The sequence below is a fragment of the Kribbella sp. NBC_00382 genome, from assembly GCF_036067295.1.
GTDB lineage: Bacteria > Actinomycetota > Actinomycetes > Propionibacteriales > Kribbellaceae > Kribbella.
In genome coordinates, this window is sequence record NZ_CP107954.1 from 4,625,170 (window position 1) to 4,682,840 (window position 57,671).

A 57,671-nucleotide genomic window follows, 5' to 3' on the forward strand; every position below is an offset into this window, starting at 1 on the left:
TGGTCTCGTCCGTAGCGTTGCCACTTGGGGTCAGCGCGGCGCTGATCGTCAACGTGCCGTTGGAGCTGGCAGTCGCATGGTGCCTTCCCGGGCTCGCGCTGGCCGCCGTCGTGCTCCTCGCCGGAACTACCCGCCTGGACCCTCTGTATGTCGCAATCGCGCTCGGTCTGCTGTGGGCCGTCGGCGTCAGCACACCGGCCACGGCTCGCCGTGGAATGCAGGCAGACGCCATCTTCTCCGTGATCGCGAGCCCTGCCCTGCAGGCCGGCGCGCTGGTGATCGGCGCCCTAGCTGTGCTGTTCACGGTCGTTCGGCGAGATGCTGTGGCATATCGGAAGGCCTCAAGGCAATGAGCGCAGCCATTACGACGAGCAGGCTCGTGAAGAAGTACCGCACGACGCGGGCTGTCGACGGGGTCACCCTGTCGGCGGCGCCGGGGGTCGTCGGTCTGCTCGGCCCCAACGGCGCAGGCAAAACGACGCTCATGCGGATGATCGCCACGGTGGTGGCGCCCGACGCGGGCAGCATGCGACTGCTCGAACTCGATCCGGCCGATCCCCGCGAGCGTGTTGAGATCCGCCGCCGGATCGGCTATCTGCCGCAGGCGCCCGCCCTGTACGCGGGGTTTACACCTTTCGATCTGGTGGACTACGTCGCGGTACTCAAGGAGCACACCGACCGCTCATGGCGCCGGCGAGAGACCCGGCGAGTGCTCGAACTAGTTGGCCTCCAAGACCAGATGCACATGAAGATCCGCATTCTGTCCGATGGCATGAAGCAGCGCGTTGCACTGGCGACCGCGCTGATCGGCACCCCCGAACTCCTCGTGCTCGACGAGCCGGCCACCGGCCTCGACCTGCAGCAGCGTCTTCATCTCGGCTCACTACTCGCACAGTCGCCGACCGTGATTTTCGCGACTCACAACATCGCCGAGATGGCCGCGCTCTGCCAGCACGTCTACGTGATGGTCGCAGGCCGCATCCGCTTCTCGGGAAGGCCGGCCGAACTCACCGAGCTGGCCGTTGGGCAGGTTTGGGAGGACGATCGGCAAGACTCGAACACGATCCGCAGCTGGCCGACCTCTGCCGGAACCTACCGCCACCTTGGTCGGCCACCAGCCAACGCGCAGATGGTCGAGCCGAGCCTCGATGACGGATATCTGCTGCTCGTCAGTCAGGCGCAACAGCAATGATCGACTGGCTGACCCCTCCTGCGTGCGCTACTGCTACCGCGATACTTGTCGCGAGGAACTGATGACGACCAAGTTCGGCGCGCAGCCGAGAGTACCCGCCGCGCCGCTGGCTGCGGTGGGCGCGCTCTCGTTGCTCGAGGCGCGCCGGATGATCCAGCATCCTGCGCCATGGGTGGGGATCGGCCTGTCAATCTGGTTCGCAGTTCAGAGCCTCGGTGCACCATGGAGCGGTGCCGCATACGTGGGGCTCGTCTCTTCGACCACGCCCATGCTGCTTGGAGTGTCGATCGCCGGCATGTCTTCGTTCGGGCACGAACTCACCCCGCTCTCGCTCGACGCGCCGATGAGCGCATCCCGACAGGGATACGCCCGTCTGCTCGCCGGTCTGTCCATGGTTGGCCTCGTCGCCACCGTTGTGGGCGCCGCGACTCTCGCATTGTGGCTCAGCGGCGGCATCGGTCTCGGCGATGAGCCGGGCCGCACCCTGCACGCGCACTACACGACCCCAGAACTGCTTCAACCGGTCACACTCACCGCTCTCGGCGTGGCCCTCGGCGCCGCACTCGTGCACGTGATCCGCCACCGCCTGGCGGCCGGCATCGTGCTGTTCATGATCTGGCTTCCGGCCGGCGAAGCCTTCTGGCTGTTCCAAGGCAACACGCTGCGCATGCTGACCCTCATGCAGGTGCAGCCGCTCTTCGTCAACATCGGACCACCAGATGCAGACCCTGCCGGCTTCCCCGCGATTTGGCTGCTCAACGCACCGGGAGATTTCCAAGGCCATTGGGCGCGACTCGCAATTTCTCCCGCATTGGCCGCGTGGCACAACATCTACCTAATAGGGCTGACAATGCTGGCGATCTGTGTCGCCGTACCTGGCCGGTGGCGCCCTAGGCTCCTTGCCGCGGGCGCGGCGGTATCGGGTATGGCCGTGGCTATGCAGTGGTCGGTGTCGCCGTGACTGCCCCGGCCAGCAGCGTTGGAACAGCTCTACAGCACCCCGCCATCGTCAGTATCCCGCCGCGTGGATGGCTGCGCGCACCTCGTTCGTCGGATCGTCTTCGTGGTAGATGCGTTCGTCGGGCTCGATGTTGTCGAGGAAGCGCTGATAGGTGGCAGCGCCGAGTAGGTGGATGAGGATGGCCATCGGCTTGAGGGCGCGCAGCGGATCGCTAGACGGTAGGGCGGTTTGCCAGGCATCGGCCCAGGTCTGGATTGCGAGGGGCCGCTTCGACGGGGGCAGCCAGTTGACCAGGCGTTGGAGGTCGGTAGCCGGGTGGCCGAGGTTGCTGTCGGCCCAGTCGACGATTACTCGGTTCGTGCCGTCGGAGCGCCAGTTGCCGGGGTGGAAGTCGCCGTGGACAAGGGTGTTCGGGAGCCCGGCCGCCTCCAGTTCGGCGACGATGGTGGGGAGCCGCTCGCGGAGTACGCCCACCTGACTGAGCTCAGCAGGGGACAAGCGTTCGCCGACCTCACCCGCGAGCAAGCGATCGAGCTCCGCCGGCAGGTCAGCGGGAAGCAGCCTAGGGACACGCAACTCGTCGCCGGCGATCGCAGCCTGTACTGCGACCCAGCGGCTGATGATGTCTTGGACAGTCTCTGGATCGGGTTCCCAGCAGTCGGTACCAGGGGCGTGGGTGAGCAGAGACCAGCGGTTCTCGAGATCGACCCCGAGAACCGCCGGCGCGAGCGCTTCGTCGTACTGGTGGACGTGGTTGATCACGTCCGCGTCGACGCTGCAGAAACGGCTGGTCGCCTTGGCCCAGGCGCCGGCACCCGGCAGTTGGATCAAGCAGGACAGATTCCAGGTCTTGTACTGGACCGGCTTGCCCGTCGAGCCGACGATCCCGGTCGCCCAGTCCACCAGCCGTTGCGGGCCGTCGACCTCGGCCCAGGTCGCCCGCAACGGCTGCGGCGCGATGATGTCCGGCCAATCCGGACGCGGCGTCGGATCGAGTACGCCGGCCCGCGGCTCCCCGGTCGCCTGGACATGGAAGACGACCCGCCCGCCATGCCCAAGCTCCGCGTTGTCGGCATGCACGAGCCGCAGCACGAAGGTCGGTACGCCAAGCAGTTCGTCGAGATAGCGAGTCGTCGCCGCGACCTCCGACCACCACGGCCGATCCGCCTCGAAAGCCGGTACCTGTCCCAAGTACCGGCTGCCGAGGCTGACCAGCGCCTCGACGGTCTTCGTGTCAGAGGTCGGCGACGATGCGGTGGAAGGTCCGGGAACCGGAGCGGAGGGTGACGGGCCCGGAAAGGGGGACGTGTCGGTCATGGCTGAGCACCTTCTGGTCGTCGATCGAGACTGCTCCCTGGCGGATCAGCCGGCGGAGTTCGGAGTTGCTCAGCTCAGGACGCGCCGCCTGCAGCAACTCCAGAATGGTCGGCCGGGAGGTCTTCACTACCACCTCCGGAAGATCGGCCGGGATACTGCGCTGACTGAACTGCTCGGTGAACGCGGCCCGCTCGGCCTTCGCGACGTTCGCACCGTGGTACCGGGTCACGATCGCGGCGGCCAGCTTGAGCTTGGCATCGCGGGCCGCCGGACCACCATGCGCCGCGGCCTCGCCAAGCGCCGCGACGACCTCCAGCGGAAGCTCGCTGTAGACGTGCGCGTACGTCTGGACCAGCGTGTCCGGCAGGCTCATCACCTTGCCAAACTTCTCCCGCGGCGGATCGGTCAGCCCGATGTAGTTGTTCAGCGACTTCGACTGCTTCGGCCCGCCGTCGATCCCCGGCGTGATCGTGGTGATCACGACGGCCTGCGGAGCCGCCCCGAGCCGCTGCTGGAAATGCCGCCCGAGTTGCTCGTTGAAGAGCTGATCGGACCCCACGATGGTGAGATCGCTGGCCATCGCGAAGCTGTCGTACCCCTGCAGCACCGGGTAAATCAGTTCATGCAGCGCAATCTCCCGCCCAGCCGCCACCCGATCGCGGAACATGTCCCGCGCCATCAACTGCGCCTGCGTCACCTGACTGAATAACCCGAGCAGCGTGGCAACCTCCATCGACCCGTACCACTCGGAGTTCCGCCGTACTTCGAGCAGCTCCGGCTCCGTCCGAAGCACCAGCGACACCTGCTCAAGAAACGACGCCGCATTCACCTCGATCTGCTCCGGCGTCAGCATCGGCCGCGTCTCGGACCGCCCGGTTGGGTCGCCGATCCGGGTGGTCAGATCGCCGAGCAGGAAGACGACCTGATGGCCGAGATCCTGCAGCTGGCGCATCATCCACAGGTTGACGGCATGGCCGAGATGCAGGTCGGGCGCGGTGCAGTCGACGCCATATTTGATCCGCAGTCTGCGGCCGGACACCAATCGGTCGATCAGGTCCTGCTCGCCGATGATCGTGTCCGTGGTGCGCCGCAGCCGCTCGAGTACGGCCGGTACGTGGGTCATTTCTGGATCCTCTCGGGAACAGAGACACCCCAATCAGTGCCTCCGGCAACGGAAAGAGGCAGGAACCATGACGGTTCCTGCCTCGGAGGCTCTGGGGTGGAGCGAACTACAGCAGCAGGCCGGCTCGTCCCAGAGCCGGTCGATACTGCGCGGGTCGCTTGATCACCTGCTCAGGCTAACAGCGCCGAGCTCCACCAGGTACCGAGTTAATTCCAGTCGCCGGCGCACCAAGGCCGCCAGCTCGTCCGTCACAGGTTCGTGCAGGCGGTCGAGGGGTAGGGACATGAAGGCATTGCGCAGGATCAGCGCACCGTCCAGACCAGTCCGTACCTCGTCCAGGCTGATGTCGATGCGCCCTTCTGCGGCGAGGCCGTCGTGGTAGCGCGTGATGACCAGCTCACGCAATTCGGCGAGCTCGTCGACGGTCAGCTCGCCGGAGTGCGCGCGACCGATCAGCAGCTGGCCGAGATCGTCGCCGGCGGCAACCAATCCGGTCATCGACCAGTCGATCCCGACGAACGTATCGGGCGCGTTGGCCGGTACGAGCAGGTTCTGCGGGCAGGCGTCGCCGTGGCTCATCAATTGCGAGCGTTGCGCCAGTTCGTGCAGCAATTGCGGGATGCGCACGGCCAACTCCGCCAAGTCGCCTTGCAGGGCTGAGCCGGCCAGCAACGGGTGCTGCCAGGTCGAGGGATCGAGCAACGGGGGTAGGGCGAACTGCTTGACGAATCCGTCGACCATCAACCTGGTGGTGCGGCCGGGCGACCGGTCAGCGGCTGCGGGCAATGCGTCGGTTCTGGTCAGCCTGACGTTCAGGCGGCCGAGCAGCTCGGCGGCGCGTCCGTAGCGTTCGGGGGTCCAGGGCGACTCCGTAGTACGGACGTCTTCGACCACCATCACCAGGTGGTCGTCGTCCAGGTGGTCGATGGCGTAGACCGTGGGCAGCCGCATTCCGGTCGGCAGGGAGTCGGCGAGTCCGCCCAGGTAGACGTCGGCCTCGTACCGCCACAGGTCGCCCGCCAACGCCATCGTCCGGAACTCACCGGGCAGCAGGTCGAGCGCCGGCCAGAGCCGGTACGAGCGGAGGACCTTGACGAATCTCGACTCCCCGTTGCCGAGCCGCAGCCTGAAGAGCCCGGCCGTCGTCGGGGAGTTTGCGGCGTACTTCACTGGCTCGATCGCCGACGGTGCTTCCCCGAGCACGGCGGGCAGCCGTAGTACCAAGCGCTGTTCCAACTCTGTATCCCTCGTCACCTTTCCTTTGTAGGCGGGCGACACGGCGCCGAGCATCGGTAGTCATTGCCCATCTCGGAACCGTTAGGCTCAGTGGGTGCAGACGGAAAGGGTGGTACTGGTCGACGATTCCGGTCGGGCGATCGGGACCGAGGCCAAGGCGACGGTGCATCACGCCGCGACGCCGCTGCATCTCGCGTTCTCCAGCTACGTCTTCGACGAGCGCGGGCGGGTGTTGCTGACTCAGCGCGCGTTCGGCAAGCGGACCTGGCCGGGTGTCTGGACCAACAGTTGCTGCGGGCATCCCTTGCCGGGCGAGTCGATGGAATCCGCAGTACGCCGCCGGCTGGCCGATGAGCTCGGGTTGGTAGCTGCTTCGGTGGAGTTGGTACTGCCTGAGTTCCGGTATCGCGCAGTCATGCCGGACGGGGTGGTCGAGAACGAGTTGTGCCCGGTGTTTCGGGTCACCTGCGCTGGCGAGCCGGTGGCCGATGAGGCCGAGGTCGCGGCGTACGAGTGGGTTGAGTGGGGCGATCTCGGCGTACGGACCGATCTGTCGCCTTGGTGCGTACTGCAGTTGAGCGAGCTGGCCGGGCTCGGGGAGTCGCCGCTGGAGTGGCCGGTTGCCGATGCCGCCCGGCTGCCGCTGGCCGCTCAATTGGGCAGCTCTGGGCAGGTTGATAGGTAGGGCTTACCGATGCCGCGGTAGATGCCGCACCCGAACTCTGGAGGGGAGACCAGAGGAGGGGTGAGGGATGACACCGGGGGACGAAGAGTCTTTGGGGGCGCGGTTCCAGCGCGGCGAGGATGCGGCGCTGCATGAGATGTACGAGCAGTACGCCGGGCCGATGTTCGTGACGGCGATCAGCTTGCTGGGAAATCGCGAGCAGGCGGCCGATGCCGTGCAGCGCGCGTTTGTGCAGGCGTGGAAGGCCGCTGACGGGTTCGATCCGGAGCGTGAGTTGAAGCCTTGGTTGTACGCGATCACGCGGCGGGCGGCGGTTGATGTGTATCGGCGTGAGCGGCGTACTGCGAATCATGTGTCGCTGCAGGTTGTGCGTGAACTGTCGGACGAGGGGCCTTCGATGGAGCGAATCTGGCGGTCGTGGGAGGTGCGGTCCGCCGTCTCTCAGTTGCGGGCTGAGGAGCGTGAAGTTCTGGAGCTCGCCTACTACCACGGTTATACGCAGACGGAGATCGCGACTGAGCTGGGTTTGGCGCTCGGCACCGTCAAGAGCCGCACTGCCCGCGCCCAGCGAAGGTTGGCCGACCTCTTGTCCCACCTCCGCGAACCCACCGCGGTAGCTAGCTGAGGCCTCAGGAGGTGATGAGCTTCAGCAGGGTGGGGCCGGGGATCGCGGGGGAGGTGCCTGACTCAGCTTTGCGGATCAGCTCGATCAGCTTGGCGTTGATGGGGGCTGAGCGGCCGAGGGATTCGGCGAGGCGGACCACCTCGCCGTTCAGGTAGTCGATCTCGGTGCGGCGGCCGGCCTGGAGGTCTTCCCACATCGAGGTGCGGGCGAGCGGATCGATGGCGAGCATCTTGCCCGCCAGGCGTTTGAAGATGAAGTCGGGCAGGCTCAGCAACCCCGGCAGGCGTTGCGGCGGTACGCCGGTGACCTGCGCCGGCTTGATCCCGGCGGCCTTCAGCAGCGTGAGGGTTTCCGTCTGGGCCGCTGCGAGACAGCGGCGGTAGGCACGCTGAGCCAGTTCGTCGCGCAGTGGCAGGTCGGAAAGCGCGTTGACCGGGTTGTTCAGGTTGAGCAGTAGCTTCGCCCACTGCACCGGCAGGATCTCGTCGTGCTGCGTCAGCGGAAGGCCCGCCCGGGTAAACGCTTCTGCATAAGGCTCCAACGCAGCATGCTTCTGTACGTCGAGCTTGCCCTGCGTCCCTTGATGGAACGCGCCGCCGCCACGGTTGAGCACGTTGAACGGCACCATCCCGGTCAGCACGGTCTGCTCCGGCAACCGCTCATGCAGCACCTCGCCGTTGCGGATGCCGTTCTGGAAGCTCACCACCGTCGCACCGGGCTTGAGCACCGTCGCGAGTTCGTCGGCGGCTGTCGCAGTACCGGCGGACTTCACCGTGACCAGCACAAGGTCAGCCTCGCCAGCCGCGGCCGGCGTCGTCTCGAAACGCACAGCCGGTACTACGAGATCGGCGCCGAGGTAATCGGTCAGGTGCAGCCCATGCTCGGCCACCTCATCAGCCAGCCGCTGCCGCCCGATGAAGACGACCTCCGACCCACCGGCCGCCAACCGCCCTCCGATATAACAGCCGATCCCACCCGCGCCATAAACCGCGATCGTCACCGAATCCTCCTCGCGTTGCTCAAGCCATTGGACCAGCCAGCCCCCTACGCCAGCTTTCGTACCTCTGCGGATCATCCCAGCGGGCCGTCTGTTGCTAGGAGGAGGGCTTGGACTTCAGCACGGAGTTCGGGGAGGTCGGGATAGAGAGAGTCGCCGGGGCAGGCGGTTGGGGACCAGTTGCGGTGGGTGGCGATGGCGGGGACTGTACGGGTGGCGCCGCTGATTGGGTTGACGTAGTTGACCTGGCCTAGTGGGTCTACGCCGGTGGAGCTGGCTAGCGCGGCTAGGACGCGGACCAGGGTGGTGCGGGCGGCTGGGGTTGGTACAGCGGAGGTGAAGTCGCCTAGGAGCGCGATGCCGAGGTTGCCGGCGTTGAAGCCGCCTGCGTGGGTGGCGTTGCACAGCTGGGGCTCGTCGCCGAGGTGGCCGTTGAAGACCGGGGTCGGGTCGGGGCCGGAGTAGCGGCCTTCGTAGACGGTGCCGTTCTGGTCGATCAGCAGGTGGTACCCGATATCGCCGAAGTCCTCGCTGACCGTGTGGAAGAAGTAGATCGCGCGGACCGTCGACGCCGGGTTCGGATCGAGGTTCGCCGTCACCGTGTGATGGACGGTCAGCGTCTGCACGCCGAAGTACGCCTGCGGGAAGATCTCGCTGCCGTCCGCCCCGAACCGCAAGCTCTCGTCGGCTCCCCACCCAGCGCGGCTGACGAACCGGAAGCCGCGGAGCTGCCGGCTCGCCGCCGGCGCGGTGACGATCGGCCCGTCGGTGGTGTTGATCGCGACCGTCTCGACATCGACAGCCCCAGGCGGCGGAGTCAGCTGGTACGCGACGGCATGGCCGGCCGGCACGAGCGCAGTACGGCGTCCGCTGGTCGACGGGTCGCCGGGGCTCAACGGCAACCACGGCCCCCAGCCGGTACGAGCCCGCCTGAACCGGTACGACCCGCCGAGCCGCGGCCCGCTCCAGCTCACCCCGAGGTGTCCGATCGGGAAGTCAGGCGTGTGCAGCCGCACGTCGGGCCCGGAGAACGCGGCCAGCGTCTCCGGGATCCCCGCCTCAGCCGCGAGGCCGAGGACTCTGATCATCAGGCGTCCTTTGCATTCAGTAGGTGCCGTAACTGTCCGCGACCACGTGCCTCCGAGACATCGGTAACCACTGCCTAAATCCGCACCCCCTCTGCCCACGGATCGCTTAGGCTGACCGTTATGGCGGAGGGAAATCTCCCCGTCCGGTTGTCGAGTTTCGTGGGGCGGGAGAGCGAGCTGGCCGAGCTCGCCGATCTGGCCCGCCGGCACCGGCTGGTGACGCTGACCGGACCGGGCGGCGGCGGAAAGACCAGGCTGGCGCTGACGCTGGCCGATCGCCTGCGCCCGGCCTTCGGCAATCGCGTCCACTGGGCCGGCCTGGCTGATCTGACTCAAACAGATGCCGTACTGTCCGCCGTCGCCGAGGCATTGGCGTTGCCTGAGGCAACCGAGAAGGCGGTGATCGCAAAGCTCACCGAGCAACCGATCCTGCTGGTCGTCGACAACTGTGAACACCTACTCGATCCCGTCGCGCGGCTGATCCGGCGACTGCTGCGCGCCTGCCCGGAACTGACCGTCCTAGCGACTAGCCAGGTGCCACTCGGCAATCCCGGCGAGCTCGTCTTCGCGGTACCGCCCCTAGGCGCGGAGGCCGAGACCCTCTTCGTCGAACGCGCCCGCGCCGCGTCGTACGGCTTCGAGCAGACCGAGGCAAACGCCAGCGACATCGCACTGATCTGCCAACGCCTCGACGGCGTACCGCTAGCGATCGAGCTGGCCGCCGCCTGGGTCCCAGCGTTGTCGCCGGCCCAGATCGCAAACCGCCTGGACGACAGCCTCCGCGTCCTCACCGGCGGCGACCGCGAGGCGATGCCCCGGCACCGAACCCTCCGCGGCGCACTCGAGTGGAGCTGGAACCTGCTGGCCGAGCCGGAGCGCAGGTTGCTCGCTCAGCTGAGCGTCTTCCCCAGCGCGTTCACCATCGATGCCGCCGAGGCAGTGGCCGATCAGGACGTGCTGCATTCGCTGTCCCAGTTGGTGAATCGGTCGCTCGTGATGGTCCAGCAGGGCGACGAGGTGCGGTACCGGTTGCTGCAGATCGTTCGCCAGTACGCCGCCGAGCAACTGGCCGGCGACACCGGTCCGGCCCAGCGCCAAGCGCAGTACACGCTAAAGCTCGCCGAGGAGGCCAAAGGCAAGCTGGAGGGCGAGGAGCAGCAGGAGTGGCTCGACCGACTCGGCTTCGAGCAGCAGAACCTCCGTACGGCGTACCGATGGTTCCTCGAGAACTCCGAGTTCGAGGATGCCGCGAGACTCGTGGCCGGGACCTGGTGGGCCGGCTACCTGCTCGGCCGGTACGGCGAAGTGCGCGAGTGGCTGGAGGAGATCATCAGGCTCCCCGCCGAGTTGCCGCTGCCGTTGCGGGCTGAGTTGCTCGTCGCGGCCGCGTCGATGGCCCACCTGCAAGGCGATGCGGCCCACGCCGAGCAGCGGATGCGTGCGGGCCTCGCGGCGTACCGGGAAGCTGGTGAGCCTTCCGTCGAGGCGATGGAGCTGCACTGGCTCGGTGGGGTCGCGATGCGGCGCGGCCAGTACGACGAGGCGCGGCGGCTCGGTCAACGCTGCCTGGAGCTGTGGCGCAGCCTCGGCAATGAGGCGAGGTACTCAAGAGCGCTTGATTACATGGGGATGCGCGAGCTGCTCGCCGGTGAACTCGACCACGCCGAAGAAGTCGTGCGGGAGGCGCGGGCGCGGTACCAGACCGATGGGGACACCGAAGGATTCGGCTGGGCGACGATGCTGCTCGGCGGGGTTGCCCACTATCGCGGTGAGCGGCAGGTCGCGCTGGCACTGCTGACCGAGGCGAGGGAGCGGAGTCAGGCGAATCACCAGCTGACGACGCTCGCCTGGTCGCTGCAGTTGCTCGGGCAGGAGGCGCTGCGCGACGGTGATCTCGACGAGGCGGATCGGTTGCTCGACCAGAGTTTGCGCCTGCACAACGACGCCGGGAATCGTTGGCGGGTCGCGACTCAGCTGGAGGGGCTCGCGGCTGTCGCCATCGCCAGGGCGGAGGTTCCGCGAGCTGTCCGGTTGGTGGCGCATGCGACGTTGATCCGGGAGCAACTCGGTGGACCGGTTCCGGCGGTCGAGCGGGCCGACGTGTCGGCGGTTGTCGAGGCCGCGCGTGCGGCGGTGACGCCGGCGGAGTACCGGGGGTTCTGGGCGGAGGGGGAGACGCTCAGCCTGGAGAAGCTGCTGGGGGAGGAGCCGACGGCGCGGCCGGCGGTGTCGCCGCTGACGATCGTCGAGTCGCGGGTGGAGCCGTTGCAGATTGTCGCGCTGGGCGGTTCCGAAGTACGGCGGAACGAGGCTGTGCTGGATGCCGCGGACTGGGGGTACGCCAAGCCGCGTGAGCTGTTCTTCTACCTATTGGGATCGGGGCCGGTGCGGAAGGACCAGATCGGCGCGGAGCTCTGGCCGGATGCGTCGCCGACCGCGCTGCGCAACAGCTTCCACAGTTGCCTGCACCAACTCAGGCGGACGCTCGGGCGGTCGGACTGGGTGACGTTCCGGCGGGGGCGGTACGAGTTCAACCAGTCGCTCGACCACAGCTACGACGTGGCGACCTTCGAGTCCACCATCGATCTCCAGCAGGCTGTTGATCTGTACCGGGGTGACTACCTGGCCGATCTGGGCGGCTCGGTCTGGATCGACAGCCGGCGCCAGGCGCTCCGCCAACGCTTCGAACGCGTCCTCCTCGAGCTGGCCCGAACCCACAGCGCCGCCGGCCGCACCGACGACGCGATCAGCCTCTACGAGCTGGCGATCACGCACGACCCGCTCCTGGAGACCGCCCACCAGGCCTTGATCAAGATCCACCTGGCCCAGGGCAACCGCGCCCAAGCTGTTCGTCAGTACAACCTCCTGGCCGCCTGTCTGGCCGACGAACTCGACACCATCCCATCGTCCCAGACCACCGCCCTCATCCACCCCTAGCGGTTCCCACAGCACCTTGTCTCAGGGTTGAGGAGGTTTGTTTCGCTGGTGGGAGGTCTGATCGTGGGGATTGTTCGGGGGCAGCTGTGGGAGCGGGATCCGGCGGTGGGGGAGCTGCTGGACGCTGTCGACGAGATGCGGGCCGGTGCGGGCTCGCTGGTCCTGGTGACCGGCGAGGCCGGGGTCGGGAAGACGAGTGTGGTGCGGGAGGTGCTCGGGCGGCTGGAGGGAGACGTCCGCGTACTACGGGGTGCGTGCGACGACATGTTGGCACCGCCCCCGCTGCAGCCGCTACGGGATGCCGTTCGGGGGTCGGGCGGGCCGCTGGAGCAGGCGCTGGCTAACGATGACGGCTCGCTGTTCGAGGCGATCGTCGCGGAGTTCACGGTGCCGGCCGTGCTCGTGATCGAGGACGTGCATTGGGCCGACGACTCAACGCTCGACCTGCTCCGGTACCTCGCTCGCCGGCTGCAACGCGTCCAGGCTGTCGTCGTACTGACGTATCGCGCCGACGAGATCGATCCACGGCACCCGTTGCGGGCACTGCTGGGTGCGCTGACCGATGTCCCGGTACGCCGAATCGCCCTCGAACCGCTCTCCGTGGACGCGGTCAAGGCGATCGCGGCCGACTCCGGCCGGGACGCCGGTGAGCTGTTCCGGCTGACTGGTGGCAACCCGTTCTACCTGACCGAGGCGCTCGCGGGGCCGACTGACGTCGTACCGATGACCGTCGTCGACGCGACGCTCGCGCGGTTGCACACACTCGATCCGGAGAGCGTGACCGTGGTCGAGCAACTGTCGGTGATTCCGACCCCGGTCGCGCTCCATCACATCGACCGTCTGGTCGACGGCCGGCTGGACGCGATCACCCGGGCCGAGCAGCGCGGAGTACTGGAGAGCGACGAGAACGGTGTCCGCTTCCGGCACGAGCTGGCGCGGCAAGCGGTCGAACAGGCGTTGCCCGCGATCCGGCGACGCGCGCTGAACTCGTCGATCGTCCGGCTGATCCTCGGCTGCGACGCCCGCGGCGAGCTGTATGCGTTGGTGCATCACGCGGTCAAGGCCGGCGACACCGAGACGATCGTCCGGTACGCGCCCGAGGCCGCCGCCAAGGCGACCAAGGCCGGCTCCCATCGCCAGGCGCTCGCCCACTACGAAGCACTCATCCCGTACGCCGACCAGCTACCGCCCCTCAACCGCGCGCAAGTACTGGCCGGCTACGCCTGGGAATTGCACATCGCCCATCGATTCCCCGAAGCGATGGAACGCTGCCGCGAAGCCGTCGCACTGTTCGAGGAACTGGCCGACCAGGATGGCGCTACCGGTCAGCAGGATCGGGTACTTCTGACCGAGGCGCTGATCCAGCTGTCGCGACACAGCTACCTGGCCGGCGAGACCGACGCCGCGCTGGCTGCCGTCGATCGTGCGCTCTCCGTTGCTCAAGGCAATGAAGAGTTGTTGCCCGCGGCAATCGGCTGTCACGCGATGATGCTGGTGCTGACCGGCTCGCCGGCCGAGGCGATACCGGGTCTGGAGCAGGCGCAAGCCCTGGCACTCCTGGCGGGGCGGACGGATCTCGCGGCGCTCTGCCTCAACTACCTCGGCCTCGCGTGGTGCGATCTGGATCAGCCGGGCGGACTGGAGAACCTCAGGATCAGCATCGACGCCGCCCTCGCAACCGGCGACTACGAGGCGGTCGCTCGGGGGTACACGAACTTGGTCGAGATGCTCTACCGGGCAGGGCGCTGGGACGAGTTGGAGGCGACGGTCGCGGCCGGGTTGGAGTTCACCCGGGAGCGTGGTTTCGGGTCGCACATCTACAACCTGGAGACGCATCGGGCGTTGCTGACGATGCGGCGCGGGGATCTCGGGGCGGCGGAGGCTCACCTGCGCTGGCTTATCGACACGGTTGAGGAGCCGGGCATGCTCTCCGTGCTCAGCGCCGCCAGCCTCGGCCGGGTGCTCGCGCGTCGGGGCGACTCCGACGCTGAGCAGTTGCTTGCCGATGCCTGGGTGGAGGCTCGGCAACAGCGGTCGGTACTTGGGTTGGCCTACGCAGCCACCGGGTACGCCGAGTGGGCCTGGCTCAATGATCGACCGGACATCGCCGAGGCGGTTCGGACGGAGTTCAGTGCCGAGTCGCTAGCGACTCCGGCGTACCGGGAACTCGCCCGCTATCTGGCGCTCGCCGAGTCGACTGACGCCGGCGATGGCTGGGAGGACACCCCGTACGAGCAGGCCATCGCGCAAGCGGAGACCGGCGAACGCGACAAGCTCCTCGAAGCCCTCCAGACTCTCTTGCACTTGGGCGCGACTCCCGCAGCCGCGCTGGTCCGCGCCCGCCTCAAGAAGCTAGGCGTAGTCCGGATCCCGCGCGGCCTCCAGGCCAGCTCCCGTAGCAACCCCGCCGGCCTGACCGACCGCCAGCTGGACGTCCTGGTCCACCTGACCGAAGGCCTGACGAACGCCGAGATCGCCGAGAAACTGGTCGTCTCCGTCCGCACGGTCGACCACCACGTCTCAGCCATCCTCTCCCGCCTCAACACCCCCACCCGCCGAGAAGCAGCCCGCCACGCCAAAACTCTCAACCTCACCCAACACTCCCACCGCCAACCAGCCTGAAAGAAAGCCGAACCCGACCACCAGCCGGCCTTGGCCGGCTGGTGGTCGGGTTCGGAGAATGTGGTCAGTCGATCGGATGGTTACCGCGGATGATCGCCTGCGGATCAACCCGCCGCTTCACCGCCCGCAACCGCTCACGAACCTCGGGAGTGAAGACCTCCGCGAGCGGCTCCCCAGAGGAGAAGTTCAGCAACGTCCGCCCAGAGATCCACGGCGCCAACTTCGCCTGCACCCCTTCGATCGCAACCGCGATCGGCCCGGCCAACTCCGGCACCGCGAGGATCCCGCCGAAGAGCAGCAGATACGGCTCATCGATGGACCCAGCAGCCCCCAGCGACGCATCCGAGCGAGCGAAGGCACCACCAAGATGACGGATCTCGTAGAGGAACAACGGCGACGGCTGCCCTGGCGCCGCAACGTCGAGCAGCGCCTCCAACACGTCCTCGTCAAAGGACTTCAACAGCACAGCCTTGAGCAGCCCGGCCGTCGGCTCCTCCGGCTCCTGCGCGATCGTCGTCACCGCGTTCAGCGGTACCACCGCCAGCCCATCGTCAAGCGGCTGACCCACCGCCCGCAGCGGCGCGAGCAACTCCTCCGCCTCGTCCTCAGCGCCGAGATAGACCGCGTCGATCGCCGTCACCCACCGCCCCCGCAGCGGCTCCGGGATGAACGGCAGATCAGGCAGGTTCATCAGCCAAGCCCATAGCGTCAGCTCATCAGGAGCCGACGCGGTGATCTCCGCAAACGTCCGCAACACCTCGCGAACCTGCTCGACCGGCCACACCATCCGCCCGCCGTAGATCTGCGGCGCCGGCACCAGCTCCATCTCGACCGACACCACGATGCCGAACTCGCCACCTCCACCACGCAGCGCCCAGAACAGCTCCGGATCCGACTCCCGCGTGACCCGCTGCTCGTCGCCGTACGCGTTCACCAGCTGGAACGCCCGCACGGTGTTGGCCGCTTGCCCGTACTTCCGCCCGAACCAGCTCAACCCACCACCGAGCGCGTACCCGACAACGGTCGTATCCCCGTTGCTCCCCGGCAGGCTGCTCATGCCGGTACCAACCAGCGCCGCGTTGAGATCCCGCCAGCGAACCCCAGCCCCGACCCGCACGACGCCCGCAGCCAGATCGACCTCGATCGAGGTGAGCGCGCCGGTCCGCAGCAGGACGGTCCCATTGATCGCAGCCGTAGCACCATGCCCACTGGGCTGCGCTGACACCACGAACCCATGCCGGCGTGCGAACCGCATCGCAGCGACGATGTCGTCCGCGCCAGTCACATGCACGACCACGGCCGGCCGCTGGTCGAGCTGCAGGTGCCACGCACCGCGCTCGTCATCCCAGTCCGGGTCTTCCGGCCCGATCACCCGGCCGTCGACGAGTTTGCGCAGTTCCTCCACCTGCTCCGCTGAGAGCGTCATTCATTTCCCCCTGAAAAGAGTCGATCCGGGCCCCAGACGGAACCCGGCGACTCTTTTCTACGGCGAACCCTCAGCTCAGCTCATCGGTGAAACCTGCCCATATCTCGCCTCCACTCACCCACATCAGGGGGCGCCGCGACCGCCGCCCTGTTGCTCGATCGTCTACCCACCCTCCGACCCGGGACGCTGGCTGCTCTCCGCCCACTGCTTGAGCTTCCCGGCGAGGATTTCGCGCACGCCGAACCCACCGGGGCCAACGTGCTCTTCGTCCAGGCGCTCCGCGGATCGGTCGCCTTCGGCAACGGCTTCAAACGCGTGACCGGACAGTCCCCAGCCAAAGACCGCGCCCATCAGTGCAACCTCACCCGCGGGTCGAGGACGGCGTACGCGATGTCGACCAGGATGTTCGAGATCACCACGGCCGCCGAGGCGAACAGGACGATCCCGATGATCACCGGCAGGTCCTGCTGGTTGATCGCGGTGATGGCCGTCTGACCGAGGCCCGGCAGGCTGAACACCGTCTCGATCACGACCACCCCACCGATCAGCTGACCGAGGTCGATGCCGAACTGGGTCACGACCGGCGTCAGCGCACTGCGCAGTCCGTGCCGGACGATCACCCGGCGCTCGCGGATGCCTTTCGATCGCGCAGTACGGATGTAGTCCTCACCCAGTACGTCGAGCATGGCCCCGCGAGTCAGCCGCGTGTACGTCGCCGCGAGCAGCAATGCGAGCGCGACCCACGGCAGCAGCATGTGCTGGAACCAGGGCCCGATGCCTTGGGTGATGCTGGTGTACCCGCCGGCCGGGAACCACTTGTACCCAGCCAGGGTCAACTGGAAGTACAGAAAGTACAGGAGCAGGAGGCCGAGCAGGAACGACGGGAAGGAGTAGAAGAACAACGAGAACAGGGTCAGGCCGCGATCGGCGATTGAGCGGGGATGGACGGCGGAGATCACTCCGTTGAAGACCCCGAGCAGCAGCCACAGGACGGCCGCGCCGAGCGCGAGTGACACCGTGATCGGCAGCGCCTGCCCGATGATCGACGTCACCGCGACCTGGTGGTAGTAGTCGTAGCCCAGGTTGCCCTGCACCGCGTTCTCGACGAAGTGCAGGTACTGCTTCCAGACCGGCAGGTCGAGCCCGAGCCGGTGCTTGATCAACTCGATCGTCTCCGGCGTCGCCTGCCGGCCGGCCAGCGTCTGCGCGACGTTGCTGGGGGCAACGAAGAACAGGCCGAAGACGGCCAGTGAGATCAGCCAGAGCACCAGGATGCCGTGACCGATCCGGCGGATCAGGAACAGCGCCATCGCAGTCTCCCTTCAGCGCAACCGGTCGGCCCGTGGATCGAACGCGTCCCGCACACCGTCGCCGAACAGGTTGAAGGCGAGCGTCGTGACGAGCAGCGCGATCCCGGGGAAGAAGATGAACCACCAGGCGGTCGTGTAGTAGTTCTGCGAGGCGCTGATCATCCCGCCCCAGTCGGCCGTTGGCGGCGGCAGACCGAGCCCGAGGAACGACAACGTCGCCTGGGTGACGATGACCACCGGGATCAGCAGGGTGGTGTAGACGATCACCGGCGCGAGCACGTTCGGCAGTACGTCGACGAACATGATCCGGGTATCACCGGCACCGAGCGAGCGGGCCGCCTCGACGAACTCGCGTTCGCGCAGCGACAACACCTGCCCACGGACGATCCTCGCCACCGATGCCCAGCTGAAGAACCCGATCACGCAGACCGTCACCGTCAGACTCGGCCCCGTCACCGACACCAGCGCGATCGCCACCAGCAGGAACGGCACCGACAGCACCACGTCGATCAGCCGGGCCAGGATGGTGTCGACGATCCCGCCGAGGAACCCGGCGGCCAGGCCGAGCACGACGCCGATCGCGACGGTGATCGCCGTCGCCAGTACGCCGACCAGCAGCGAAACCCTTGCGCCATAAGCGATCCGGACCAGAATGTCTCGACCCAGATCGTCGGTGCCGAGCCAGAAGGTCCCGTTCGGGCCCTTGGGCAGGCCGTCCGGCGTCAGCCCGAGGTCGCGGTACTGCTCGTTCGGCGGATGCCCGGTGATCGCGGCGAAGACCGGCGCGAAGATCGCCATCAGCACGATCAGCACGATCACCGCCAGCGAGATCATCGCCACCCTGTCCTTGCGCAACCGCGCGACCGCGAGCACCAGCGGACTACGCCCCTCGATCGCAGCCGCCGGTGCCTCGATCACCTCCAATGCCGCGGTCATGATGCCTTCAGCTCCGGTACTGCGGCCGACAAGTCCTCGCCGACCGTCATCGGGTAGAAGCACGCGGTCCGATGCGCCGGATCATCAGCGAACGCGGGCTCAAGCCCTGGCTCGGCCTCTGCACATTGCGCCCGGGCCTTCGGGCATCGGGTATGGAACCGGCACCCCGCCGGTGGATTCGTCGCGGACGGGATGTCGCCCATCAGGATGATCTGTTCCCGGCTGTCGGCCGTGTCCGGATCCGCGACCGGCAACGCGGACAGCAGTGCCCTGGTGTACGGATGCCTGGTCTGCGTGAACAACTCGCTGGTCGGTGCGACCTCGACGATCTTGCCCAGGTACATCACCGCGATCCGGTCGCTGACATGCCGGACCACCGACAGGTCGTGCGAGATGAACACGTACGTGAGGTCGAACTCGTGCTGCAGATCGGCCAGCAGGTTGATGATCTGCGCCTGGATCGACACGTCCAGCGCCGACACCGGCTCATCGCAGATCACCAGCTTCGGCCGCAGCGCGAGCGCCCTGGCAACCCCGATCCGTTGCCGTTGGCCACCGGAGAAGTCGGCCGGGAACCTGTTGTAGTGCTCGGGATTCAGCCCGACCAGTGCCATCAGGTCCTGCACCTTGCGCTTGCGCTCGGCCCCCGACGAGATGCCGTGGATGGCGAACGGGTCGCCGATGATCGAGCCCACCCGGCGGCGCGGGTTCAGCGAACCGTACGGGTCCTGGAAGATCATCTGGACCTCCCGCCGCAACGGCCGCATCTGGCGACGCGTCAGGCCGGTGAGATCCTTGCCGTCGAACCAGACCGAGCCCGACGTCACGTCGTACAGGTGAGCGATGCAGCGGGCCAAGGTCGACTTGCCGCAGCCGGTCTCACCGACCAGCCCGAGCGTCTCGCCCTTGCGAACCTCCAGCGAGACGCCGTCGACGGCCTTGACCACCTCCTTGCTCTGGGTCGGGAACTCCTTGCGGACGTCCTGCACCTTGAGCAGCGTCTCCGCGTGCTGGATCAGGGTTTCGGTCATCAGGCCACCGCCTCGGTGATGTCATGGTCGAGCCAGCAGGCCGACTGATGCCGCGGATCACCCTGTACGTCGGTCAGCGGCGGCGTCTCGACCCGGCAGCGGTCGAAGACGTGCGTACACCGATTCGCGAACGGGCAGCCCGCCGGCAGGTTGATCAGGCTCGGCGGAGTGCCCTGGATCGGGGTCAGCCGCTTCCCGCTCTGGGCCGGCAAGGACGCCAAGAGTCCTTGCGTATAAGGGTGATGGTTGCGGTAGAAGATGTCCCGGCGAGGTGCGCGTTCCATCACCGCGCCGGCGTACATCACGATCACCTCGTCGGACATCTCCGCGACCACGCCCAGGTCGTGCGTGATGAGGATGATCGCGGTACCGAACTCGTCCTGGAGCTTGCGCATCACGCTCAGTACCTGAGCCTGGACGGTCACATCGAGCGCCGTCGTCGGCTCGTCCGCGATCAGCAGCGCCGGGTCGAGCGCCATCGCCATCGCGATCATCACCCGCTGCCGCATTCCGCCGGAGAACTGGTGCGGATAGTCGTCGATCCGTTCCGCGGCCCGCGGGATGCCGACCAGGGTGAGCAGCTCGGCGGCCCGGCGACGGGCCGCCTGCTTGGAGATGTGCCGGTCGTGCGCCTGGATCATCTCCACGATCTGCCAGCCGATCCGGTACTGCGGATGAAGGCTCGACAGTGGGTCCTGGAAGATCATCCCGATCTTGGCTCCCCGCAATCGGCGGAGGGTGCCGGCGTCGGCGGTGATCAGGTCGGTGCCGTCGAAGTACGCAGTACCGGAGACCTGGGCGCCACGGGTCAGGCCGGTGATGGTCTGGGTCGAGACGCTCTTACCCGAGCCGGACTCGCCGACGACGGCGAGAGTCCGGCCGCGCTCGACATCGAAGGACAGACCCCGGACGGCGCGGACGGTGCCGTCCGGGGTGTCGAACGAGACCCGGAGATCTCGTACCTGCAGTAAGGCTTCAGTGTTGGGCACTGGTCAGCCCTGCTTGTCCTTGGCGAGCCACACGTTCGTCGGGTCGTAGTTCTGCAGCGACGGGACGTAGACGGCGTTGTGCACCTGCTCGGCGTGGTAGTTCGCCTGCTTGTTGTTGGTCAGCGGGTAGAAGGCCGCTTGCTCCATCACCCGAGCGTCCGCCTTGGCCCAGAGGTCGGCTGCTGCGTCCTCGGTCGGCGCGGCGATGGCCTGGTCGATCAGGGTGTTCGTGGTCGCATCGTCGTACAGGCCGAAGTTGCTGCCGACCGGCGGGAAGGACGGCTTGCCCGAGAACAGCGGGTTGAAGAAGGACAGGGCGGCGTTGCCGTACCAGTCAGCACCCCAGCCGGCCAGCGACAGGTCCCAGACGCCGCGCTGGGCGACGGTCGGTACCTGCAGGTACTTCACGTAGAAGTCCGCGTTCGGCGACGGTACGCCGGTGACGGTGATGCCGGCCTTGGACAGGTCCTGCTGGATGGTCTGGAACGTCTTGCTGCTGCCCTCGGTCGCGTTGCGGTAGAGGAACTTCAGCGTCAGGTGCGGGAAGCCGGCCTCGGCGAGAAGCTGCTTGGCCTTGTCCGGGTTGTACGGGTACGGGTCGATCTGCTTGGAGCCTGCGATGACGTCCGGCAGCACGTGGGTCAGCGGCGGGTTGAGCGTCTTGCCGCCGAGTACCTGCAGGATGTGGTCGCGGTTGATCGCGTAGCTGAGCGCCTGCCGGACCTTGGGGTTGGCCAGCGCCTTGTTGTTGTTCGGCGAGACGGTGTTGTAGATGACGTACGGGTTGCTGCCCGCGGTGTCGCCGATGGTCAGGTTCGGGTCCTTCTTGGCCTGCAGCGCGGGAATCTGCGACGGCGGCGGCGCGACGTCGAACTCGAGGTCGGCGCTCGGTGTGCCGGTCTGCAGCTGCTGCTGGACCGAGTCCTGGCTGACGGTCTCGTTGACGACGATCTTGTCCACGTACGCCTTGCGGACCGGGTCGCTGGCCGGGTCCCAAGCAGGGTTCCGGGAGTAGTTGATCGACTTGGTCGGCACCCACGAGTCGACCTTGTACGGGCCGTCGGAGGGGAAGTTGTTGCCGAGCTCGGTACTGGCCGGCAGGTACTTGAGCGACTCGACCGGGGCGGGGGAGAAGGCGGACAAGGTGAGCATGCCGACGAAGTACGAGGCGGGGCGGGTCAGCTTGAACACGACCGTGGTGTCGTCCTTGGCGACCACTCCGGGCAGCGGCGTCTTGTCGATGTACGCCTGGATCGCGGCCGGCGTCTTGGCGACCTTGGCGAACCCGTCCGCGAACTTCGAGTAGCCGTCGATCAGGCCGTAGAAGTCCGGAATGCCGCCGAACGGCTGAACCGGGTTCGCGGTCCGCTTGACGCCGCGGACCATGTCGGCCGCCGTCACCTGCCGGGCCGGGCTGGTGTTCCACTTGGCGCCGGACCGGATCTTGATCGTGTACGTCTTGCCGTCCGCGCTGATCCCGCCGTTCGCGACGGTCGGGAGGTCGGTGGCCAGGTCGGCGACCGGCGTGGTGTTCTTGCCGCCGGGGTCGGCCGGGTAGGTGAAGAGCTGGCGGCTCCACATCCGCAGGTTCGTGTAGCCGACCGAGTAGTAGCTGACGTTCGGGTCCATGTAGTCGACATCGCCCTTGCCCAGCATGTTCAGGGTGCCGCCGGTCACCGGCGTACCGCCTGAGTTGGTGCCACCGCCCGCGGTTGTGGTTCCCTGGTCGGCGTTGCACGCTGCCAGCGTGAGACTCGTGACGGCGACGATCGCCACCGCCGCGAGCCGTCTTGCAGAACTGGCCATTACTTCCTCCTCATGTCGCCCCTATGAGGCCGAAGCTAGAACTGCGGGCTCGGCTCGGCGGCCAGGTCACTGAACCGTCAACGTCTTGTCATCTGGCGTGAGGCTGCTTGATGAAGAACTCATGACAGACGACATCTGCAGTTAGGTGCAGGGGATTGGGTGTCGGCCTGTTTGCGAGCGACACTGGTCACGTGGCGCACAGCTTGTTACTGGTTGACGACGAACCGCGGATCCGGCGGGTACTGCGGCTCGCCCTCGAAGACGAGGGTTATGAGGTGTCCGAAGCGGCCAACGGGCTGGACGCGTTGACCGCGCTACGCCACGAGCCGCCTGACGTGGTGCTGCTCGACCTGATGCTGCCGGACCGGGACGGATTCACGGTCTGCCGGGAGATCCGGCGTACCAGCGACGTACCGGTGATCATGGTGACCGCACGGACCGACAGCCACGACATCGTTGCCGGGCTCGAGGCGGGCGCGGACGACTACGTAACGAAGCCGCTTGTAGCCAAAGAGTTGTCGGCCCGGATCAGGGCGCTGCTCCGCCGGGTCGAGCCGAACGGCACGCCGGTACTGGAGCAGTTCGTCATCGGCGACCTGGAGATCGACGTACCGGCGGCCGAGGTCATGCGGGACGGCTGCGTGCTGCCGCTGACCCGGACCGAGTTCAAGCTGCTGGTCGAGCTGGCCAGCCTGCAGGGCAAGGTGTGCAGCCGCGAGCATCTGCTGTCGAAGGTCTGGGGCTACGGGTACTTCGGGGACAGCCGGATCGTCGACGTGCACATCCGCCGGCTCCGGCTGAAGATCGAACGCGACCCGGCCACCCCCAAGCACCTCGTCACCGCCCGGGGTCTCGGCTATCGACTGGTGAGCTGACCTTGCGGCGGCGGTTCGGCCTGCGCGACCGGGTGATGCTGGCCTACGGGTTGCTGGCGCTCGGGCTCTCCGGCGTACTGGCGCTGGTCACCTGGAGCGTGGTCTCCAACTACCTGACCAACCAGCGGATCTCGTCGGCGATCGTGGAGACGTCGGACAACAAGACGACGCTGCACTACGGGCTCTACGGCCTGACCTCGTCCTGCGGCCCGGTCCGCCGGCTGAACGAGGAGCCAGACTGCGGTACGACGGTCGCGTTGTCGCCGGCCAGGGTGATGGACCTGGTCGAAGCGCTGCCGTCGACGGACGCGGCCGCGATGCTGATGCGGTACGACGGCGCCTGGTACACGGTGTCGGCGAGTTCGAGCGACATACCGGCCGACATGGTGGAAGCCGCGGCGAGCGGCGTCCAGGTGGATCGGCGGATCGAGGTCGACGGCGATGAGGTACTCGCTGTCGGGGTGGCGCTCGGGCGGCCGGGGGAGGCCTTCTTCGAGCTCCATCCGCTGAACCGGCTCGACAAGACCCTGCAGACGCTGAAACTCACCCTGATCCTGGCAGCGATCATCACCTCGCTGCTGGGGCTGGCGGTCGGGCGGCTTGCCAGCACGCTGGCGCTGCGGCCGCTGGCCAAGCTGACCGCTGCCGCGGCGGCGGTTGCGCGTGGGCGGCTCGACGCCCGGCTCGAGGCGGAGAACGATCCGGACCTGGGCGGGCTGGCGCAGTCCTTCAACCAGACCGCTGCTGCACTTGAGAAACGGGTGGCCGCCGACGCGCGCTTCGCGGGGGATGTCAGCCATGAGCTGCGCACCCCGCTGATGACGATGATGAACTCGATGCAGCTGATCCAGAACCATCACGCCGAGCTGCCCGGCTCGGTCCGCGAACCCCTCGAACTGCTCGGCGACGACCTCGACCGGTTCCGTCAACTAGTGGTCGACCTCCTGGAGATCTCCCGCGACGACGGCGGCGACCAAGGCAGCCGCGAACTAGTCCGGATCGGCGACCTGGTCCGCGCCGCCGCCGACGCCGCCGCCGGCCGCGAAATCACCGAGGTCGCCCCCGACGCCGCCGACCTGACCATGGAAGCCGACAAACGCCGCCTGGAACGTGTCATCGCCAACCTCGTCGACAACGCCGAACAACACGCCGGCGGCTGCAAAGGCGTCCTGGTCCAAGCCGGCGGCAAAGGCGTAGTCATCTACGTGGACGACGCCGGCCCCGGCGTCCCCGAAGCCGACCGAGACCGAATCTTCGAACGCTTCGGCCGCGGCAGCACCACCCCCGACACACCCCCCAACCCCCACCGCACCGGCACCGGCCTGGGCCTGGCCATCGTCGCCCGCCACGTCGAATGGCACCACGGCACAATCCAAGCCCAATCCCGCCCCGAAGGCGGCGCCCGCTTCACCATCGACCTCCCCGCCAAAAACCCTTAAAACCAAGAGCAACGAGAAGAGCAACGGCAAGAGCAACGGCAAGAGCAACGGCAAGAGCAACGGCAAGAGCAACAGACGGTCCCAGCTGCTGCAGTGGTTGACGCGGTGCCGGGGCGACGGATGGCGCTGGGGTCGGGGTGCTGCGGGTGACGATGCCGTGCTGACGGCAAGGCAAGGGCAACAGCCAAGGGCGACAGTCAAGGGCGACAGTCAAGGGCAACAGACGGTCCCCCGCTGCTGCTGTGGTTGACGCGGTGCCGGGCGACAGGTGGTGCTGGGTCGGGCTGCTGCGGGTGACGACGCCGTGCTGACTGCAAGGCAAGGGCTAAGAGCAGGGGCTAAGAGCAACTGACAGTCCCCGCTGCCGCTGTGGTTCAGGCGGTGCCGGGGTGCCAGGTGGCGCTGGGCTAGCTGCGCGCCAGTTCGTCAACGATAGTTGACTGTAGCTGTCCGGCTCGCCATGCGGGCGAGAGCCTCGGGACATCCGACCACCGCCGAGGCTGGGACAGTGTCCGGGGTGGCAGGCGGTGTTGGGTCATTGGGTACGGATCCGTCATCGTCGGCTAGGCGACCTGGCTGCTGGGGATGCGGGTAAGCCGCGCAAGTACGGGCTGAGCGCTGCGTGTCTGAGCGGACGGCTTGTACTGCGTGTCCCCGCGGCTGGTTGCCCAAGCGAGCAACCAAATCCGGCGCCTGCCCCGAACGACCGTGCATCGATCCATTCAACCTACAGGTGTTCGGCTGGTTTGAAGTGGTGAGGAATTCACGTTGTGGATAAGGGGATTCCGGCCCGAAACTGTCGGCGGCGCGGTCTAGCCTTTGGGGTATGGACGATCGTGACGTGGAGACGATGAGCGACAGCGAAGCGCTGTCCGATCTCGATGTCACGCGCGCGAAAATAGCTGTTTTGGAGTCGCGCGAGATCAAGATCTTGGACCGGTTGGAACAGAACCGGTACGCCAAGACCCTCGGTGCTCACGACCTTCCCCGGCTACTCGCCCACCGCTACCGCCTCGACCTGGCCGACACGACCCGGCGCGTGAAGCTGGCCGTCGACCTGCGCAAGTACCCGGCCGTGGCCGCCGCCCTCCCCACCCCCGGCAACGTGATCCCCGACGCTGGCGTGGTCCTGAACCTGCCCCAGGCACGCGCCATCATGTCCGCCCTGGAGCAGATCCCGAAGTCAGCGAACGTCCCCGTCGAAGAACTCGACGCGGCCGCAGAACAAATGGTCGAGGCGGCCCGGCACATGAAGCCGAACGAGCTGCAGTCGATGGGAGTGCAGGTCCGCAACATCCTCGACACCGACGGCCCCGAACCCCGCGAAGACGCCGCCCGCCAGCGCGAAGAGGTCTGGGTGACAAAGGTCGAAGACGGGGTGAAGTTCGGCGGCTACCTCGCCGGTGAGAACGCCGAGAAACTGCAGACAGTCCTGCAGACCGGCGCCAAACCCCACAAAACCGAGGACGGCGAGATGGATCCCCGGTCGCGCGGCAAACGCCAGGCCGACGCCCTGATCGATGCCCTCGACATCTCCCTAGCCTCCGGTGACCTGCCCACCCGCGGTGGGATCAAGCCGCACATCACCGTCACGATCAACCTCGACGACCTCCTCGACGCCGGGCGGCAGGCGACCGGTGACCTGACCTACGGCGACGGCCTGTCCGCCTCCGCGATCCGCCGCCTCGCCTGCGACGGCGGGATCATCCCGGTGGTGCTCGGCTCGGACAGTCAGCCGTTGGATGTCGGCCGAGAGAAGCGGTACGTCACCGACGGCCTGCGCAACGCCCTGAACCAGCGCGACCGAGGTTGCGTGGTCTGTCATGCGCCGCCGATCTACTGCGACGCACACCATCTGGTCAGCTGGGCCGACGGCGGTGTCACCAGCCTCACCAACCTCGTGTTGTTGTGCCGGGTCGACCACACGTCCCTGCACGACGGGCACTGGACCATCACCATTGTCAACAACCAGGTCCAGGTCACCCGCCCCACCTGGGCCGACCCACCCCGACCAGACACCGAGCGAAGACTCAACCAGCCCAGTACTACCTCCGCCACCGCACCCGCGACGACGGCCACTGGCCCCTGCTCGTCACCCGCGACGACGGTCCCCGACTCCTGGCCTGCACCGACTGCCACGGGTGGGCCACCTGCTGCATCCAAGCGCACGTCGCCGGGTGCTGACCCTTGGCCTTCAGAGGCCACCGTCGAGGGACCCACGTCGGCGGACGCTGACCCCTGCTCGCCACCCGCGACGACGGCCGCTGAGCCCTGGTCTGCGCCGACCGCCACGGGTGGACCACCTGCGGCACCCAAGCACGCCTCGCCGGGTGCTGACCCCTGGCCTTCAGAGGCCACCGTCGAGGGTCCCGCGTCGGCGGACGCTGCCCCCTGCTCGCCACCCGCGACGACGGCCGCTGACCCCTGGTCTGCGCCGGCCGCCGCAGACACAGATCACGCGGTGGCGGATGGGAGCTCTGGTACCAAGTCAGCAACCACATCCGGTCCGCCTGCAGGTCCTGCACCGGCTTCGGGGCCTGCTCAGGCACCGAGACTGAACTGGCCATACAGCGACGATGCTGCCTGGATCACCGCTGAAGAGGCGAACGCGCTCGATCCCTGGGGCGACAACTCCGCGGGTGCGGATGTACCGGCGATGCCCGAGCCAGTGAGTGAATCCACCGGGAGTCAGCCCTGTGCGGGTGATGCGCCTTGGGTTACTTCGGAAGAGGCTGCGGCTCTCGACCCCTGGGGTGAGAATCCTGCGGGTGCGGCGATAGCTCGTGCTGGGCTCGGGGCAAAGCCCGCGCCGACGTCTGGCCGGGTTCGGACTGAGGACGATTCTTGGGCGACGCCGGACAGGACAGCAGGCTTCGATCCTTGGGCGGACAGCGCGTGATGCCAGCAGGTAGCTGAACTGCCTCGACCCAGCAGCCTTCCTCGCGTGCGCCACTCTGCTTGAGGGCCTCAGACAGGTCGCGGCAATTGGCGGTGCTGCCCTGCATAACCAGTTGCCGGAACGCTTCCACCTGTTGCTTCCACCCGGCGCCCGCCCCTTGCGGCTTCCGGTCAGCTGTACCCCAGACGGGTCCACATTTCCCACGCCGCGGGTGATGGGCCGGACGTCAGTCGGTGGCCTGCGCGATGGATGCGATCTTGTGCGAGTGGCTGTAGACCGTTGTGTTCCTCCTGACTGCGTCGGCGGGTGCCGCGAGGTCCGCGGGTGGTGTGCGGTCTGGCGGCAGTCGGTGGGCTTCGTGATGGATGCGGTCTCGGGCGAGTGGCTGTGGACGGTTGCGCTTCTCCTGACTGCGTCGGCGGGTGCCGCGAGGACTGCGGGTGGTGTGCGGTCTGCCGGCAGTCGGTGGTCATTGGGGCGGGTGCGGCGGTGGACGGGTGACCGTAGACGGCTGCGTTCGCATCGGCTGGGTCTACGAGTGCGCCGAGGTCTTGGATGCTGCGGGTGACGGAGTATGGGCTGGTGTTGGTGGTGTCGCGGCGGCCTTGGTGGTCGTGCGAGATGACGGTGAAGTGCGGGGCGAGGGCTTCGGTCAGGGGTGGGTTGCTCGGCGGTCGGAGAGGGCTCCGCTGAGCAGGATGACCGGTATGGCGCCTGGCTGGCTGGCTGTCGTGTCGGCCGGGCTGGGGCCGTCGAGGGCTGATGGGTTCGGGGGGCTGCTGTGTGTGGGGTGGCGGTGCTCATGTCCGCTTGGGGTGGTCGCGGCTGTGCCGCTGCGCTGCCATAAGCATCGGCAGAGTCGGCGGTCGGAAGTCGGGTGGCAGTCGGCGGTTGGCGGTTGGCGGTCGCGAGTGGTTGTTGGGTGAGCGGGTGAGGGAGGGATGCCAGGTGGCTGTGTGTGAGCGGCGGGACGCATGGTCGGGTGGCGTGGTCGTGGGGGTGTCAGCGGCGGCGTCAGCGGCGGGGGCGCCGTTGTCTGGTGCGTGGTGCGTGGTGCGTGGTGCGTGGTGGACGGTGGCGACGGGTCGTAGCTGGAGAAAATCGGCTGACGTTTTCTTCGTGGCGACCTACTCTGGGGGCATGGCTACTTGCCTCTGTGTCTAGCTGCGGACCCGCTTCCACGCCAGAAGTGTGTCCAGTTGCAAGTACAGAAAGTAGTCATCATGATCACCGTTCGCGGTGTGGATATTCGTGTCGGCGCTCAGCTTCTGCTGTCCGACCTTTCGTTTCACGTCAGCCCTGGGGACCGGATCGGTCTGGTTGGGCGTAACGGCGCCGGGAAGACGACGCTGCTGAAGGCGCTCGCGGGTGAGGAGCGGCCGGCGGCTGGGGCGATCGCGGCTACCGGGTCTGTTGGGTATTTGCCGCAGGATCCTCGGGCGGCTGATCCGGCGGTCACCGTCACCGCGCGCATTCTGTCTGCTCGCGGGCTTGACCGAGTGGTGGAGCGGCTGCGTAAGGCTGAGACGGCCATGAGCACGGCGACAGGCGAGGCGCAGGAGCGGGCGATGGCTGCCTACGCACGCGCCGAGGCTCAGTTTCAGGCGGCTGGTGGGTATGCGGCTGAGGCTGAAGCCGGGCGGCTTGCGGGTGGTGTGGGGTTGCCTACGCGGGCGCTCGAGCAGCCGGTTGGTGAGTTGTCGGGTGGTCAGCGTCGGCGGGTTGAGTTGGCGCGGATCTTGTTCGCGGAGCACGACACTTTGCTGCTCGACGAGCCGACCAACCACTTGGATGCGGACTCGGTCGGCTGGCTGCGGTCGTTCCTGCTCGGCTACTCGGGTGGGCTCGTCGTGATCAGCCACGACCGTGACCTGCTCGCCGCGACGGTCAACCGGGTGTTCCACCTGGACCCGCAGCGGACGACGATCGATGTCCACAACACCGGCTGGAAGAAGTACCTCACCCAGCTGGAGCTCGACGAACGCCGTCGTACCCGGGAACGCCACACCGCCGAGCGCAAAGCCGCCGTCCTCAACGCCCAAGCCGACAAGATGCGGGCAGGAGCCTCGACCGCGATGGCCGCCAAGAACATGGCCAGGCGGGCCGAGAAGCTCCTCACCGACCTCGAGCCGGTACGCCGAACCGCCCGCGTGGCCAAGATCCGTCTACCCGACCCGGCACCCTCCGGCCGCACCCCACTCACGGCCAGCGGACTGACCAAGTCGTACGGCGGATTGCAAGTACTCAAGGGCGTCGACCTAGCCGTAGATCGCGGCAGCAGGTTGGTCATCCTCGGGCTCAACGGCGCGGGCAAGACGACCCTGCTTCGCATCCTGGCCGGCCGGGAACATCCCAACAGCGGTCAGGTGGCGCACGGTCATGGGCTGCGACTCGGGTACTTCGCGCAGGAACACGACACGCTCGACCTGGCCAGCACCGTCCGGCAGAACCTGGCCGATGTCGCGCCGGGCCTGACGGATGGAGAGGTGCGCAATGTGCTCGGCTCGTTCCTCTTCACCGGGGACGATGCGGACAAGCCTGCCAGCGTACTGTCCGGCGGCGAGAAGACCCGGCTGGCCTTGGCCGGCCTGGTCCACTCGGGCGCCAACGTGCTGCTCCTCGACGAACCGACCAACAACCTGGACCCGGCATCGCGCAAAGAAGTACTCGGTGCCGTAGGCAACTATCTCGGCGCGATCATCATGGTCACCCACGACGAGGGCGCCATCGAGGCCCTCCGGCCGGACCGGGTGCTGATCCTGCCGGACGCCACCGAGGACCTCTGGACCGACGACTACCTCGAGCTGGTGTCGCTCGCCTAAAACAAGAGGGCCCGCGCCACCAAAGGCGCGGGCCCTCAGAAAACCTCAGAAAACCTCAAACAAACCTCAGCGACCCTGAAGCGACTTCACGTTGTCGCCGAAGGTCCAGTTCTTCGAGCCGTCCCAGTTGATCGACCAGGTCATCAGGCCCTTGAGTTGCCCGTTGAAGCTGTTCCACGCCTGCGACACCAGCGACGGCGCCATGTACCCACCACCGGCACCGTTCTGCGCGGGCAGACCGGGTACCTGCTTGTCATACGGAACGCGGATCGTGACGCCCTGGACGACGAGCCCGTTGTTGAGGCAGGTCGTCTGCGCGACGAAGCCCTGCACGGTTCCCGCGGAGTACGAGTCGCCCGAGCACCCGTACATGCTGCCGTTGTAGTACTGCATGTTCAGCCACCACAGCCGGCCGTTGTCGGCGTACTTCTTGATGATCGGCAGGTACGAGCCCCAGATCGAGCCGTAGGTGACGCTGCCACCGGTGACGTACGCCGTCTCCGGCGCCATCGTCAGACCGAAGTTCGACGGCATCTGGGCCAGTACCCCGTCGATGATCCGGATCAGGTTGGCCTGCGAGGCGGAGAGCTGGTTGATGTTGCCGCTACCGGAGAGGCCGGTCTCGATGTCGATGTCGATGCCGTCGAAGTTGTACTGCTTCAGCAGCGGCACGACCGTCGCGACGAACCGGTCGGCGACCGTGGACGAGCTGAGGTCGATCCCCGCGGCAGCGCCACCGATCGACATCAAGATCGTCTGCCCGGCCGCCTTAGCCGCGCACATCTCAGCCGGAGTGGCGACCTTCACGCCCGCGTCCATGCCGTCTTCCCACTTCACCGTGCCGTCGGACAGGATCACCGGGAACGCCGCGTTGATGACGTTGTACCCGTGCTGCGCGATCCGCGAGTCCGTGATCGGCGTCCAGCCGAACGGCGGGTGCACACCGTTGGACGAACCGTCCCAGTTCTCCCAGTAGCCGTGCAGCACCTTCCCAGCCGGCCGCGACTTCACCGGACAGGTGGTCGACCCAGGCGGCGGCGTAGTCGGCGGGGTCGTCGGCGGAGTGGTTGGAGGTGTTGTGGGCGGCGTAGTCGGCGGGGTCGTAGGTGGCGTGGTCGGGGGAGTGGTGGGCGGTGTGGTCGGAGGTGTGGTCGGCGGGGCACCGTCGCAGGCGCCGAGGTCGAGCCAGAGGGAGGCGGCCGCGACCGGGTTCCAGCCAGAGCCCGGCGGCGCGGTGTGCGCCTGCCGGGCCTGGTAGGTCCTGTTCTGGTACGTCACCTTGGCGCCGACGGCATAGGCCACCCCTTCAGCCCACGCGGGTGCGGTACAAGCAGCCTGTACCGCCGCCTGAGCGGACTGACCTGCCTGGACGGCCACCACCCCAGCCCCTGCGAGGAGCAACCCCGTGGTGATGGCACCCGCGAGCAAACTGCCGAGCCGTCGGTTCATGGCCACTCCGATCTAATACGCAAGGACCTTTCTTTTATTCACGGTAGGGGTTGGGTCGATCGGCTGCCACGACATGTCGGAAACCCGCCATCAGCGCAGGCCCAGCTCCGAGCTGACCCAGGCGAGCCGGTCGTCCTTGGCGTCCTGGGTGAGGAAGTGGTCGGACTTCTCGTAGAGGCTGACCTTCGCGCCCGGCTTGGCCGTACTGAAGGCGGCCCGTACCTCCGGCGTGACGAAGATGTCGCGACCGGCCCACTGGAAGTAGACGTCATGGGCGCGCGCGACATTGTCGACCGGATCGAGGCCGGCGAAAACCTTGCGATAGGCAACTGCCTGGTCGGGCTCAAGCCCCAGCCAGAACGTGTCGAACCAGTTTGCCCAGGTCGCATCACCCGCCATGAAAACCATCGCATGAGCCCGCTTGCCGATCAGAGATGCGTACATCGCGCCGTAGTCGTGCCCGATGACGGCAGTACGCCGTGAGTCCACACCGTCTTGCGCGAGCAACGCCTGGTACGCCGCTTCGACCGCCGCGAGCTGATCCGTCACCTTCGTCCGATCGGTCTTGTCGCCAATCGGATCGCCGGCCCAGGGAAAGCTGAGCTGCGGCAGGATCGCGACCGCGCCCTTGCTCGCCAATGCGATCGCCTCGGACAGGAACTCGGTCCGGTTCTGCGTCGAGCTCGGCGGCTCGAACCAATGCAGGTAGAGCGCTCCGGCCAGCTTCTGATGCTTCTTAGCCACCGGCCTGACCAGGTACGCCGTGACCGGCGCCTGCCCATGTACCGGGATCTGGATGTCCGTCACCACCACCGGCTGCGGCTTGCTCGAATCCGTCACCGCCGACGACGCCCCGGCCGCTGCAACGCCCAGCAGCAAGGCCCCGACCATCGTCGCCACCGCGAGTCTTCTCATCGCCCACCCCTCACAATCCATCAGTTGATAAACTCTTTTAATAACTGACGACCGTAGAGCGGCTGGGCCGGACGGTCAAGACGGTGGAGGATGTGCGGAATGAGCAGCGTGCCGGCGACCGACCCCTGGTTGGGGTTCGTGCTGGACCTCTGCAACACGTACGACCTGCTCGAGGACCCGCCCGACCAGCTGACCATCCCGCTCGCCACCCGCCTGGCCGCTCACCATGAGCTCGCCGACCCCGGCCTGACCGCCACCGACCTCGAGCCGGTACGCGCGGTGCGCAACCGCCTCTACGGAGTCTTCGCCGAGGCCGCCGAGGACGCGCAGTACGGCGTACTGAACGACATCTTCACCTCGTACGCCGCCCAGCCGCGCCTGATCGCCGGTCCACGGCTGGCAGCAACTGGTGGCGCAGACCCAGTCGCACGCCTGGCGATCTCAGCAGCAGACGCCCTGGCGCGAGCGGTCGCGGACGGTGCCGCCGACCGACTCCGTACCTGCGCCGGCGACCCCTGCCGCTGCGTCTACGTCGACCGCACCAAGGCCAACCGCCGCCGCTACTGCTGCGAACTCTGCAATGACCGGATGGCCTCCGCCGCCTACCGCAGCCGCAAAAGCTAAGGCCTTGCGCCGGGTCTCAACCCACGGGTGGAGACCGCAGATCCATCCGGGTCACACCTGGAGGCCGACGTTCCGGCGACGCAATCCGACGACTCTGGAGACATCCAGAAAGTGCGCCGGATCCGCCGGCCAAAACGTCGGAAGGACAGTGCAATGTCGGTCAACCTCCTGCTGGGCATCCTGATCGGGGCCTTGGTCGTGGTTCGCGTGATGGCCCGTCAACTGCGCGGCTCGATGGTGACCCAGCGATCGCTGGTGGTGATGCCGCTGATCCTCGTGATCGTCGGCCTGCTCTCCGCCCGCGACGCCTTCAGCACCGCGTCGCCCGGCGAGCTCGCCTTCTTCGTCTTCGACGTCGCCGTACTGATCCTGATCGGCTTCGCCCGCGGCTCGAGCACCCAGCTCACGGTCCGCGACGGCGGACTGCACCAGAAGGGCACCGGAGTCACCCTCGCCCTCTGGCTGCTGACCATCGGCATCCGCGTCGGTGCAGGTTTCGCCGGTGCGGCCATCGGCCTCAACGGATCCCTCACCACAGCCGCCCTGCTGCTGACCTTCGGACTGAGCATCGCGGCCCAGAACGTCGCCGTCTACCTCCGCGCCCAGCGCCTGCACATGCCGCTGGCGGCCGAGCGGGCATGATGTTGCCCATGACCAATCCGGACCAGCCGACCCCCGAACGCCTTACCGGCGGGCGGGGGTTGCTTGCTGCCGGGTGGCGGCGGGTCGTCGAGTTCTGGGCTTCGCCCGGTCTTGCCACGTTGCTGCGGTTGGTGCCGGCGGTGCTGGTGATCGCGACACTGGTCGTAGCGTCGCGGTCGCCGGAGGCGCACAAGTTGCCGTGGACCCTCATCCTGGTGCTGGCGGCAATTGTTGTCATTGGCAACTTCGTGGTCATCCGGTACGCCGAGGTGTCGAGCGAGCGCACCATCGGGCTGCTCGTCTTCGTGCTGGTCGGATCCCTGCTCTGGTACGCCCTGCCGAACAGCCCGCTGATCGTCCTGCCGTTCTGGGCGGTCCGAGCTGCCGTGAGGTATCACCGCCCCGGCCGTGGCGAGACGCTGGTCATCTTGCTGGGCATCCTGGGCGCCAGTCTCCCGGCCTTCGCGGCGACAGGTTCGGCCAGCGGCGCGGTCGGTATCGCGATCGGCGTGGTCGCCCTGCTGCTCGCCTCCACCAACCGTCGTGCGCGCGAAGAGCAACTGGATGAGCTGCAGGTATCGCTCGCCCGCAAGCAGGCTGCGATCGAGGAGCACAGTCGCGCCGCCGCACTCGCCGAGCGCGCGCGGATCGCTCGTGACGTGCACGACGTACTGGCTCATTCGCTCGCCGGCCTGTCGCTCAACCTGCAAGGAGCGCGCCTGATGCTGGTACGAGACGGTGCTTCAGCAGAGGCGATCGAGCAAGTGACCCGCGCGCAAGGGCTGGCCGCCGAGGGTCTGGCCGAGGCCCGTCGAGCGGTGGCGACGTTGCGCGAGGATTCGGTGCCCGACGCTCGGGCGATGGCCGACCTCGTCACGGCGTACCGGCTGGAGACGGGGAGTGCGGCGACCTTCGACATCGAGGGGCAGTCGCGCGAACTGGCGCCCGAGGCGATGGCGGCGTTGTATCGCGCGTTGCAGGAGGCCCTCACGAACACCCGCAAGCATGCGCCGGCGGCACCGATCAACGTCGTACTCCGGTACGAAGCCGCCCGTACCGTCCTCACGGTCGACGACCATCCCGGCAAGCCGCCGGCCCGGGTCGTGAGTGGGGGCTACGGTTTGCTGGGGATGCGGGAGCGGGCCGAGTTGATCGGTGGCAGCCTCGAGGTCGGGCCGACAGATGACGGATGGCGGGTTCAGCTGGTGATACCGGGATGAGCGATCTGCGCGTGGTGGTCGCCGACGATCAGACGGTTGTGCGCGACGGGCTGGTGACGCTGCTGCGGTTGCTGCCCGGGATCGATGTGGTCGCGGCCGGGTCGGACGGGATGGAGGCGGTCGAGCTCGTTGCGGAGTACAAGCCGGATGTTCTGCTGGTGGATCTGCGGATGCCGCGGTGCGACGGTGTCGAGGCGACGCGGCGGGTGCGTGCGGAGTACCCCGGGACCGAGGTGGTCGTGCTGACGACGTACAGCGACGACGATTCGGTGCTCGGCGCGCTCAAGGCCGGTGCTCGGGGCTTCCTCACGAAGGATGCCGACGCGGAGTCGATCGGTCGGGCGTTGCACGCGGCCGCAGCGGGGCAGTCGATCATCGACGGTGAGGTGCAACGACGGTTGATCGAGGCAACGACCGCCGTACCGATACCGCAGGAGTCGGACGGGCTGACCCCGCGCGAGCTGGAGGTATTGCGGCTGATCGCGGCCGGCCTGTCGAACACCGAGATTGCCCGCCGCCTGGTGGTCAGCGAGGCAACAGTGAAGACCCACATCAACCACCTGTTTGCCAAAGCGGGCTTGCGTGACCGGGCCCAAGCAGTTGCCTACGCCTACCGCCTCGGGCTTGGTTAGATGGTAGGCGTGACGATTCGGCATGGTGAGCTCAGCGATGTCCCCGCGGTTCTCGGTCTGCTAGACAAGGCGACGGAGTGGTTGGTCGCGCAGGGGCGGACCGATCAGTGGGGGACCGAGGCGCACTCGACCAATCCGCGGCGGGTCGCGCAGATCGAGGAGTTCGCCTACGGCCAAGGGCTTTGGGTCGCTGAGCTCGATGGACGGGTGGTGGGTGCGCTCGCCGTGGGGGACGCGATGTCGTACGTCCCGCCGGCGACAGAGCCGGAGCTGTACATCCGCTTGCTCGTGACCGATCGCGCGCTTCAGGGCACGGGCATCGGCACCGACCTGCTGGATCACGCGCGATTGCTCGCGCGCGGTCTCGGCGTCGGCCTACTTCGGGTGGATTGCTTCGGCGGTGGCGATGGCGCTCTCATCCGGTACTACGAGAAGCAGGGATTCACTCGCGCGGAGCATTTCGGCGTACCGGTCAGTGATTCGGAATGGCCGGGTCAGGTCCTTTTCCAGCGGCTGTGATCCCGATCGGGCGATGCACAATGCCGTGCGCGTCGCTGCAATGAGCATCCTGTACGCCGCCTGACGCGTGGTCGACCTGGAGCGTCGAGTGGGTCAGGTGGTGTCGGTCGGCCAGCAGTGTCTCGATCTGGCTGCGGATCAGGTGGCAGTCGAGCCCCTCGCTGACCAGGATGTGCGCCGACGCCGCCGGCTCGCCTGACGTGATCTCCCAGACGTGAAGATCGTGTACCTCGACCACACCCGGTACTGCGCACAGCTCGGCGCCGACCACAGCCGGGTCGATGCCGGCGGGCGCTGCCTCGAGGAAGATGCGCCCGGAATCGCGAACCAGGCCGATGCCCGCCTTGAGCATCAGCGCGGCGACGATCAGCGCGGCGATCGCATCGGCCCGGGCGAACCCGGTGAGCAGGACGATGAGACCGGCGATCGCGGTCGCGACGAAGGCGAAGAGGTCGTTGAGGATGTGCTGGAACGCGCCCTCGACGTTCAGGCTGGAGCGGTTCGCCTTGCTGATCAGCCAGGTGGCGATCAGGTTGACCACGATGCCGACGACACCGGTGATCAGGACCAGCGCGCCCTGGACCTCGGGCGGGTGGATCATCCGGTTGACCGATTCGTACACGAAGAACGCGGCGAGCAGGAGCAGCGTGATGCCGTTGGCCTGCGCCGACAGGATCTCGACCCGCTTGAGCCCGTACGTGTAGCCGCCGGCCGGTGGTCGGGCTGACAGCCGGATGGCGATCAGCGCGAGCGCGATGGCGGCCGCGTCGGTGAGCATGTGCGCCGCGTCGGTGATCAAGGCCAGCGAACCGGCCGCGAACCCGACGACCACCTCGGCCGCCATGAACGCCAGAATCAGCGCCAGCGCCCCACCCAGCAGCTTCCGATCCGCATCCGCACTAACCCCATGCCCATGACCGTGCCCGTGTCCCGCAGCCTTGCCCGGTGCTGTGCCGTGTCCGGCCACCATGCCGAGCGCGTCCGTCGTGTGGTGGTCGGTCACGTGCCCGTCGGTCGTGTCGTGGTCGGCGGTCATTGGGTGCGCTCCGGGTGGATGGCGTCGGTGTGTTCGGTGTGGGCGACGGCGAGGTCGACCAGCATCCGGACGTGGGCGTCGTCGAGGCGGTAGTACGCCATCCGGCCGTCGCGGCGTACCGAGACCACTCGATGGGCCCGCAGCAGCCGCAGCGCGTGCGACGTCGCCGACTCGCTCATCCCCGTCACCGCGGCGAGATCGCAGACGCACAGCTCACCGTCGAGCAGCGCGACGAGCAGCTTCAGCCGCCGAGGATCGCCGAGCAGCCCGAACACATCGGCCGTATCGACGACATCCTGCTCAGAAGGCATCCTGGCGTTGACGGCCGCCACCCGCTCCGGATCGACCAGCTTGACGTTGCAGCTGTCGATCGCCGCGGGAGCTTGCACATCTGCAGAACTCTTCATACGTCCACTGTAGGCTACCGCTCGCCTCCTGACCATCACCGAGAGGAGCATCACGTGGCCCGGATCCTGACGCCCGATGCCGTCACCCCCGTCCCCTGGCGCAACGGAGCAGGCTCCACCCGGCAACTCCTCGACGACCCGGCCGGCTGGCGCCTCAGCGTCGCCGACCTCGACCAGGACGCCGAGTTCTCCGACTTCCCGGGCCTCGACCGGACCTTCCTCCCGCTCGTCGACGTCGTCCTCCACATCGATGGCGAGCGCCGGCCGGTGGCTCGCGGTACTGCCACCACCTTCCCCGGAGAGGCGAGCGTCGCGGTGGAGCTCGTCGCCGGACCCGGCCGGGCCGTGAACCTGATGACGGCTCGCGGCCGGTGCAGCGGAGGCCTGACCGCGATCGCGCGACGGGAGTGGGAGCAGCGAGACCGCGAGCAGCCGGAGCTGTTCGTCGATCTGGGCGACGTGCTGGTCGAGGTGCGGGTGCGAGCCCGTGGCGGCTCGCCGGCGAGTTAGCCGACTAGCTAGTTGAGCTTCAGTTCGTACTCGATCTGGGCGATCGGCTCGCCGTCGCCGAAGTCGCGGGTGGTGGTGGCGCCCGTCTCCGTGAAGCCCGACTTCGTGTAGAAGCGCCGGGACTGCGGGGTGTCGCGCAGAGTCCACAGATGGACGCCGGCGAATCCATCAGCCCGCAACCGGCGCAACGTCTCGCTCATCAAGGCTGCCGCCACCCCGGTTCCCCAGCCGTCCGGATGCCCGTAGAAGCTGTGGATCTCGGCAAACTCCGGCCGGGCCGACGAGGGCCCCGACCAGGAGAAGGCCAGGACACGTCCGTCGACGGCGGCCACCACGACCAGACCTTCCGGCGAAGCGACCCGGTCATGCCAACGGGTCAGCCTCGACTTGATCTGCTCCGCGGCGAACGACTCGTCGAAGAACTGCGCATACGCCGCCTCCCAGGAGGCCGCATGCACGACCCCGACCCCCTCACCGTCCGCCACCGTCGCCTGGCGTACCTCGATCATCCACCCAACCCCTTCTGGTTAGCCCGCAAGTGCCTTGAGTGCCAGCGAGAGCCGTTCGGTCATCCAGTCGAGCTCGCCGGTGGTGATGACGAGCGGCGGCGACAACCGGATGGTCGAGCCATGCGTGTCCTTCGCCAGTACGCCGTACTCCGCAAGCTTCTCGCAGAGCGCCCGCCCGGTCCCAAGCGCCGGATCCAGATCCAACCCAGCCCACAACCCATGCACCCGCAGCCCAGCAAGCCCCTGCGCCCGCAACGGCTCCAGCCGGTCGCGCAACTCCTGCTCCATCGCCAGCGCGTACGCCTGCAACTCACCCGGCTCGAGCAACTTGATCACCGCCCGCCCGATCGCCACCGCGAGCGGGTTCCCACCGAACGTACTGCCGTGCGTCCCAGGCGTGATCACATCCATCACCGCCCGATCGGTCACCACGGCCGACAACGGCATGATCCCGCCCCCGAGCGCCTTCCCAAGGATGTAGACATCCGGTACGACGCCCGCCCGCGAACTCGCAAACGTCGCACCGGCCCGCCCAAGCCCCGACTGAATCTCGTCGGCCATCATCAACACCTGGTTCCGGTCGCACACCGAGCGAACCGCCGCCAAATACCCCGGAGGCGGTACGACGACCCCCGCCTCGCCCTGCACCGGCTCGATCAGGACGGCGACCGTCGTCTCGTCGATGGCGGCCTCAAGCGCCGCCGCATCGCCGTACGGAACAGACCGGAAGCCCGGCGTATACGGCCCGAAACTGTCATGCGCCTCGGCATCGCCGGAGAAGCTGATGATGCTGATCGTCCGCCCATGGAAGTTGCCATCAGCAACGATGATCGTGGCCTTGCCATCAGGCACGCCCTTGACCAGGTACCCCCATCGGCGGGCCAGCTTTAGCGCGGTCTCGACCGCCTCGGCGCCCGAGTTCATCGGAAGTACCGCATCCTTGCCGGACAGCGCAGCCAACTCAGCGCAGAATGGCCCAAGCTGATCATGGTGAAAGGCCCGGCTGGTCAACGTGACCCGCCCGAGCTGCTCCGTAGCCGCAGCGACCAGCGCCGGATGCCGATGCCCGAAGTTGAGCGCCGAGTACCCAGCCAAACAGTCCAGATACCGCTCGCCGGATGTGTCGGTGACCCACACCCCCTCCGCTGTCGCGACGGTAACGGGCAACGGGTGGTAGTTGTGCGCGCCGTAGCTGTTCTCCAGCGCCATCGGATCAGTCACGGATCAGCCTCTCGGTCGCAAAGCCCAGACGCCCAGAGCCTAGGGCCCAAGGCGGCTCAGGCCGAGAGCGCCCATCAAATTGTCCGACATTCGGGCAATCTGGCCGCCATGACAAGGCCATCACAACAGCTCCAGCACCAGACGCGGCCGAGCCCACGTCACCCGGCCGCGCGGCTCCAGCAATCCCACCCGCGTCGCGCCCATCGCGAGATAGAACCCTTCCGCCGGCGGGTGCGACACGATGTGGATCCGCCGCAGCCCGAGCGCCGCGGCCTCGACCCGCAGGTCGTCCATCAAAGCCCGCCCGACTCCTGCCCCCTGCCGATCGTCCGCGACGAACAGATAGTCCAACTCACCTTCGCCGGGCTCACCGCGGCCCGGGATCTCCAGCGTGTAGAAGCCGGCGACTCCACGCTCGTCCTCAGCCACCCGGGCCGGGTTCTTCGCCAGGTAGGCGGCATCGATCGTCTGCTCCACGATCACCGCCCGGTACTCGCCGTCATACGCAGCGGAGGTTCTCGCCAGCTGGGTGAGTACCGGTCCGTCCGCCGCGACGGCCGCCCTCAAGGTCAGTGTCACGGTGTGCATGTTATGCGACTCAGTCGCAAAGAGGGAAGACTGGGACCAGCCTTCCGACAAAGGCTGGTCCCAGTCGGTTCAGGAGGGCGAGAGGGTGTCCCGTACTTCGCGCGCCGCGCCGACGAGGTTCTGCAAGGAGTCGCGAACCTCCGCCCAGCCGCGCGTCTTCAACCCGCAATCGGGGTTGACCCAGAGCCGCTCAGGCGGGATCGCGGCCAGCCCCTTCTGCAGCAGCGAGACGATCTCCGGCGTACCGGGCACCCGCGGCGAGTGGATGTCGTAGACCCCAGGCCCGACCTCACGCGGATAGCCGGCCGACCCCAGTTCGTGAGCGACCTGCATATGCGACCGGGCCGCCTCCAGGCTCGCCACATCGGCGTCCATCTCGTCCAGCGCGTTGAGGATGTCGCCGAACTCGACGTAACACATGTGAGTGTGGATCTGCGTGTCCGCGCGCACCCCACTCGTCGTCAGCCGGAACACCTCAGTACCCCAGGCCAGGTACTCCGCCCGGTCCGCCTGCCGCAGCGGCAACGTCTCGCGCAACGCCGGCTCGTCCACCTGGATCACCGCGGCACCGGCCGCTTCGAGATCGTTCACCTCGTTCCGCAGCGCCAGCGCGACCTGCCGAGCCGTGTCGCCAAGCGGCTGGTCGTCGCGGACGAATGACCAGGCGAGCATCGTCACGGGACCGGTGAGCATGCCCTTCACCGGACGGTCGGTCTGCGACTGCGCGTACTTCCACCACCGAACGGTCATCGGCTCCGGCCGCGAAATATCACCCGCGAGCACCGGCGGCCGCACATACCGAGTGCCATACGACTGCACCCAGCCGTGCTGCAGCGCGAGGTACCCATCCAGCTGCTCGGCGAAGTACTGGACCATGTCATTGCGCTCGGGCTCCCCGTGCACAAGCACATCCAGCCCGGCCTTCTCCTGGAACGCGAGCACCTCCCGGATCTCCGCCGCGATCCGCTCGTCGTACTCCGGTACGCCGATCCGCCCGGCGCGCAGCTCAGCCCTTGCCGTGCGCAACTCATCGGTCTGCGGGAACGACCCGACAGTAGTTGTCGGCAGCAACGGCAACCCAAGCCGCGCGCGCTGTACAGCGGTCCGCTCGGTGTAGGGCGCAGAGCGCAGGCTGTCGGCCGCCGTCACCGCGGCGACCCGGTCGCGGACCTCCGCGCGGTTCGTCAGTGGCGAGGAGGCCCGCGAGGCCAGCGCCGCACGGTTGGCGGCCAGCTCGTCCGCGATTGCCTCCGTCCCCTCGGTGATACCGCGCTTGAGGACCGCGATCTCAACCGTCTTCTGACGCGCGAACGCCAACCAGGGAACGACTTCCGGGTCGAGGTCGGTCTCCGCACTGACATCCAACGGAACATGCAGCAGAGAGCTCGACGAGCTGACATCGACCCGGCCGGCGAGGCCCATCAGCGTCGCGAGAGTGGCCAGCGACTTGGTGAGGTCGTTGATCCAGATGTTGCGGCCGTTCACGACCCCGGCGACGAGGCGCTTGTCGCGGATACCGGCCACTGATGCGAGCGCGTCGAGGTTGGCGGCGGCCGGCCCGGTGAAGTCGATGGCCAGGCCTTCTACGGGTGCCTTCGCGAGTACCGGGAGGGCTTCGCCGAGGCGGTCGAAGTACGAGGCGACGAGCAGCTTCGGGCGGTCCGCGAGTCGGCCGAGCGTCGCGTAGGCGCGGGCCGTGGCGTCCAGCTCGTCGGCTGTACGGTCCTGGACGAGCGCCGGTTCGTCCAGTTGCACCCATTCGGCTCCGGCGGCACGGAGGTCGGCGAGCACCTCGGCGTACACGGGGAGGAGTTTGTCGAGCAGGGACAGCGGTTCGAAGGCGACGCCGGGTGTGGGCTTGGCCAGCAGGAGGTAGGTGATCGGGCCGACGAGGACCGGGCGGGCCTTGAGGCCGAGCGCGACGGCTTCTTGGAGTTCGCTGACCTGCTTGGCGGAGTTGGCCGTGAAGACGGTATCGGGGCCGAGCTCGGGGACCAGGTAGTGGTAGTTGGTGTCGAACCACTTGGTCATTTCGAGCGGCGCGACCTCTTGGGTGCCGCGCGCCATCGCGAAGTACCCGTCCAGCGGGTCGGCCTCGACGGCCGCGCGGTGACGCTCGGGGATCGCGCCGACCAGGACGGTCGTGTCGAGGACGTGGTCGTAGTACGAGAAGTCACCGGTGGGGATCTCGTCGATGCCGTCGGCGGCGAGTTGCCGCCAATTGGCCGAGCGGAGTTCCCGAGCGGTCTGCCGGAGGGTGTCAGCGCTGACGCTGCCCTTCCAGTAGCCCTCGATGGCCTTCTTCAGTTCACGGTTCGGGCCCTGCCGGGGATAGCCGTACACGGTGGCCACGGACTGCGTAGTCAAGAGTCTCTCCTTCGTGAGCTCGTCTTGAAGAGATCAAGGGCCACGAAGGGGACAGCACACGGGTGACTCGGACCAGCCACGCGCACGCCGACCTGCCCACGAGGTCACCGAGATCACCACGGGCGCACGGGGCGCCAATGGGCAGTGGCAGGTCTTCGGACTCGTGGGCTCGCCTGTTGCCAGACACCTACTGGCCGTCGCTTCCCAAGCCCTCTCGGGCCCAGTGCGTATGACGGCGGTCGTTCCCACTCACCGCTGCGGGGCAGTCCCGGATTCACACCGGGTTCCCTCTTACGACGTCCTACCTGGCGGGCAGGACGAACCAACTGCAGCCACCACCCTACGTGCTGCGCTGGCCGCCCGCTCGGCGAGTTCCGCGATCTGAGCGTCGGTGATCACCAGCGGCGGTCCGAACAGGATCAGGTCTCCGTTCACCCCATCGGCACATCCGGTGGAGTGGTAGAGCAGGACGCCATCCTCCTTGCCCGCGGCGACGATCCGTTCGGCAAGACGGTCAGCTCGCGGGTACGGCGCGCGAGTCGACCGGTCGGCGACGAACTCAACGGCGCACAGCAGACCCAGACCACGGATGTCCCCAACGGCAGGGTGATCGCCGAGCGCTTTCTCCAGGGTTGCCTTCAGCAGGGCGCCCTGGTGCTCAGAGGCTGCGATCAGGTCGCGATCCTTGAGGACCTTGAGTACTGCGTGCCCAGCCGCCGCGCCGACGACGTGGTGCGAGTAGGTGAAGCCGTGCGTGAACCCGGCGATCTTCTCGTGGACTTCACCACTGCAAGCAGCGAACCCAAGCGGCCAATAGCCGGACGCTGCACCCTTCGCGGCAACCAGGATGTCCGGCCGCACACCCCAATGCTCACAGGCGAACCACTTGCCGGTCCGCCCGAACCCGGTCATCACCTCGTCAGCAATCACCAGTACGCCGTACTTCCGGCAGACCGCCGTAATCGCGGGCCAGTAGTCGTCCGGCGGGACACATGCGCCAAGTGCCGCACCGGAGATCGGCTCGGCGATGAATGCCGCAACTCGCTCGGGGCCCTGAGCAACTATCAGCCGCTCCAAATGATCCGCGTGTTGTTGCCCACTGAGCGAGGATCGGTATTCATAGGGCGTCGTGGTGTGCACGGCCGATCCCAACCAGGGAAGGTAAGGCGCCTTCAGTCCAGCCCGGCCCGAGACGTCCAGCGCGCCACGAGTATTGCCGTGGTACGCGCCCTCGCGACCGATCACCACCGACCGGTCCTCACCACGCGCTAGGTGATAGGCACGAGCCATCTTGAGTGCGGTCTCGACCGCCTCGCTGCCACCCGACACCGGATAGACGAACGGATCGTCCATCGGCAGCAGCGGCGAGAGCTCCGCGATGTAGTCCTCCAACGCGGCGGACGTGAAAGCAGTGCCGTGCGCATAGGCCACCAGCTTGGACTGCTTGGCGATGGCGTCCCCGACCTCTTCGACACCGTGCCCGATGCCGACCACGATCGCACCGCCCGAGCCGTCGAGGTACCGGCGGCCGTCGGTGTCGAAGAGCAGTGCGCCGGTGCCCCGGGCAACAACCGGAAGGTCGTTGCCCGAGGCCCGAGAGAAGACGGCCATCGTTATCCGGCCAGTGCGGCGCCGAACAGCTCCAGCGCGGTCTGGGCCTGAGCGGCCGTCACCACCAGCGGCGGCGACATCCGGATCGAGGTCTCGCCACACTCGAGCACGAGCAGCCCGCGCTCGAACGCACGCTGCTGAACGGCATTGGCCTGCTCGGCGGTCCGGAACTCGACGCCGATCATCAGGCCGAGCCCGCGGACGTCGACGATCTGCTCGGGGAACTTCTGCTGCAGCTCGCGCAGTCCGGTCATCAACTGCCGGCCGATGGTGTCGGCGTTGGCGAGCAGCCCCTCCTCGTGGATCACCTCGAGCGTGGCCAGCCCGGCGGCGCACGGGATCGGGCTACCGCCGTACGTCGAGCCGTGGGCGCCGGCCGGCCAGCTCTCCATCAGCTCGGCGCGGGCCATGAACGCACCCAACGGCAGGCCGGAGGCGAGACCCTTGGCGCTGATCAGGACATCCGGCTCGACGTCCTGGTGCTCGATCGCCCACATCTTGCCGGTACGTCCCGCGCCGGACTGCACCTCGTCGGCGACCAGCAGGATGCCGTACCGATCGCAGAGCTCGCGCAGCCGTGCCATCCACGCCGCCGGCGGGACGATGTAGCCGCCCTCACCCTGGATCGGCTCGACGAAGATCGCCGCCACCTCGCTCGGCGAAACCTGGTAACGGAAAAGCGTGTTCTCCAGGTAGTCGAACGTCGCCTCCTCGTCGTGGACGGGAGCCCCCGTGATCGGGTCCCGCCCGTTGAACGCGTACGGCGCGTGCAGCACGCCGGGCAGCAACGGGCCGAATCCCTTGTGGTACTTGGCCTTCGACGCGGTCAGGGTGACCGCGCCCATGCTGCGGCCGTGGAAGGCGCCGAAGAAGCTGATCACGTACGGGCGTCCGGTCGAGTACCGGGCGAGCTTGAGCGCCCCTTCGACCGCCTCGGCGCCGGAGTTGCTCAGGAACACCCGGACCGGATCGCTCATCGGCGCCGTCGCGGCCAGCGCCGAGCACATCTCCGAGTAGATCGGCAGGTAGAAGTCGCTCGCCGAGTAGTGCAGCAGGGTCTCGGTCTGCTGCTTGACCGCCTCGACGACGCGCGGGTGGCAGTGGCCGGTCGAGTTGACCGCGATACCGGCGTTGAAGTCGAGGAACAGGTTGCCGTCGGCGTCCTCGATCGCGAGTCCGTGGCCGCGCTGCGGGACCAGCGGGTAGGCACGCGGCAGCGAGCGGCTGGTGATGGCGAGATCGCGCTCGACGATGGCCGCGGAGAGCGGGCCGGGCAGTGCGGTCCGTACGTCCGGGACCGAGCGGCCGGCCAGCCAGTCGGGCGTGGCGGATGCCTGGGCTGACTGGTCTGCGGGGAGGGTCGCGGTCATCGGGTTACCACCGTTCGGGATTGTTCGCGCAGGAACTGCTGGACGTAGTACAGGCCGCCGCCGGCCTTGCCGGAGGTACCGGAGCCCTTCCAGCCGCCGAAGGGCTGGACACCGGGCCAGGCGCCGGTGGTCGCGCCGGCGGCACGGTTGACGTAGACGACGCCGGCCTCGATCCGGTCGAGGAACTCGTCGACCTCGGCGTCATCGGCCGAGAAGAAGCCGGCGGTGAGGCCGAGCTCGGTGTCGTTGGCGAGGGTGAACGCCTCGTCGAGCGAGTCCACCGGGACGACGGCGACGAACGGGACGAAGAGCTCGTCGCGCAGCAGCCGGTCGTCCGCCGGCAGACCGGTGACGACGGTCGGCTGGACGTAGTTGCCGTCGATGACGTTGCCGCCGGCCACCACCTTGCCGTGCTCGCGAGCGTGCGCGACGGCGGCCAGGTACCGCTGGACTGCCTTGGGGTCGATGACCGGGCCGACGAAGGTGTCGCGGGCGGTCGGGTCGCCGACGATCGCCGTCTTCGCCTTCTCGGCAAGGGCTGCGACGAAGGGCTCGAAGACCTCACGCTGCACGTAGACGCGCGAACACGCGGAGCACTTCTGACCGGAGAACCCGAACGCGGACCGGGCGATGCCGGCAGCGGCGAGGTCGATGTCCGCCTGCGCCGACACGACGGCAGGGTTCTTGCCGCCCATCTCACAGACCACCGGCTTCGGGTACGACGTGGCGAAGCTGCGGTAGATCGACATGCCGACCTGGTACGACCCGGTGAAGGTCAGTCCGGCGACCTTCGGGTGAGCGACCAGCAGCCCGCCGACCTCGTCCCCACCAGGGATGAGGTTGAACACGCCTGCGGGCAGCCCGGCGTCACCGAAGCACTCGGCGAGCTTGGCGGCGGTGAACGAGCCTTGCGGACTCGGCTTGAGCACGACCGTGTTCCCGGCGACGAGCGCTCCACCGGCCGGGCCGGCGGCCAGTGCCATCGGGAAGTTGAACGGGCTGATCACGCCCCAGACACCGAACGGGCGCAGGACGCTGGTGGTCAGCTCCTTGTCGGAGAGCTGCTCCATCGGGCGGACGAAGCCGTCGTTGTCCTCGACCATCCGGCAGTAGTACCGGATCAGGTCGGCCGACTCCTCGACGTCGCCGAGCGCTTCGAGGCGGTTCTTGCCGACCTCTAGGCTCATCAACGCGGCGAGTTCGTTGGATCGCTCGCTGATCAGGTCCGCTGCGCGGCGCAGTACCTCGATCCGCTGTTTCCAAGGGGTTGCGGCCCACCCGGGGGCGGCGGCCGCGGCGGCCTTCACCGCGTCGTCGACGTCGGCGGCGACCGCGCTCTTGACCGTGCACAGGACCAGCGACGGATCGCCGGGGCTGGTCACGTCGAAGGCTTCACCGCCCGGGCGGGCGACGCCGTCGACGGTCGGCGTGATGGTCGCGCCGAGCCAGCCGCGGGCCTCCTCCAGCCCCTTCTCGTAGGCGGCCTGCAGGTCCTCGTTGTCAGCGGAGAGTGTTGCGTAGGTGACGCGGAATTTCTCGGTCATGGATGCTCCTTGGCGGAGTGGCCGGATGGTGGGGACGCGCAGAGGCCCACCGATCGCAGAGCGATCGATGGGCTCGTGATGGGGTCCTAGCCGGGGGGAAGCAGAGTGAGCGGCTTGAGGGAACCAGCGAGTCGCATTGGACGGTCCCCTTCCTGATTCGCCTGCTCAGCTGTCCCGGCCTTTATAGCACCTGCCGGCCGTCCGGCGTGGTGATCCGCTTCACGCAGACCGGCTCGACCTCTTGTCGGACGCTGCGGAGTGTGCGCCAATGTGACTAAACGTAACGATGGTATGGCTGTGGGGGCGAATGGGCAATGGTCGTGGTGGTGGGGGAACCGGTAGCGCAGGAAGTGGTGGAGGAGGCGCCTGAACCTGCCGATTTCCGCTGGATCGGCGCGACTCTGGCCGGGCTGGCGGCGGTTTGGCTGGCGATGAACGAGATCAGCCTGCTGGCGGCGGGATTCCTCGCCGAGGGTGGCTCATCGTGGTCGTTCAACGGGATGAGCGGACCGCTGGCCGCGAAGCAGTACGGCGGCTGGCACGCCAAGCTCACCGGCGAGCAGCTGAACGACTGGTTGCCCTTGCTGGCGATCTACCTGGTGCTCGACCTCGTCTTCATCGCCATCTACGTGTCGGCGCTGAGACGTTTCATCGCGACCGGGCCGGTTCTCGTACTGGCCGGGCTCGACGTGGCCGAGGACCTGATGACGTACTGGCTCGGCAGCCAGCGATGCGACCAGGGCGACTGCGTGCCGGCCGCGTCCGCGGTCATCCTGACGGTGATCACGACGCTGAAATGGCTGGCCTTCCTGGCCGTGCTCTTCCTCCTGGTCCGCGGTCACTGGTCGACGATCAAGGCAGCGGTACCGCGGATCCGCCGGGCGCTGTGGATCCAGCGCTTCAGCCTGCTCGCCTTCCTGCCGCTCGCGCTGCTGGCGATCGTGCCCGGTACGGACGTCCTCGACCAGCTCCCGGACATCCAGCGCCGATGGCTCGACAACGGCACCGGCGTCGGTCAGGCACTCATCGCCGCGTTCCTGTACTACGCCGTGCTGCTGCCCACCCTCTTCCTGCTCGGGCGGCTTCGCGCCGACTGGGCCGTCCGCCGGGTCCGCGGCGAGAGCCACGAATGGCCCTTCTACAACAAGGATTGGGAGAAGCGGCGGCAGAACCTGATGCTCTGGGTCGTCGGGCCGATCCTGTTGCCGGTGGTCGCGGTCGTGATCGCGGTGTCCGGTCAGGGTGAGGTGTTCAAGCGGCGGCTGGTCGTGTTCTGCCTGATTCCGCTGCTGGTGCTCGGGTTGTCGCATCTTCTGCGCGACAAGCCTGGCGTGCACCCGAAGGCGTTGCGCCCGGTCGGCAGCTGGTTCCCGCGGGACGTGATGATCGCCGGCGACATGCTGGCGGTGATCGCTGTGTCGCTGGGTGGTCTGGGGATGGTCCGTGCTTTCGCCGCCCTTGCCGCGGGCGATGCGGTCGGGCTTTTCGATTCGTCGTACGCCGTGCATCCGGCGGTGGCGCTCCTGATCGGGGCGGTACTGGCCGTGGGCACCTGGCTCGTTTCGTGGCCGGTGCTCAAGGCGATCAAGAAATGGGGCTGGCCGGAGACGAAGGGGGTGCTCGGGTGGTACGGGCGCATCGCTACTCCTGGGGTCAATCCGAACGGTCAGACCGCTGTCGATGCGGTCCCGCGGAGCAAGGTGCGGGCCGGGTTCGTGCTGGGGGCGAGCTTCGCGATGCTGTTGCTGGGGTCGTTCCCGCGACGGTTCGCTGACGTTCTCGGCGTACTGGCGTCGACGCTGCTGGCGATGGCGACGCTCGGTGTCCTGGTCGGGGTGATGGTGGCGTATGCGCAGGAGCGGCAGCCGCCGGAGATCTTCCAGACCAAGTGGTTGCGGATGCGCGCGACGCCGATCATCAGCCTGCTGGTCCTCGCGATGGTGGCGACCGCGCTGATCGGCGGCAAGACCGAGGTGCATCCGTTGACCGCCACTGGCAATCTGCCTGATCGGCCGAGCATGCGGGAGGCGTTCGACGCGTGGGTGGCTCAGGCGGGGTGCTCTGTGCCGCTGGATGGTGGGCTGAGGCTGCGGCCGATGATGATGGTGGCCGCGGAGGGTGGTGGCATCAGAGCGACGTACTGGACTGCTTCCGCGCTCGAGCGGCTCAGCACGACTGGCACCGGGTGCGCCAAGAAGTCGGTGCTGTTCTCCGGTGGTGCGAGTGGCGGCGCGTTCGGGCTGACCGTTGCGCGGTACACGGACAAGCCGTTGACGGCGGTCAAGGCGATGGCGGGGCATGAGGCGCTCGGCGCTGCGACGATCTCGTTGATGTCGAGTGATCTGCTGGCCAGTGTGGCCGGGTTGCGGTTCGATGCGGCCGCGGAGTACCGGACGCCGTCGCGGCAACCGCTGGACCGGGCCGGGTTGATGGAGACGGCTTGGGAGCGCAAGGTTCCCTCGATGCGACGGCACTTCCTGCCGGATGACGGCAAGGCCGACGGGGCGATGACCGGGCAGCTGATTCTGACTACGTCCGCTGTTCGCAACGGGTGTCGTGCGCTGGTGAGTCAGGTCGACCTCAGCGACGGAGCTAGTACCGCGGGTGGCGCACCGGTCTGTGGAGCTGGCGTGGCCGGGGCGCACGACTACGACCTCTTCGCCGAGTACGGCCGTACTGCGGAACGCTCCGACAAAGGCTGCCTCGGCAACCCACAGGCGTTGACCGCTGGGTTGCTGGCGTCTCGCTTCCCGTATGTGACGCCGTCCGGGGTGGTCGGCAGCTGTGGTGATCTCAAGCCGGCGCAGCTGGTGGATGGCGGGTACACGGACAACACGGGGATCGGTACCATCGTCGATCTCGCGCCTTCGTGGGGTGCCCTGGTCCGCGCGCACAACGACAAGGTGCTTGCCGATGGCGCTGGCGAGGTCATCGTGCCGTTGGTGGTCTACATCGAGAACGGCACCGGCAAGGACTACAGCGTCGGCGGCGACGACCCGGTCGACGGGATCGGCAACACCTTCAAGCCCGGTACGACGCTGCCGGCTGTCCCCGAACTGCTGGTGCCCCCGGCAACCAAATTCATCTCGGCCAAGGAGGACGGTACGGAAGACCGGGCGTTGCTCCGGGAAGCCCGGGCCGCCGCGGCCGCCCAGCTCTGCACCGAATCATCCGCCTGCGCGACGCTTCACTCGGACCTGCCCAACCTCGTCTACGTCATCAGCCAAAGCACGCAACCGTCCTTATCCGCACCACTCGGCTGGACCCTCTCTCAATCCAGCCAGAACGACCTGGACACGGACCTAGACCTACAAGCCCAAAAACAATGCGGCCCAACCTGCCCCGGCTACGGCACCTTGAACGACCTCGTCGCCACCCTGGGCCAAGACCCCAACGCATAATCCGCGGGCACATCGCCAACCGTCTTCCCCAACCCAAGGGACTGTGGATCGCGTTGCCGGGCACCCGCCATCCGCCTTACCCCGCGCAAGGGGCTGTGGATCGCGTCACCGGGCTGCTTGAGTGTCCTAGTCGTGGTGGCGCGTATCAAGGGCGCCTTCGGCGTCCCTTCGGGATCGAACGAGTTCGACCCTTGACACACACCACCATGACCAGGGAAAGACGCAGCTATCCCGGAGCCGCTGACAAGACCGGCAACAAATGAACGACGGGCTGGCCGCCAAGGCCCGGTGGACCCGTCTTGCGGCCCGGGACTAGCACGGCGGGTCCCGTGGAGTAGGCCCCGTCGCGCCGGCGCCCTGTTGGGGTGGACACTGGCACCCGCCAGCCGACCCCGGAAACACCGCACTGAACCGGTTCGGGGAGGATCCTCGCCGGAGCCGGGGCGGATCGTAGCCCGATTCAGGGGTATTTTCCTCCCAGCCCTCTTATTCCCAAGGGATTTCCCTCCCAGCGATCCCATCGCGGACCGCCATGCACGCACAACTCGCGGGAACCACTCCGACCCGCCGGGGCAATCGGTTGCCCGGGGAGTTGCGTATGCGCCGACGTCCGCTCGTTGCCCTCAGCAATCACCTGGGCAGCTCCATCTCAGGAGTTGACCCCTGAGATGGTGGGTTGCCCCATCAGAATCTGACGAGGCAACCCCCACTTGCAGGGTCAACCCCGCACAAACCGACCAGCCCGGCCTACCTCACCCCGCAACCCGACCGCCCTTGCCATCATCACCCCGGGACACGGCCCGCCTTGGCGAACGTCAACCCCGCAATACGACCGACCTTGGCAAGGGACCCTTGGGCTCAGACTCCTCCGCGGGATCCCGATAGCTGCGTCTTTCCCTGGTCGTGGCAGTGCGGGTCAAGGGTCGAACTTGTTCGATCCCGAAGGGACGCGAAGCGCTCTTGACGCGCACTGACTCGGCTAGGACACTCCCGCAGCGGGAGCCCGCACACCACGGCCCCTCACGGCGTGAGTACCCCGCACCCACGCCGGCTGCACTCGGCCGATGGGATTGACCAGTGGCGGCTAGCTGAAGATGGGGGCGAGGGTGGGCCAGCGGTCTGCCTTGCAGTAGACGGGGAGGACCTCCAGGGGGACGTCTCGGGTGACCAAGCCGGGTTGGACGGGTTCGCCTGTCCAGGCGTCGATCCAGTCGCCTTCCGGGAGGTACGTGGTCCAGGTGGTGGCTGATGGTTCGAGGACCGGGTTGATGAGGAGGTCGTTGCCGAGGAGGTACTGGTGGGGGTGGTTCCAGATCTCGTCGTCGGTGGGGTGGTCGAAGAAGAGGGGCCTCATCAGGGGGCGGTCGGTGGAGATGGTGAGGGCGGCTTGTTCGGTCAGGTACGGGATCAGGCGGTCGCGGAGTTCGGCGTACCGGCGGAAGAGCGGGACGATGCGGTCGTCGCCGGTGGTCTCGGCGACGTGCCACGGGGTGCGGTCGCGGAGGGGGAGTTGGTGGTGGTTGAACTCCGAGTGGTACTGCATGATCGGCATGAACACCGAGGCTGCCGCAGCGCGTAGGTAGAGCTCGGCATCCGGGACCGGGCCGGAGAAGCCGGCTAGATCCCAACCCCAGTAGACGATTCCGCAGGATGCGGCGGAGAGACCGGCGGTGACCGAGGAGCGGAATGCCTCCCAGGTGGAGTCCTCGTCGCCGGCCCAGAAGATGCCGTGCGCTTGCGAACCGGTGAAGCCGGAGCGGGAGAACGTCACCGGCGCTTTGCCGACTGAACGGAGCAGGTCGCCGAACGCGCGGGCGTAGTGCACCGGGAACAGGTTGTTGCCTTCGTCGCCTCGTTTGCCGTCGGCGTACTGGAGGTCGTGCCCCCACGCGTGCTCGCCGCCGTCGGTCTTGAAGCCATCCACATCGAGGTCGTCGACGAGGTAGCGACGCTTGGCGGTCCACCAGTCGCGGGTGCGCTGGGTGGAGAGGTCGGGCATCAGCGCCTGCGGGAACCACCAGCCGCGGTTGTGGTACGCCGTACCGTCCGCCTCCAGTACTGCGTGCCCGTCACGCACCATCGCTGCCGCGTCGGCCGCGACCTGCCCGGTGCTGAACTCCGTCTTCTGCAACGGAATCTGCCAGAGGATCACCTTGATCCCGCGCGCGTGCAGCTCGTCGATCATCGCCTTGGGATCAGGCCAAGCCCCATCCGCCCGATACTCGAAATCTCCCGCGCTGTGCGCACTCCCATCCTCGGTCACCTCATACCGAGCATCCCGCCAAATGGTGATGCCCTCCTCATCACTCCAGGCCTCGATCACCACCGCCCCCACCGGGATGCTCAGATCCCGATGCGCATCCATCCGCGCCATCACCAGCTCCTGGGTGTTCCACTCGTTCCCCGAAGCCCACAACCGGAACACCCACTCCGGCAGCTCCTCAGCCCGCCCCACCTCATCCAAAAACTGCTTCAGTACTACGTCAGCCGACCCTTCATAGATGCCGAGGTCAACCACCGCCTCATCACCCAAAGCCACCTCGACCACGAGCTTGTCGCCCTCCGTCGAGTACCAGGTCCGCCGCGAGGTCCGCACATGAAATCCCCACCCGTCCCCACCCACCACATGCGCAAACGGCATCGGCAGATACGTCCGCCCATGCACCCCTTGCGACTTGTACTGCTCAAACACCACCGCATCCAGTTGCTTCCCCCGCTGATCCAGAGAGTCGTATCGCTCCCCAAACCCCACCAGATGCTCCCCCTCAGCAAGCGGCAAGCTGAACCGAGCCCGATGCACCCCCTGCGACGAGGTCAGCCACTCAACCCCACCCACCCGATCCCCACCACCCACCAACACTCCACCGTCCGAACCCCAGGTCGCGGGCGAGACCTCAAACCACTCCGTGCTCTCCACCGGGCTGGCGTGGTTGGGGGAGGCGGAGGCCCCGCCCCCGATGCCAGGGCCTGCCGGCCCGGCGGAGCCGGCCGCGGCTTCGCCGTAGGCGTGGAAGCGGTACTTGATCGGGTCCGTCAGCGGTGGCGTGACTACCGACCAGCCGCCGTCGCCGCCGAGTGCTGTTGCTTGGGCCTCTGCGAGGTGGCCCTCGCCGCCTGCCAGCGCCGCCGCGTCAGCGGCGTTTGCTTCGGCCGGGGTGAGCGTCAGCTCGACATCGCCCCACTCGCACACCACTCGGGTGACGTCGGGGGACACCACGACGCCGAGGTGGACCTGCTGGCCAGCCAGCGGTTGGACGGGGATGCGTTGGTCGGGGGAGGTGGCGTAGGGGTGTTCGATGCCGTGGGGGCGGTGGGTGAGCATCAGGCGTCCTTGCTTTCGAGGTAGTCAGCGATGGTGAAGCCGAGCTCGTCGGCGAGGATCAGGTACATGCCGTGGGACCAGAGGAGCGGGCTGGCGACGCCTCCCCAGCGGGCTATCCACTCGTTGCGGGAGCCGGGGTGGAGGAGGTGGTGGGGGACTTGCTCGGGGAGATCGCCGTGTTCGTCCACCTGGTCGGCTATCCAGCGGAGATGCTTCAGAGCCCCAGCGGTATCGCCAGCAGCGGCTAGGTTCCAGCCGAGGAGAGCGGACAGCAAGATCCACTGGCCGCCGCCGTAGAAGACGTCAGCGGTGAAGCGATGAACCCCACCGTCGAAGTCCAGGTCCTTGGCAACAGCCGCCCGCGTCATCGCCGCCAGCGAGTCGTCGGCAGAGACCAGCCCGAACGGCACGATGCAGGCCGGCAACGACCCATCGACCGCCGAACTCCCGAGCCACTTCACCAGATGCCCGTCGACGATCCCTTCCGTCGTCACCAACGAACGGATGTCGGCGGCAACCTTCAACGCCGCCGCCGACCAAGGTGCCGACCGCAACGACGAGCAGGTGCCAACAGCAACCAACCCACCATGGATCGCTCCGAGCGTCGACACATGCCGGTGCTCGACGTGCTCCTCCCACCAGTCGTAACAAGGCCGATCCCAGAACGCCACCAGATAGTCGACCGCGACATCGATCCCCTCCCGCCAGCGCGACAGATCCAGCCCGTGCCGCGCCGCGTGAGTGACCACCGACCACAGCCACATCCCGTAGCCGTCGGTCTGGAAGTCCCACCAAGGATCCGACCCGTCCTCGCCGTCGAAGGTGAACCGCGTCGGCAGCATCGCCTCGTTCGACGGCACCTCACCCCGGGCGAGCGCCGCGCGCAGGTCGTCCACCTGCCCGCGGCGACGCCGCAGTACGCCATCGACCCAGTCGTGGAACCGGCCGGCCGACGCCACATCGCCGTACCGGGAGATGCCTTCGGCGGTGAACGATCCGTCGCGCAACCACGCATACCCCTTGTACGCCGAGAAGGTCGGCGAAGCGGGATAAGCGCCACCGGCATCCTGGTACTGGGTGATGACGGCGTGACTGTGCTCGGCCAGCGCACGCAGCCGGGTGAGCTCTTGCAGATCTGGGGCGGCGGTCATGGGTTCCTTCACTTCTTCAGCAGGCCGTTGACCTTGGTCTGAGCATCCGCGAGCGCCTTGTCGACCGGCTTGCGACCGGCAGCGGCAGAGGTCAGCTCAGCGGTGACCAGGTCCTGCATCTCCTGCTGACGCTCGATCACCGGCGGCAGCACGGTCGCCTCGAGCGCGGAGAAGACAGCCTTGCGGTTGGCGGGCTTCTTCTGGTCGAGGTACGGCGCGAGCTTCGCCTCGTCAGCCACCGGCGGCAGCTCCCACGAGGTCGCGAGCCGGGTCTTGGTGGTGTCGTCCGAGGAGGCCAGGAAGGTGACCCACTTCTGCGCGGCGTCGGCGTTCTTGGAGGCGGCCGACACGACCAGTCCGTTCACGAACATCGCGGACGCCTTCTTGGTGTTGCCCGGCTCGACCGCGACGTCCCAATCGAACGGGGCCTCCGCCATCGCGCTGAACATCCAGATCCCGGTGTGCCACATCGCCAGCTTGCCCGACTTGAACAGCTTCGAGTCGAAGTCCGGCGTACCGGCGCCGTCGGCCTCGGTCGGCATCGTCTTGCCTACCTTGTCGATCAGGAACTTCGCCGCCTCGACCCCCTGCGGTGAGTTGAAGGTCGCCTCGGTCCGGTCGGCGTTCAGGAACTCGCCGCCGTTCTGCGCTAGCACCTTGTAGAACTCGTTGTACGAGACCGGCTGGTAGTCACCCCAGACCTTCGCGCCCTTGTCGGTCAGCTTCGCCGCGGCCGCCTGCTCGTCCTTCCACGTCCACGCGTCCGTCGGCTCAGCCACGCCGGCCTTCTTGAACAGCGCCTTGTTGTAGAACAGCACGACGTTCGAGAACGATTCCGGTACGCCGTGCTGCTTGCCGCCATCGTTGAACGCGTCCACCAGCGACTTCTTGTAGGCCGCCGTGTCGACGTTCTTGAGCTCGGCCAGCGAGCCGTTCTTCGCGTACGTGACGAAGTTCTCGTAGTTCAGCTCGAAAGCGTCGGCCGCGGTGCCACCAGCCACCGAGGTCTGCAGCTTCGTGAAGTAGTCGGCGTAGGGAACGGTCTCGACCTGGACGGTGATGTTCGGGTTGGCCGTCTGGAAGGCGTTGACGATCGCCGTCAGGTCCTTCTCGTGGCCGTCGTTGGAGGAGAAGTTCATGTACCGGACGACGCTCTTGCCCTCAGGTGCTGCGGCTTCCTTGGTCGCGGAGCCCTGCCCGCAGGCGGTCAGCGTGAGTGCGAGCGCGGCGGTCAGTCCGAGGCCCACTGTTGTGAGATGACGCATGGCGGTTTCCTTCGCTTTCGGGAGCTACTTGATGCCGGTGTGGGCGACACCGGCGATGATGTGGCGCTGCGCGAGCAGGTACACGATCGCGATCGGGACGATCGAGACGACGGAGCCCGCCATCACGACATCCCACTGAGTGGTGAACTGGCCCTGCAGGGTGGACAGGCCGAGCGGGAGCGTCATGAACTCCGGCGACCTGATCACCACCAGCGGCCAGAGGAAGCTGTTCCAGCTGCCCATGAACGCGAACACGGCGACGGTCGCGAGCGCGGGCCGGATCAGCGGCAGCACGATGGTGGTGAAGATCCGCAGGTGGCCGGCGCCGTCGATGGTGGCCGCCTCGTCCAGCTCCATCGGTACCGCGGTGACGGCCTGGCGGAGCAGGAACACCCCGAACGCCGACGCGATCGTGGGGGCCAGCAGGGCGAAGTACGTGTCCTGCAGGTTGAGCGTCTTCATCTCGATGAACAGCGGTACGACGAGCACCTGCAGCGGCACCATCAGCGTCGCCAGGTAGAAGCCGAAGACGACGTTCTTGAGCGGGAAGTGCAACCGCGCGAACCCGTACGCAGCCATCGAACCGGTGATCAGCTGGAGCACCGTCGACGCGATCGCGATACCGAGCGAGTTGACGATGATCCGCCAGATCGGGATCGCGTCGACCAGTGTCCGGTACGCGTTGAGCGTCGGGTTGTCGACAACCAGCTTGGGGCCGTCGGCAAGGGATCCCTCCGGGGTGATCGAGGTGATCACGGTCCAGAGGAACGGGAACAGCATGATCGCGGCGCCGACCAGCACAGCGGCGTACAGGGCGATCTTCGCGGGCAACGACCTGGTGTCACGCATAGTGCACCCACCGGCGCTGGCCGCGGATCTGGAAGACGGTGATCAGCAGGATGACGGCGAACAAGATCCAGGACAGTGCTGAGGCTTCACCAGCGCGTCCGTACCGGAAGGTCAGGTCGTAGATCTGCCCGACCACCACCTGGCTGGAGCCTTGCGGGCCGCCGCCGGTCATCACGTAGACCTGGTCGAAGACCTGGAAACCG

45 protein-coding genes, 1 pseudogene and 1 riboswitch (2 of these 47 only partly in view) are annotated in these 57,671 nt (G+C 67.4%); of the genes and pseudogenes, 18 read left to right on the forward strand and 28 right to left on the reverse strand.

Annotated features, from left to right (window positions below; all coding sequences use genetic code 11):
- The 3 genes from OHA70_RS22405 to OHA70_RS22415 form a co-directional block, all read left to right on the forward strand.
- Nucleotides 1-353, forward strand: partial view of a hypothetical protein gene (locus tag OHA70_RS22405; RefSeq protein ID WP_328320690.1) — the end only. 496 nt of this gene lie to the left of the window's left edge; only the last 353 of its 849 coding nucleotides appear in the window; the start codon falls outside the window, past its left edge; it ends in the stop codon at nt 351-353.
- Nucleotides 350-1,192, forward strand: a complete 843-nt coding sequence (locus OHA70_RS22410) for an ABC transporter ATP-binding protein (protein ID WP_328320692.1) — start codon at nt 350-352, stop codon at nt 1,190-1,192. Before OHA70_RS22405 ends, OHA70_RS22410 begins: the two co-directional genes overlap by 4 nt.
- Before the next feature lie 61 nt (nt 1,193-1,253).
- Entirely contained in the window at nt 1,254-2,153 is a 900-nt protein-coding gene (locus tag OHA70_RS22415; protein ID WP_328320694.1) for a hypothetical protein, read from the forward strand.
- Between the two features lie 48 nt (nt 2,154-2,201).
- Here OHA70_RS22415 and OHA70_RS22420 read toward each other — a convergent pair whose 3' ends face one another.
- From OHA70_RS22420 to OHA70_RS22430, 3 genes are all read right to left on the reverse strand, one after another.
- Nucleotides 2,202-3,470, reverse strand: a complete 1,269-nt coding sequence (locus OHA70_RS22420) for an aminoglycoside phosphotransferase family protein (RefSeq protein WP_328320696.1) — start codon at nt 3,468-3,470, stop codon at nt 2,202-2,204.
- The gene (tyrS, locus tag OHA70_RS22425) at nt 3,388-4,593 is read right to left on the reverse strand and encodes a tyrosine--tRNA ligase (protein WP_328320698.1); all 1,206 of its coding nucleotides are present in this window, start codon (nt 4,591-4,593) and stop codon (nt 3,388-3,390) included. The genes OHA70_RS22420 and tyrS overlap by 83 nt, the downstream gene beginning before the upstream one ends.
- A 162-nt stretch (nt 4,594-4,755) precedes the next feature.
- Nucleotides 4,756-5,847 (reverse strand): phosphotransferase, encoded by a 1,092-nt coding sequence (locus tag OHA70_RS22430; protein WP_328320700.1) that lies wholly within the window; start codon nt 5,845-5,847, stop codon nt 4,756-4,758.
- 76 nt (nt 5,848-5,923) lie between these two features.
- Between OHA70_RS22430 and idi the strand changes: the two genes are divergently transcribed.
- Nucleotides 5,924-6,514, forward strand: coding sequence for an isopentenyl-diphosphate Delta-isomerase (gene idi, locus OHA70_RS22435; RefSeq protein ID WP_328320702.1), 591 nt, complete (start codon nt 5,924-5,926; stop codon nt 6,512-6,514).
- 67 nt (nt 6,515-6,581) lie between these two features.
- Nucleotides 6,582-7,139: an RNA polymerase sigma factor gene (locus OHA70_RS22440; protein ID WP_328320704.1), complete on the forward strand. Its 558-nt coding sequence runs from the start codon at nt 6,582-6,584 to the stop codon at nt 7,137-7,139.
- Between the two features lie 4 nt (nt 7,140-7,143).
- Here OHA70_RS22440 and OHA70_RS22445 read toward each other — a convergent pair whose 3' ends face one another.
- Both OHA70_RS22445 and OHA70_RS22450 read right to left on the reverse strand, forming a co-directional pair.
- On the reverse strand, nt 7,144-8,139 hold the full coding sequence (locus OHA70_RS22445) for a 2-dehydropantoate 2-reductase (RefSeq protein WP_328320706.1): 996 nt from the start codon (nt 8,137-8,139) through the stop codon (nt 7,144-7,146).
- A gap of 71 nt (nt 8,140-8,210) precedes the next feature.
- Nucleotides 8,211-9,224, reverse strand: a complete 1,014-nt coding sequence (locus OHA70_RS22450; protein WP_328320708.1) for a peptidoglycan recognition protein family protein — start codon at nt 9,222-9,224, stop codon at nt 8,211-8,213.
- A 120-nt stretch (nt 9,225-9,344) separates the two neighbouring features.
- Between OHA70_RS22450 and OHA70_RS22455 the strand changes: the two genes are divergently transcribed.
- Nucleotides 9,345-12,161 carry a BTAD domain-containing putative transcriptional regulator gene (locus tag OHA70_RS22455; RefSeq protein ID WP_328320710.1) on the forward strand — a complete coding sequence of 939 codons (2,817 nt, stop codon included), beginning with the start codon at nt 9,345-9,347 and terminating at the stop codon, nt 12,159-12,161.
- 63 nt (nt 12,162-12,224) lie between these two features.
- Nucleotides 12,225-14,783 (forward strand): ATP-binding protein, encoded by a 2,559-nt coding sequence (locus tag OHA70_RS22460; protein ID WP_328320712.1) that lies wholly within the window; start codon nt 12,225-12,227, stop codon nt 14,781-14,783.
- Nucleotides 14,784-14,847: 64 nt separating this feature from the next.
- Here OHA70_RS22460 and OHA70_RS22465 read toward each other — a convergent pair whose 3' ends face one another.
- The 7 genes from OHA70_RS22465 to OHA70_RS22495 all read right to left on the reverse strand — a co-directional run bounded on the left by OHA70_RS22465 (nt 14,848) and on the right by OHA70_RS22495 (nt 22,281).
- Complete coding sequence (locus tag OHA70_RS22465; RefSeq protein ID WP_328320714.1) at nt 14,848-16,209, reverse strand: FAD-binding oxidoreductase; 1,362 nt, start codon at nt 16,207-16,209, stop codon at nt 14,848-14,850.
- A gap of 162 nt (nt 16,210-16,371) precedes the next feature.
- A complete protein-coding gene (locus OHA70_RS22470; protein WP_328320716.1) occupies nt 16,372-16,560 on the reverse strand; it encodes a hypothetical protein in 189 nt (62 codons plus the stop codon).
- A complete protein-coding gene (locus OHA70_RS22475; protein ID WP_328320718.1) occupies nt 16,560-17,519 on the reverse strand; it encodes an ABC transporter permease in 960 nt (319 codons plus the stop codon). Before OHA70_RS22475 ends, OHA70_RS22470 begins: the two co-directional genes overlap by 1 nt.
- Before the next feature lie 12 nt (nt 17,520-17,531).
- Nucleotides 17,532-18,455: an ABC transporter permease gene (locus OHA70_RS22480; protein ID WP_328320719.1), complete on the reverse strand. Its 924-nt coding sequence runs from the start codon at nt 18,453-18,455 to the stop codon at nt 17,532-17,534.
- Nucleotides 18,452-19,489 carry an ABC transporter ATP-binding protein gene (locus tag OHA70_RS22485; protein WP_442913909.1) on the reverse strand — a complete coding sequence of 346 codons (1,038 nt, stop codon included), beginning with the start codon at nt 19,487-19,489 and terminating at the stop codon, nt 18,452-18,454. Before OHA70_RS22485 ends, OHA70_RS22480 begins: the two co-directional genes overlap by 4 nt.
- Nucleotides 19,486-20,475 carry an ABC transporter ATP-binding protein gene (locus tag OHA70_RS22490; protein ID WP_328320721.1) on the reverse strand — a complete coding sequence of 330 codons (990 nt, stop codon included), beginning with the start codon at nt 20,473-20,475 and terminating at the stop codon, nt 19,486-19,488. The genes OHA70_RS22485 and OHA70_RS22490 overlap by 4 nt, the downstream gene beginning before the upstream one ends.
- Before the next feature lie 3 nt (nt 20,476-20,478).
- Entirely contained in the window at nt 20,479-22,281 is a 1,803-nt protein-coding gene (locus OHA70_RS22495; RefSeq protein ID WP_328320722.1) for an ABC transporter substrate-binding protein, read from the reverse strand.
- Nucleotides 22,282-22,472: 191 nt separating this feature from the next.
- On the opposite strand from OHA70_RS22495, the gene OHA70_RS22500 reads away from it, so the two are divergent.
- From OHA70_RS22500 to OHA70_RS22515, 4 genes are all read left to right on the forward strand, one after another.
- A complete protein-coding gene (locus tag OHA70_RS22500) occupies nt 22,473-23,156 on the forward strand; it encodes a response regulator transcription factor (protein WP_328320723.1) in 684 nt (227 codons plus the stop codon).
- A 2-nt stretch (nt 23,157-23,158) separates the two neighbouring features.
- Nucleotides 23,159-24,595 carry a HAMP domain-containing sensor histidine kinase gene (locus OHA70_RS22505; RefSeq protein WP_328320725.1) on the forward strand — a complete coding sequence of 479 codons (1,437 nt, stop codon included), beginning with the start codon at nt 23,159-23,161 and terminating at the stop codon, nt 24,593-24,595.
- Between the two features lie 826 nt (nt 24,596-25,421).
- Nucleotides 25,422-27,494 carry a DUF222 domain-containing protein gene (locus OHA70_RS22510; protein ID WP_328320727.1) on the forward strand — a complete coding sequence of 691 codons (2,073 nt, stop codon included), beginning with the start codon at nt 25,422-25,424 and terminating at the stop codon, nt 27,492-27,494.
- A 1,223-nt stretch (nt 27,495-28,717) separates the two neighbouring features.
- Nucleotides 28,718-30,316 (forward strand): ABC-F family ATP-binding cassette domain-containing protein, encoded by a 1,599-nt coding sequence (locus tag OHA70_RS22515; protein WP_328320729.1) that lies wholly within the window; start codon nt 28,718-28,720, stop codon nt 30,314-30,316.
- 66 nt (nt 30,317-30,382) lie between these two features.
- Here the strand turns inward: OHA70_RS22515 and OHA70_RS22520 are convergent, their stop codons facing one another.
- Both OHA70_RS22520 and OHA70_RS22525 read right to left on the reverse strand, forming a co-directional pair.
- Nucleotides 30,383-31,765: a carbohydrate-binding protein gene (locus OHA70_RS22520; RefSeq protein WP_328320731.1), complete on the reverse strand. Its 1,383-nt coding sequence runs from the start codon at nt 31,763-31,765 to the stop codon at nt 30,383-30,385.
- A gap of 90 nt (nt 31,766-31,855) precedes the next feature.
- Complete coding sequence (locus OHA70_RS22525; protein ID WP_328320733.1) at nt 31,856-32,680, reverse strand: alpha/beta hydrolase family protein; 825 nt, start codon at nt 32,678-32,680, stop codon at nt 31,856-31,858.
- Between the two features lie 99 nt (nt 32,681-32,779).
- Here OHA70_RS22525 and OHA70_RS22530 point away from each other — a divergent pair, with 99 nt between their 5' ends.
- The 5 genes from OHA70_RS22530 (at nt 32,780) to OHA70_RS22550 (ending at nt 36,317) form a co-directional block, all read left to right on the forward strand.
- Entirely contained in the window at nt 32,780-33,304 is a 525-nt protein-coding gene (locus tag OHA70_RS22530; RefSeq protein WP_328320735.1) for a CGNR zinc finger domain-containing protein, read from the forward strand.
- A gap of 153 nt (nt 33,305-33,457) precedes the next feature.
- A complete protein-coding gene (locus tag OHA70_RS22535; protein ID WP_328320737.1) occupies nt 33,458-33,946 on the forward strand; it encodes a hypothetical protein in 489 nt (162 codons plus the stop codon).
- Nucleotides 33,947-33,954: 8 nt separating this feature from the next.
- Nucleotides 33,955-35,166: a sensor histidine kinase gene (locus OHA70_RS22540; RefSeq protein WP_328320739.1), complete on the forward strand. Its 1,212-nt coding sequence runs from the start codon at nt 33,955-33,957 to the stop codon at nt 35,164-35,166.
- Complete coding sequence (locus tag OHA70_RS22545) at nt 35,163-35,798, forward strand: response regulator transcription factor (protein ID WP_328320741.1); 636 nt, start codon at nt 35,163-35,165, stop codon at nt 35,796-35,798. The genes OHA70_RS22540 and OHA70_RS22545 overlap by 4 nt, the downstream gene beginning before the upstream one ends.
- Nucleotides 35,799-36,317: a GNAT family N-acetyltransferase gene (locus OHA70_RS22550; protein ID WP_328320743.1), complete on the forward strand. Its 519-nt coding sequence runs from the start codon at nt 35,799-35,801 to the stop codon at nt 36,315-36,317. It abuts the gene before it with no gap.
- Here OHA70_RS22550 and OHA70_RS22555 read toward each other — a convergent pair.
- Nucleotides 36,271-37,353: a cation diffusion facilitator family transporter gene (locus tag OHA70_RS22555; protein WP_328320745.1), complete on the reverse strand. Its 1,083-nt coding sequence runs from the start codon at nt 37,351-37,353 to the stop codon at nt 36,271-36,273. The genes OHA70_RS22550 and OHA70_RS22555 overlap by 47 nt on opposite strands.
- The gene (locus OHA70_RS22560) at nt 37,350-37,760 is read right to left on the reverse strand and encodes an ArsR/SmtB family transcription factor (RefSeq protein ID WP_328320747.1); all 411 of its coding nucleotides are present in this window, start codon (nt 37,758-37,760) and stop codon (nt 37,350-37,352) included. The genes OHA70_RS22555 and OHA70_RS22560 overlap by 4 nt, the downstream gene beginning before the upstream one ends.
- 54 nt (nt 37,761-37,814) lie before the next feature.
- On the opposite strand from OHA70_RS22560, the gene OHA70_RS22565 reads away from it, so the two are divergent.
- Nucleotides 37,815-38,270, forward strand: coding sequence for a HutD/Ves family protein (locus OHA70_RS22565; RefSeq protein WP_328320749.1), 456 nt, complete (start codon nt 37,815-37,817; stop codon nt 38,268-38,270).
- An 8-nt stretch (nt 38,271-38,278) separates the two neighbouring features.
- Here the strand turns inward: OHA70_RS22565 and OHA70_RS22570 are convergent, their stop codons facing one another.
- From OHA70_RS22570 to OHA70_RS22605, 7 genes and pseudogenes are all read right to left on the reverse strand, one after another.
- Nucleotides 38,279-38,779, reverse strand: a complete 501-nt coding sequence (locus OHA70_RS22570; RefSeq protein ID WP_328320751.1) for a GNAT family N-acetyltransferase — start codon at nt 38,777-38,779, stop codon at nt 38,279-38,281.
- Between the two features lie 18 nt (nt 38,780-38,797).
- Nucleotides 38,798-39,988 (reverse strand): ornithine--oxo-acid transaminase, encoded by a 1,191-nt coding sequence (gene rocD / locus OHA70_RS22575; protein WP_328335186.1) that lies wholly within the window; start codon nt 39,986-39,988, stop codon nt 38,798-38,800.
- Nucleotides 39,989-40,120: 132 nt separating this feature from the next.
- Nucleotides 40,121-40,579, reverse strand: coding sequence for a GNAT family N-acetyltransferase (locus OHA70_RS22580; protein WP_328320753.1), 459 nt, complete (start codon nt 40,577-40,579; stop codon nt 40,121-40,123).
- A gap of 78 nt (nt 40,580-40,657) precedes the next feature.
- Nucleotides 40,658-42,955 (reverse strand): 5-methyltetrahydropteroyltriglutamate--homocysteine S-methyltransferase, encoded by a 2,298-nt coding sequence (gene metE / locus OHA70_RS22585; protein WP_328320755.1) that lies wholly within the window; start codon nt 42,953-42,955, stop codon nt 40,658-40,660.
- A 129-nt stretch (nt 42,956-43,084) separates the two neighbouring features.
- Nucleotides 43,085-43,298: riboswitch (cobalamin riboswitch) on the reverse strand.
- Nucleotides 43,299-43,375: 77 nt separating this feature from the next.
- A pseudogene (locus OHA70_RS39795) lies at nt 43,376-44,566 on the reverse strand (aminotransferase family protein); the annotation flags it as partial.
- A gap of 2 nt (nt 44,567-44,568) precedes the next feature.
- On the reverse strand, nt 44,569-45,936 hold the full coding sequence (locus tag OHA70_RS22600) for an aminotransferase class III-fold pyridoxal phosphate-dependent enzyme (protein ID WP_328320761.1): 1,368 nt from the start codon (nt 45,934-45,936) through the stop codon (nt 44,569-44,571).
- Nucleotides 45,933-47,480: an aldehyde dehydrogenase family protein gene (locus tag OHA70_RS22605; protein WP_328320762.1), complete on the reverse strand. Its 1,548-nt coding sequence runs from the start codon at nt 47,478-47,480 to the stop codon at nt 45,933-45,935. Before OHA70_RS22605 ends, OHA70_RS22600 begins: the two co-directional genes overlap by 4 nt.
- Before the next feature lie 326 nt (nt 47,481-47,806).
- Between OHA70_RS22605 and OHA70_RS22610 the strand changes: the two genes are divergently transcribed.
- Nucleotides 47,807-50,881, forward strand: a complete 3,075-nt coding sequence (locus OHA70_RS22610; RefSeq protein ID WP_328320764.1) for a hypothetical protein — start codon at nt 47,807-47,809, stop codon at nt 50,879-50,881.
- 1,084 nt (nt 50,882-51,965) lie between these two features.
- Here OHA70_RS22610 and OHA70_RS22615 read toward each other — a convergent pair.
- The 5 genes in view from OHA70_RS22615 to OHA70_RS22635 are tightly spaced (at most 24 nt apart) and all read right to left on the reverse strand, a layout consistent with a single transcriptional unit that may run on beyond the window.
- Nucleotides 51,966-54,203, reverse strand: a complete 2,238-nt coding sequence (locus OHA70_RS22615) for a glycoside hydrolase family 31 protein (RefSeq protein WP_328320766.1) — start codon at nt 54,201-54,203, stop codon at nt 51,966-51,968.
- Nucleotides 54,203-55,354, reverse strand: a complete 1,152-nt coding sequence (locus OHA70_RS22620; protein ID WP_328320768.1) for a glycoside hydrolase family 15 protein — start codon at nt 55,352-55,354, stop codon at nt 54,203-54,205. Before OHA70_RS22620 ends, OHA70_RS22615 begins: the two co-directional genes overlap by 1 nt.
- Nucleotides 55,355-55,362: 8 nt before the next feature.
- The gene (locus tag OHA70_RS22625) at nt 55,363-56,619 is read right to left on the reverse strand and encodes an ABC transporter substrate-binding protein (RefSeq protein ID WP_328320770.1); all 1,257 of its coding nucleotides are present in this window, start codon (nt 56,617-56,619) and stop codon (nt 55,363-55,365) included.
- 24 nt (nt 56,620-56,643) lie between these two features.
- Nucleotides 56,644-57,468, reverse strand: coding sequence for a carbohydrate ABC transporter permease (locus tag OHA70_RS22630; RefSeq protein ID WP_328320772.1), 825 nt, complete (start codon nt 57,466-57,468; stop codon nt 56,644-56,646).
- Nucleotides 57,461-57,671, reverse strand: partial view of a carbohydrate ABC transporter permease gene (locus tag OHA70_RS22635; protein ID WP_328320774.1) — the end only. Its footprint extends 659 nt past the window's final position; the window shows 211 of its 870 coding nt (coding positions 660-870); its start codon lies beyond the right edge, outside the window — the gene reads right to left on this strand; its stop codon occupies nt 57,461-57,463. The genes OHA70_RS22630 and OHA70_RS22635 overlap by 8 nt, the downstream gene beginning before the upstream one ends.

Coding starts and splice junctions, on each gene's coding strand:
- OHA70_RS22410 (WP_328320692.1), top strand. CDS start 350: ATGAGCGCAGCCATTACGACGAGCAGGCTCGTGAAGAAGTACCGCACG.
- OHA70_RS22415 (WP_328320694.1), top strand. CDS start 1,254: ATGACGACCAAGTTCGGCGCGCAGCCGAGAGTACCCGCCGCGCCGCTG.
- OHA70_RS22420 (WP_328320696.1), bottom strand. CDS start 3,470: ATGACCGACACGTCCCCCTTTCCGGGCCCGTCACCCTCCGCTCCGGTT.
- tyrS (WP_328320698.1), bottom strand. CDS start 4,593: ATGACCCACGTACCGGCCGTACTCGAGCGGCTGCGGCGCACCACGGAC.
- OHA70_RS22440 (WP_328320704.1), top strand. CDS start 6,582: ATGACACCGGGGGACGAAGAGTCTTTGGGGGCGCGGTTCCAGCGCGGC.
- OHA70_RS22450 (WP_328320708.1), bottom strand. CDS start 9,224: ATGATCAGAGTCCTCGGCCTCGCGGCTGAGGCGGGGATCCCGGAGACG.
- OHA70_RS22455 (WP_328320710.1), top strand. CDS start 9,345: ATGGCGGAGGGAAATCTCCCCGTCCGGTTGTCGAGTTTCGTGGGGCGG.
- OHA70_RS22465 (WP_328320714.1), bottom strand. CDS start 16,209: ATGACGCTCTCAGCGGAGCAGGTGGAGGAACTGCGCAAACTCGTCGAC.
- OHA70_RS22470 (WP_328320716.1), bottom strand. CDS start 16,560: ATGGGCGCGGTCTTTGGCTGGGGACTGTCCGGTCACGCGTTTGAAGCC.
- OHA70_RS22475 (WP_328320718.1), bottom strand. CDS start 17,519: ATGGCGCTGTTCCTGATCCGCCGGATCGGTCACGGCATCCTGGTGCTC.
- OHA70_RS22480 (WP_328320719.1), bottom strand. CDS start 18,455: ATGACCGCGGCATTGGAGGTGATCGAGGCACCGGCGGCTGCGATCGAG.
- OHA70_RS22495 (WP_328320722.1), bottom strand. CDS start 22,281: ATGGCCAGTTCTGCAAGACGGCTCGCGGCGGTGGCGATCGTCGCCGTC.
- OHA70_RS22510 (WP_328320727.1), top strand. CDS start 25,422: ATGGACGATCGTGACGTGGAGACGATGAGCGACAGCGAAGCGCTGTCC.
- OHA70_RS22515 (WP_328320729.1), top strand. CDS start 28,718: ATGATCACCGTTCGCGGTGTGGATATTCGTGTCGGCGCTCAGCTTCTG.
- OHA70_RS22520 (WP_328320731.1), bottom strand. CDS start 31,765: ATGAACCGACGGCTCGGCAGTTTGCTCGCGGGTGCCATCACCACGGGG.
- OHA70_RS22525 (WP_328320733.1), bottom strand. CDS start 32,680: ATGAGAAGACTCGCGGTGGCGACGATGGTCGGGGCCTTGCTGCTGGGC.
- OHA70_RS22530 (WP_328320735.1), top strand. CDS start 32,780: ATGAGCAGCGTGCCGGCGACCGACCCCTGGTTGGGGTTCGTGCTGGAC.
- OHA70_RS22535 (WP_328320737.1), top strand. CDS start 33,458: ATGTCGGTCAACCTCCTGCTGGGCATCCTGATCGGGGCCTTGGTCGTG.
- OHA70_RS22540 (WP_328320739.1), top strand. CDS start 33,955: ATGACCAATCCGGACCAGCCGACCCCCGAACGCCTTACCGGCGGGCGG.
- OHA70_RS22545 (WP_328320741.1), top strand. CDS start 35,163: ATGAGCGATCTGCGCGTGGTGGTCGCCGACGATCAGACGGTTGTGCGC.
- OHA70_RS22550 (WP_328320743.1), top strand. CDS start 35,799: ATGGTAGGCGTGACGATTCGGCATGGTGAGCTCAGCGATGTCCCCGCG.
- OHA70_RS22555 (WP_328320745.1), bottom strand. CDS start 37,353: ATGACCGCCGACCACGACACGACCGACGGGCACGTGACCGACCACCAC.
- OHA70_RS22560 (WP_328320747.1), bottom strand. CDS start 37,760: ATGAAGAGTTCTGCAGATGTGCAAGCTCCCGCGGCGATCGACAGCTGC.
- OHA70_RS22570 (WP_328320751.1), bottom strand. CDS start 38,779: ATGATCGAGGTACGCCAGGCGACGGTGGCGGACGGTGAGGGGGTCGGG.
- rocD (WP_328335186.1), bottom strand. CDS start 39,988: ATGGCGCTGGAGAACAGCTACGGCGCGCACAACTACCACCCGTTGCCC.
- OHA70_RS22600 (WP_328320761.1), bottom strand. CDS start 45,936: ATGACCGCGACCCTCCCCGCAGACCAGTCAGCCCAGGCATCCGCCACG.
- OHA70_RS22605 (WP_328320762.1), bottom strand. CDS start 47,480: ATGACCGAGAAATTCCGCGTCACCTACGCAACACTCTCCGCTGACAAC.
- OHA70_RS22615 (WP_328320766.1), bottom strand. CDS start 54,203: ATGCTCACCCACCGCCCCCACGGCATCGAACACCCCTACGCCACCTCC.
- OHA70_RS22620 (WP_328320768.1), bottom strand. CDS start 55,354: ATGACCGCCGCCCCAGATCTGCAAGAGCTCACCCGGCTGCGTGCGCTG.
- OHA70_RS22625 (WP_328320770.1), bottom strand. CDS start 56,619: ATGCGTCATCTCACAACAGTGGGCCTCGGACTGACCGCCGCGCTCGCA.
- OHA70_RS22630 (WP_328320772.1), bottom strand. CDS start 57,468: ATGCGTGACACCAGGTCGTTGCCCGCGAAGATCGCCCTGTACGCCGCT.